This window comes from Pseudomonas plecoglossicida NBRC 103162 = DSM 15088, assembly GCF_000730665.1.
Classification (GTDB): domain Bacteria; phylum Pseudomonadota; class Gammaproteobacteria; order Pseudomonadales; family Pseudomonadaceae; genus Aquipseudomonas; species Aquipseudomonas plecoglossicida.
Genome location: NZ_BBIV01000020.1, coordinates 1 through 55,625, shown reverse-complemented (window position 1 = coordinate 55,625; position 55,625 = coordinate 1). Strand labels below are relative to the sequence as shown.

The following is a 55,625-nucleotide window of genomic DNA, read 5'->3' as shown; positions in this document are numbered from 1 at the left end:
CACAGGAGAGACATCATGTACTTGACGCCTCAGCATGTCCTGCTTGCCGGAGCCACAGGCCTTACCGGTGAACATCTGCTAGACCGCCTGCTCAACGAACCCACCATCAGCCGTGTGCTGGCGCCGACCCGTCGGCCGCTGGCCGAGCACCCGCACCTGGAAAACCCGGTCGGCGACCCGGCGGTGTTTCTTCCCCAGCTGGCCGGGCGCGTCGATATCGCCTACTGCTGCCTGGGCACCACCCTCAAGCAGGCCGGCTCGGAAGAGGCGTTCCGCGCCGTCGACCTGGACATGGTGGTGGCTTTCAGCAAACGCGCGCGGGAAATGGGCGCGCGGCACCTGCTGGTGGTCAGCGCCATAGGCGCCGACCCGAAGTCGCCGATTTTCTACAACCGGGTCAAGGGCGAGATGGAAGAAGCGCTCAAGGGCCAGGACTGGCCGCAGTTGACGATCGTCAGGCCATCGCTGCTATTGGGCGAACGTATTCAGCCGCGCCTGGGCGAGCGCCTGGCCTCACCGTTTTCGCGGTTGATGCCGGGCAAGTACCGGGGGATCGAGGCGTGCACCCTGGCGCGGGCGCTTTGGCGTCTGGCGCTGGAAGAGGAAGACGGGATCCGGGTCATCGAGTCCGACGAACTGCGCAGGCTGGGCAAGAAATAGTTCACCGGCAAGCCGGCTGCCACAGGTACGACACCGTCCTTGTGGGAGCCGGCTTGCCGGCGATGGGGCCCTTACAGACCGCCGGTGGCCTGGAAACCAATCCCCGCCGCCGTCAGCAGCGACAACGGCAGCAACAGGGTATCGAGCAACGCACTGCCAGGCAGGTCCAACCCCGGGTACCCCGGCGCCTCGGCACCGAAATGATCCTTCGGGCAGCAGCCCCCGTTCATCACGTACAAGTCCAGCCGGGTACCGGCATACACCACCGGAGCCCCCGGTTTGTTGGCATCCAGCGTGCGCACCGTGGCGCATCCACTGACCATGCAAGCGACCAGCAACCCGGCCAGCGAACGCTTCAATCATCCACTCCGAAATGGTGCTCACCCCAACGCGGCAGCATGTCCTGGGGGATGTTCAGCAGATTGAGGATGCGCGCCACCACGAAATCGACCAGGTCATCGATGGTCTGCGGCTGGTGGTAGAAGCCCGGTGCGGCCGGCAATATCACCGCGCCCATCTGCGACAGCTTGAGCATGTTCTCAAGGTGAATGGTCGACAGCGGCGCCTCGCGCGGCACCAGGATCAACGGGCGACGCTCCTTGAGGGTGACGTCCGCCGCGCGCTCGATCAGGTTGTTGCAGGCACCGCTGGCAATGGCCGACAAGGTGCCGGTGGAACACGGCACCACCACCATCGCTGCCGGCGCGCCGGAGCCCGAGGCCACCGGCGACATCCAGTCTTCCTTGCCATACACGCGGATCTGCCCGTCGGCAGCGCCGGTGTACTCGGTCAGGAACGCCTGCATGGCCTGGGGCTTGGCCGGCAGCACCACGTCGGTCTCGGTCGCCATCACCAACTGTGCGGCCTTGGAGATCAGAAAATGCACCTCGCGGTCTTCGCGCACCAGGCAGTCGAGCAGACGCAAGCCATACTGCGCCCCGGAGGCGCCGGTCATGGCCAGGGTGATGCGTTCCGGACCGCTCACTTGAGGGCCTCGGCCAGCTTGCCGTGCAGGCCGCCGAAGCCGCCGTTGCTCATGATCACCACATGGGTACCCGGCCGAGCCTGGCCTTTGACCCGATCGATGATCGCCTCGAGGCTGTCGGCCACCACGCTAGGCACCTTGCACTGGGCGGCAGTGGCAGCCAGGTCCCAGCCCAGGTTGGCGGGCGCATACCAGATCACCTGGTCGGCGTCGTTGACGCTCTCTGGCAAGCCGTCACGGTGGGCGCCGAGCTTCATCGAATTGGAGCGCGGCTCGATGATGGCGATCACCGGCGCCTCGCCCACCTGCTTGCGCAGGCCATCGAGGGTGGTGGCGATGGCAGTCGGGTGGTGGGCGAAGTCGTCGTAGATGGTCACACCCTGCACTTCGGCGACCTTCTCCATGCGGCGCTTGACGCTCTTGAAGGCGCTCAGGCCCTCGATGCCCATCGCCGGCACCACGCCGACATGGCGAGCGGCCGCCAGGGTGGCCAAGGCGTTGGCGACGTTGTGCTGGCCGGTCAGGGCCCAGTCGACCACGCCCTGCGCTTCACCCTCGAACAGCACTTCGAAGCGCGAGCCGTCGGGGCTCAGCAAGCGCGCTTGCCATTGACCACCCGCACCAGTGGTTTGCACCGGCGTCCAGCAGCCCATGCCGATCACCCGCTCCAACGCCTGTTCGGTGGTTGGGTGGATGACCAGGCCTTCGCTCGGGATGGTCCGAACAAGGTGATGGAACTGCCGCTCGATTGCCGCCAGATCAGGGAAGATATCCGCATGATCGAATTCGAGGTTGTTCAGAATCGCGGTACGCGGGTGGTAGTGCACGAACTTCGAGCGCTTGTCGAAGAAGGCGCTGTCGTACTCGTCGGCCTCGACCACGAAGAACGGGGTATCGCCCAGACGCGCCGACACCGAGAAGTTCTGCGGCACGCCACCGATCAGGAAGCCCGGGCTCATCCCGGCGTGCTCCAGCACCCAGGCCAGCATGCTGCTGGTGGTGGTCTTGCCGTGGGTGCCGGCCACCGCCAGTACCCAACGGCCTTGCAGCACGTGATCGGCCAGCCACTGCGGGCCGGAGACGTAGGGCAGGCCTTTGTTGAGCACGTACTCTACCGCCGGGTTGCCCCGCGACATCGCGTTGCCGACCACCACCAGGTCCGGTGCCGGGTCCAGCTGGGCCGGGTCGTAGCCTTGGGTCAGTTCGATGCCCTGGGCTTCGAGCTGGGTGCTCATGGGGGGATAGACGTTGGCGTCGGAGCCCGTGACGCGGTGGCCGAGCTCTTTGGCCAGCACCGCCAGCGAGCCCATGAAGGTGCCGCAGATACCGAGAATATGAATGTGCATGGTCGACCTCGCAAAACTTCGAGGCAGGGTAGCCCAGGGCGAGGGAAATCGCACCCGCTGTTTCGCTCAGACGCCCCTGGCGATGCCGTGTTTGCGCAGTTTTCGATACAAGGTATTGCGGCTGATGCCCAGGTGCTCGGCGACGCGGGTCAGGTGCCAGTGTTTTGCCTCCAGTACCGACAACAGTGTCTGGCGTTCGGCATCCTCAAGCAGCACCGGCCCTGTCGCCGGCAAGCCGACTCCCACAGGGAAAGCGCCGGTCGGCCTGTGGGAGCCGGCTTGCCGGCGATCGAGGGCAAAGCCCTCGCCAGCATGGTTCAAGATGACTGCGGGAAGATCGGCAAAAGTGATGCAGTTGTGCTCACAGAGTGCCACCAAGGTCCGCAGCACATTGCGCATCTGCCGCACGTTGCCTGGCCAGGCAAAGTCCAGCAACGCTTGCCGCGCCTTGGGCTGCAGTTCGATGGTTTGCCCCTGCGCCTCCTGACGCAACAGGAAATCCAGCAGCTGGTCCTTGTCGCTGCGCTCGCGCACTGCCGGCAATGCGACCTCCAGCCCATTGAGCCGGTAGTACAGGTCCTCGCGAAAACTGCCCTGCTCCACCCGCTCCAGCAGGTCTCGGTGGGTCGCGCTGACAATACGCACATCCACTGCCTGCGCCTCGCCACCGATCGGCACCACCTGGCGCTCTTCCAGTACGCGCAGCAGGCGGGTCTGCAGGGCCAGCGGCATGTCGCCGATCTCGTCCAGCAACAACGTGCCGCCATCGGCCTGCAACAGCTTGCCGCGCATGCCTTCCTTGCGCGCGCCGGTAAAGCTGCCGCCGCGATAGCCGAACAGCTCGCTCTCGATCAGGCTTTCGGGGATCGACGCGCAGTTGACCGCCACGAAGGGCTTGCCGCGACGCTGACTGGCCTGATGCACAGCCTGGGCGAAAGCCTCCTTGCCGCAACCGGTCTCGCCACGCAACAGCAGCGGCACGTCGCGCTCGAATACCCGCACGGCCCGGCGGAAGTCGTTCTGCAGTGCCGGGTCCAGCAGGCAGATGCCCGGCTCCGCTTGCGGGCGCAACCGCGGCAGGCTGGCGGACACCGACCACAGCGGCGTACGCGGCTGGCCACGCACGCTGGCGAACACCTGGCGGCCGTCGCGGGTATGCAGCGGCCAGGCCGTGCTGCCGTCAGGCATCGCACGGTTGAACAACTCATCATGGCTACAGGCAAAAAGCCGCTCCAGCGGCTTGCCCAGCACGCCGCCACGAATGCTGCCCAGCAGATTGAGGGCGCTCTGGTTGGCGGCACAGATGCGGCCATCGCCGTCGAAGGCCAGCAGGCCTTCGCTGAACAAGCCGACAGACTCGGCCTGCAGGTGAAAACGCAGCAGCCACTGCTGTTCGAAGTGACGCAGGAAATAACAGCTCTCGATCATTTTCGCCGAGAGATTGACCAGCGCCATGGTGTGGAACTGGCTTTGCCGCGAGACATCCGGCCGCGCCGATGACACATCGAGCACGGCCAGAAGTTCGCCATGCGGATCGAACACCGGGCTGGCCGAGCAGGTCAAACCGGTATGGCGACCACGGAAATGTTCGTCTTGATGGATGGTCAGGGCCTGGCGCTCGACCAGGCAGGTGCCGATGCCATTTGTGCCCTCGCTGGCTTCGCTCCAGTCCGCGCCCAGCCACAACCCGGCGCGCTCGAAGATGCGCCGCTCGCTGGGCGCGGTGACGCAGTTGAGGATCACCCCGCGGGCATCGGTGAGCAGCACTGCATGGCCGCTACCGGAAAGCTGCTGGTGCAGGCTGTTCATTTCGCCGCTGGCGATTGCCAGCACCTGGTGCAGGCGCTCGCGGCTTTCCAGCAGGCGACCGTGCTCCAGCACCACCGGCGCCTCGATCACCGAAGGGTCGAGGTGGTAGTCCTCCAGGCAGCGCAGCCAGGAGCGGGCAATCGAAGGATCGCTGCCAGCTTCGCCGCGGGCGACGGTATGGACCTGCTGGGCATGGCGGCTGAAGTGATTGTTCTGCATTTGTTGTTTTTCTCCGCAGATAGAGACTCGCCTCAGCATCCTCCACCCCACCAGGCTTTGCAATGCACCGACATCCAGCGTGTCGCAAACGGTACAAAGTGTCACCCAGGCCGTGCCAGGCCTGGCACAGAGACTGGCAGCAGGGACTTGAGAGATGAGCCAAGTCATTGATCCATCTAGGGCTGGCCACGCTGGCCCAACCTTTGCTCTACGCTTCTCAACTCCTCAACAAACACAATTAACCAGGAGAGACACCATGCGTTATGCACATCCCGGTACCGAGGGCGCGAAGGTTTCCTTCAAGAGCCGCTACGGCAACTACATCGGTGGTGAGTTCGTAGCTCCGGTCAAGGGGCAGTACTTCGAGAACACCTCCCCGGTGAATGGCAAGCTGATCGCAGAATTCCCCCGTTCCACTGCCGAAGACATCGACAAGGCCCTCGACGCCGCCCACGCCGCCGCCGACGCCTGGGGCCGCACTTCAGTGCAGGACCGCTCCAACGTGCTGCTGAAGATCGCCGACCGAATCGAGCAGAACCTCGAAATCCTCGCCATCACCGAAACCTGGGACAACGGCAAGCCGGTCCGCGAAACCCTGAACGCCGACATTCCGCTGGCCGTCGACCACTTCCGCTACTTCGCAGGCTGTATCCGCGCCCAGGAAGGCGGCGCCGCCGAAATCAACGAAAACACCGTGGCCTACCACATCCATGAGCCGCTGGGCGTGGTCGGGCAGATCATCCCGTGGAACTTCCCGATTCTCATGGCCGCCTGGAAACTCGCCCCGGCCCTGGCAGCCGGCAACTGCGTGGTGCTCAAGCCTGCCGAACAGACCCCACTGGGCATCACCGTGCTGGTCGAGCTGATCGGCGACCTGCTGCCACCTGGCGTGCTCAACGTGGTGCAGGGCTATGGCCGCGAAGCCGGGGAAGCGCTGGCCACCAGCAAGCGCATCGCCAAGATCGCCTTCACCGGCTCCACCCCGGTTGGCTCGCACATCATGAAATGCGCCGCCGAGAACATCATCCCCTCCACCGTCGAGCTGGGCGGCAAGTCGCCGAACGTGTACTTCGAAGACATCATGCAAGCCGAGCCGAGCTTCATCGACAAGGCCGCCGAAGGCATGGTGCTGGCGTTCTTCAACCAGGGGGAAGTCTGCACCTGCCCGTCCCGGGCGCTGGTACAGGAGTCGATCTACCCGCAGTTCATGGAAGTGGTGATGAAGAAGGTGCTGCAGATCAAGCGCGGCGACCCGCTGGACACCGACACCATGGTCGGCGCCCAGGCCTCGCAGCAGCAGTTCGAGAAGATCCTGTCCTACCTGCAGATCGCCCAGGATGAAGGCGCCGAGCTGCTGACCGGCGGCAAGGTGGAAAAACTCGAAGGCTCGCTGGCCACCGGCTATTACATCCAGCCGACCCTGCTCAAGGGCAACAACAGGATGCGCGTGTTCCAGGAAGAAATCTTCGGCCCGGTAGTCAGCGTCACCACCTTCAAGGACGAAACCGAAGCCCTGGCGATCGCCAACGACACCGAGTTCGGCCTCGGTGCTGGTGTCTGGACCCGCGACATCAACCGCGCCTACCGCATGGGCCGCGGCATCAAGGCTGGCCGCGTGTGGACCAACTGCTACCACCTGTACCCGGCGCATGCCGCGTTCGGTGGCTACAAGAAGTCCGGCGTCGGCCGTGAAACCCACAAGATGATGCTCGACCACTACCAGCAGACCAAGAACCTGCTGGTGAGCTACGACATCAACCCGTTGGGCTTCTTCTAAACCCTCCAGGGCCTCGGGGGCTGCTTTGCAGCCCTATCGCCGGCAAGCCAGCTCCTACTCCTTGTGGGAGCCGGCTTGCCGGCGATAGGGCCAATACGGCCACCCAGCCCCCCTCTGGCTCGCTTCCTGCAGTCCCCATCACCACGGGCCGGAACCTCTCCGGCCACCAAGAAGAAAAAGGTGAATCCATGCCAAGCGATCATTCCGCCGGCACGCCGGCCGGTGCGTCCGTCGACTTCGAAAAAGTCGGCTCGGACTATTTCCAGCAACGTGAACTGAAAAAAGGCGCCGCCGGCTGGGTCCTGCTGGTGGGCCTGGGCGTGGCCTACGTCATCTCCGGCGACTATGCCGGCTGGAACTTCGGCCTGGCCCAGGGGGGTTGGGGTGGCATGTTCCTCGCCACCTTGCTGATGGCCACCATGTACCTGTGCATGTGCTTCTCGCTGGCCGAGCTGTCGTCGATGATCCCCACCGCAGGCGGTGGCTATGGCTTTGCCCGCAGCGCCTTCGGCCCGTGGGGCGGCTTTCTCACCGGCACCGCGATCCTCATCGAGTATGCCATCGCGCCGGCCGCCATCGCGGTGTTCATCGGCGCCTATTGCCAGTCCCTGTTCGGCATCGGCGGCTGGATGATCTACCTGGCGTTCTACATCATCTTCATCGGTATCCACATCTTCGGCGTCGGTGAAGCGCTCAAGCTGATGTTCATCATCACCGCCATCGCCGCCATCGCCCTGGCGGTGTTCCTGGTGGGCATGCTGCCCCATTTCGATGCAGCGAACCTGTTCGACATCGCCCAGACCGACGCGGTCGGCGCCAGCAGTTTCCTGCCGTTCGGTTATGTCGGCGTGTGGGCAGCCATCCCCTACGCCATCTGGTTCTTCCTGGCAGTAGAAGGCGTGCCACTGGCGGCCGAGGAAACCAAGAACCCCAAACGCGACCTGCCACGCGGGCTGATCGGCGCAATGCTGGTGCTGCTGGCCTTCGCCTTGCTGATCCTGGTGGTCGGCCCCGGCGGCGCTGGCGCCGAAGCGCTGAAAGCCTCCGGCAACCCGCTGGTCGAAGCATTGTCCAAGGCGTATGGCGGCTCGACCTGGATGGGCAGCTTCGTCAACCTGGTCGGCCTGGCGGGCCTGATCGCCAGCTTCTTCTCGATCATCTACGCCTATTCACGGCAGATCTTCGCCCTTTCGCGCGCCGGCTACCTGCCGCGCAAACTCTCCGAGACCAACAAGAGCAAAGCCCCGCTACTGGCGCTGGTCATTCCCGGCATCATCGGTTTTGCCCTCTCGCTGACCGGCCAGGGCGACCTGCTGATCCTGGTCGCAGTGTTCGGCGCTACGCTGTCCTATGTACTGATGATGGCTGCGCACATCACCCTGCGTATCCGCCGGCCGAAGATGGAGCGGCCATATCGCACCCCTGGCGGCATCTTCACCTCGGGCGTGGCACTGGTGCTGGCCTGCATCGCGGTGGTCGCCGGCTTCCTGGTCGACCCACGGGTGGTGATTGGCGCGGCAGTGATCTATGCGGTACTGATTGCCTACTTTGCGTTCTACAGCCGACACCACCTGGTCGCCGGCACACCGGAAGAGGAATTCGCCGCGATCCAGAAAGCCGAAGAGGCTCTGCACTGATCGCCGACACCCGCCGCGGGCCCGTCCCGCGGCGCTCTGGAGATTCTGTATGGCAAGTTTCGTACACACGGTCGGCCACCTGGTCTACCGCTTCGACAGCCTCAAGGACGTAATGGCCAAGGCCAGCCCGGCACGTTCCGGTGACTACCTGGCCGGCGTCGCCGCCGCCAACGATGGCGAACGGGTGGCCGCGCAGATGGCCCTGGCCAACATCCCGCTCAGCCACTTTCTCAGCGAAGCGCTGATCCCTTACGAACAGGATGAGGTGACGCGGCTGATCATCGACACCCACGACGCCCAGGCTTTTGCGCCGGTCAGCCACCTCACCGTCGGCGGCCTGCGCGACTGGCTGCTCAGCGAGCAAGCCGACGAAGACAGCCTGCGCGCCCTGGCGCCGGGCCTGACGCCGGAAATGGCCGCCGCCGTGTCGAAGATCATGCGGGTACAGGACCTGGTGCTGGTGGCCCAGAAAATCCGTGTGGTCACCCGCTTTCGCGGCACCATGGGCCTGCGCGGTCGCCTCTCGACCCGCCTGCAACCCAACCACCCCACCGACGAACCGGCCGGCATCGCCGCCAGCATTCTCGACGGCCTGCTCTACGGCAATGGTGATGCCATGATCGGCATCAACCCGGCCACCGACAGCATCGCCTCGATCTGCGCTCTGCTGGAAATGCTCGACGCCATCATCCAGCGCTACGACATCCCCACCCAGGCGTGCGTGCTCACCCACGTCACCACCTCGATCGAAGCCATCAACCGGGGCGTGCCGCTGGACCTGGTGTTCCAGTCGATTGCCGGCACCGAGGCGGCCAACGCCGGCTTCGGCATCAACCTGAACGTGCTGCAGGAAGGCCATGAAGCGGGCCTGTCGCTCAATCGTGGCACCCTCGGGCAGAACCTCATGTATTTCGAAACCGGCCAGGGCAGCGCCTTGTCGGCCAATGCCCACCACGGTGTCGACCAGCAGACCTGCGAAACCCGCGCCTATGCCGTGGCCCGCCATTTCAAGCCGTTCCTGGTCAATACCGTGGTCGGCTTCATCGGCCCGGAATACCTGTACAACGGCAAGCAGATCATCCGCGCCGGGCTGGAAGACCATTTCTGCGGCAAGCTGCTTGGCGTGCCGATGGGCTGTGACATCTGCTACACCAACCACGCCGAAGCCGACCAGGACGACATGGACACCTTGCTGACCCTGCTGGGGGTAGCCGGGATCAACTTCATCATGGGCATCCCCGGTTCCGACGACATCATGCTCAACTACCAGACCACCTCGTTCCATGACGCCCTGTACGCGCGCCAGACCCTGGGCCTGAAGCCCGGGCCGGAATTCGAGGCCTGGTTGCAGCGCACCGGCATCTTCACCCAGGCCGATGGCCGGATACGCTTCGGCGACAACTTGCCGCCGGTATTCCGCCAGGCCTTGGCACAGCTGGCATAGGAGGTGACCATGGCAGACCGAACCCCCACCCCGCCCTCTACACCGGAAGCCCCTTGGCTGGCCTTGCGCAACCTGACGCCGGCCCGCATCGCCCTGGGCCGTAGCGGCATCAGCCTGCCGACCAGCGCCCAGCTGGACTTCCAGTTCGCCCACGCCCAGGCCCGTGATGCCGTGCACCTGCCGTTCGACCACGCGGCGCTGACCGAGCAATTGAAGGACCGCGGCCGCGACAGCCTGCTGCTGCACAGCGCCGCCAGCGACCGCGACCAGTACCTGCAGCGCCCCGACCTCGGCCGGCGGCTGAACGAAGCGTCGGTCGAGCGCCTGCGCCAGCATGCCCAGGCCAACCCAGGTGGCTTCGACCTGGCCATCGTGGTCGCCGATGGCCTTTCGGCCCTGGCCGTGCATCGGCATGCCCTGCCGTTGCTGAGCCGTTTCGAGGAGCAGGCGGCCGCCGACGGCTGGACCAGCGCCCCGATCGTGCTGGTGGAGCAAGGCCGTGTGGCCGTGGCCGATGAGGTCGGCGAACTGCTTGGCGCGCGCATGACGGTGATGCTGATCGGCGAACGCCCCGGCTTGAGCTCCCCCGACAGCCTGGGCCTGTATTTCACCTATGGGCCGAAGGTCGGCCTGACCGACGCGTACCGCAACTGCATTTCCAACGTGCGCCTGGAAGGCCTGAGCTACGGCATGGCCGCCCACCGCCTGCTGTACCTGATGCGTGAGGCCTGCCGCCGGCAGCTGTCCGGGGTGAATCTGAAGGATGAAGCGGAGGTTCATACCATCGAAAATGACACCGCCCGCACTCAAAAAGGCAATTTCCTACTTGGCGAAGGGTAAAAAACATGTAATGGATGGCGGATTGCGCTGCCAGCCGGGATTGGGGCAGCATGCGTGCAAGTACTGCTGGCATTCCGCTATTTTCCCGAAATGGACTCTGAGGGCCACACATGCGCATCATCAAGGCAACGCTGGAACACCTCGACCTGCTCACGCCACTGTTCGTCAGATACCGCGAGTTCTATGGGCAGCTACCGTATCCAGACAGCTCGCGCAGCTTCCTGGAAAAGCGCCTGAAGCATGACGAATCGGTCATCTACCTGGCCCTGCCGGATGATGACGACGGCAAGTTGCTGGGCTTCTGCCAGCTGTACCCGAGCTTCTCGTCGCTTTCGCTCAAGCGCGTGTGGATTCTCAACGACATCTACGTGGCCGAAGACTCGCGGCGCATGCTGGTCGCCGACCACCTGATGCGCGAGGCCAAGAAGATGGCCAAGGACACGCAATCGGTGCGCATGCGGGTTTCGACCAGCGCCGACAACGAAGTGGCGCGCAAGACCTATGAATCCATGGGTTTTCGCAAGGATACCGAGTTCGAGAACTACATCTTGCCGATCACCAAGGATTGACCTGTACTGGCCCTATCGCCGCGGTTCGTCGCCACGACAAGCCGGCTCCTACAGAAACCTGTGGGAGCCGGCTTGCCGGCGATAGGGCCGGTAACCCCCCGCTACAAACTCCCCGGGCACGACTCCGACTTCGCCGTATAATGCCCCCTCCTGACGTGTGAAAAATTACCCTCCCGCAGGTCCGCATCCGTAGCTGCGGGTCAAGAACACAGGTGCTGTACATGGATTTCAACCCGCTGGACCTTATCCTGCATCTCGATGCCTATCTCGATCTGCTGGTCACCAATTACGGCCCCTGGATCTACGCCATTCTGTTCACCGTCATCTTCTGCGAAACCGGCCTGGTGGTGATGCCGTTCCTGCCCGGCGATTCGCTGCTGTTCATCGCCGGTGCAGTGGCTGCAGGTGGCGGCATGGATCCGGTGTTGCTGGCAGGTTTGCTGATGGCCGCGGCGATCATGGGCGACAGCACCAACTACGTGATCGGGCGAACGGCGGGGGAGCGGCTGTTCAACAATCCGAACTCGAAGATCTTCCGCCGCGACTACTTGCAGCGCACCCACGAATTCTATGACCGTCACGGCGGCAAGACCGTCACCCTGGCGCGCTTCCTGCCAATCCTGCGCACCTTCGCACCGTTCGTCGCCGGCATTGCCCACATGCACTACCCTCGGTTCCTGGGCTTCAGCGTCGCCGGTTCCATACTGTGGGTCGGAGGCCTGGTGACCCTGGGTTACTTCTTCGGCAACGTGCCGTTCATCAAGCAGCACCTGTCGCTGATGGTGGTGGGCATCATCTTCCTGTCGCTGTTCCCGATGATCCTGGGCTTGCTGCGTGGCCGCCTGAGCCGCGCGGCCAAGGCCCACTGACAGCACGCATGTGGTCGTTCAGCGCCTGGCGGCGCAAGCGTACCCTGGCGCGCTACCCCATCGAACCGCGGCAATGGCAGGCTGTTCGCGAACGCCTGCCCATGCTCGATGGCATCAGCGATGCCGAGGACCGTTGGCTGCGTGAGGCGTGCATCCTGTTTCTGCTCGACAAGCACCTGACGACCCTGCCGGGCGTCGACCTGGACGACGAGCAGCGCCTGTTCCTCGCCGCCCAGGCTCAGCTGCCACTGCTGCATCTGGGCGAGCTGAACTGGTACCAGGGCTTTCACGAGATCATCCTTTACCCCGACGACTTCAAGAGCCCCCAGCGCCACCGCGATGCCAGCGGCGTGGAGCATGCCTGGGACGCCGAACACAGTGGCGAAGCCTGGCAACAGGGCCCGGTGATCATGGCCTGGGCCGGAGTACTGGCCAGCGGCGGCTGGGAAGCCTACAACCTGGTGATCCACGAACTGGCGCACAAGCTCGACATGCTCAACGGCGATGCCAACGGCCTGCCGCCCTTGCACAACGGCATGCACGTCGAGGACTGGGCCAACGCCATGCAGCAGGCCTATGACGACCTCAACCGCCAGCTGGATGCCGACCCCGACGCGCACACCGCCATCGACCCTTACGCGGCGGAAAACCCGGCAGAGTTCTTCGCTGTCGCCAGCGAGTATTTCTTCACTGCACCCGACCTGCTGCAGCAGGCTTATCCACAGGTGTACCAGCAGCTGTCGCTGTTCTATCGCCAGGACCCGCTGGCGCGCCTCGCGCAGTTGCAGGCCGAACACCCTGACTACCGCGAAAGCCACGCCTGATGCGCCCGCGCATCTGGTCGGGCGTGGCATGGCCTGACGGAATGTGCCTATAATCGCCGCCACTTTTTTGATCAAACACGGGGGCACTGCCCAATGAGCTACAGCAAGATTCCGGCTGGCAAAGACCTGCCGAACGACATCTACGTCGCCATCGAGATCCCGGCCAATCATGCGCCGATCAAGTACGAAATCGACAAGGACAGCGACACCCTGTTCGTCGACCGCTTCATGGCCACCCCGATGTTCTACCCGGCCAACTACGGCTTCATCCCCAACACCCTGGCCGACGACGGTGATCCGCTGGACGTGCTGGTAGTGACCCCGTACCCAGTCGCCCCTGGTTCGGTCATCCGCGCCCGTCCGGTTGGCGTGCTGAACATGACCGACGACGGCGGCGGCGACGCCAAGGTCATCGCCGTACCGCACGACAAACTGTCGCAGCTGTACGTCGACGTGAAGGAATACACCGACCTGCCGGCCCTGCTGATCCAGCAGATCGAGCACTTCTTCGCGAACTACAAGGATCTCGAAAAGGGCAAGTGGGTCAAGATCGAAGGCTGGGAAGGCGCCGACGCCGCCCGCGCCGCGATCACCAAGTCGGTCGCTGCCTACAAAGGCTGATCGCGATCGCAATGAAAAGCCCCGCTTCGGCGGGGTTTTTTGTGGGCGCCATTCGAGCGGTAAAAAGTCTTACAGCGTCCTACTCCAACGTCCTACAAAACCACCGCTTTCGCACATTTTCCGTCAACATCAGGTTCATTTCCCTACCGATAGATGGCCGTTAGACTCGGCTACATGAAAACTTCCGGTGAACGCCTCAAAGCCCTGCTCCATGAATGCGGCCTGACCCCTTCCGACTTCGCGGCGCAGCGTCGTGTCACGCCGCAGCACGTCAACAACTGGTTCCGGCGCGGCATTCCACTCGCTCGCCTCGATGAAATAGCCGACCTGTTCTGCGTGCACAGGCGTTGGCTACGCTGCGGCGAGGGCCCCAAGCATCCCAGCTCGATCCTGCGGCTCGATGCCTCCAGCGTCGAGCCGGTACCGACTCGGTCGCTGTCGAAACACGATGGCAGAATGCTGCAAGTGCCCTTTCACGAAGTGCGCGAAGGCCGTCTCGTCGCCGTTGACGGACACTGCCTGCGCCTGCCCGCGCAAGCGCTCAAGGCGCTCGGCATCGCACCCGGCAATGCCGTCAGCCTGGCAATGCCAGCCACCAGGATGACGGCCTGGATCCCCCGTGACGCGATCCTCGCCATCGACCTGAGCCAGACCAACGTGGTCGACGGGGAAACCTACGCCCTGCTGCATAACGGTGTGCTCAGGGTGAACAGCCTCAGCCACGGCCACAATGGCACCTTGTGCCTGCACAGCAGTGACCGGCACAACCACCCCGTGGAGCGCTACACCCGCGCCCAGCGCCGAGACCAACACCTGGAAATCCTCGGCTGGGTGTTCCACTGGTCGCATTTTCGCAAGCGACGCCCCGGTTGAAACACCCTGTGCCATTTTTTGCTGGGCATCCTGCACAAGCCTCTGTATGCTACGCCGCACATTCAGCCCCTGCCGGCACAAGCCGCGATCAGAGGGCTCGGCAACGTTCCATACGAACGCGCGCCATCTCTTTCAGGCCCTTGTTGGCCACACAGTTAAGGCGGTTGCGGCTTACCATAAATTAGCCGGAGCCGTCCCCGAGAAGCCGGCCACAAGCCGGCTTTTTAATGCCCGCAAGAAACACAGCCGGGGCGGGCTTGCCCACAAGCGACGCCAGTGGGATGATTCGCAATTGATACGAATTCTCATCCAAGGCTCCCGCCGTGCCCACCACGCTTCTCCTCGCCGAAGACGACCAGCGCCTGCGCCAGGACCTGCAACGGCACTTCAGCAACCGCGGTTTCCTCGTCCACGCCTGCGCCTCCGGCACCCAGGCGCTGAGCGCCCTGCAGCAGGATCGCTTCGACCTGGTGTTGCTGGACATCATGCTGCCCGGCATCGACGGCCTCAGCCTGCTCGACGAGCTGCGCCGGCAACAGGCGGTGCCGGTGATGCTGATGTCGGCGCTGGGCGCCGAGCAGGACCGCATCAGTGGCTTTACCCGGGGCGCCGATGATTACCTGCCAAAGCCTTTCAGCCTGGCCGAACTGAATGCCCGCGTCGATGCGCTGCTACGCCGGGTTGCCCTGGATCGTCTGCCCGCAACGCCAGGCAAGCAAGGCTCGGTGACCCTCGATCACGACCGCCAGGACGCCCACTATCAAGGCCAGGGCGCCGGCCTCACTGGCTCCGAATTCCGCTTGTTGGCCACGTTGCATGCGCATCCACACGAGGCATTGAGCAAGGCATTCCTCTACCAGACTGTGCTGCACCGGGCCTACACCCGTCTGGACCGCGGCCTCGATGTGCATGTCTGCAACCTTCGCCGCAAGCTCGCCGACATCGGCGCCCAGCACCTGCAGATCCAGGCAGTGCGCGGCCAGGGCTACATCCTGGTGAACACGGAAGACAGCTGATGCGTCGTCACCCACTGCTGTGGAAGCTGGCACTGCTGCAGGTAGGCTTCTGCCTGCTACTCACCTGGCTGATCTGGACCTGGGGGCTGTCAGTGGAGCGCAGCACCTACTTCCTGTCCCCCGACGACCAGGACTATCTCGCCCGCTACGCACAACAGGCCGAAGAGGCCTGGCGCAGCGGCGGCGCCACAGGCGCCGAAGCCTATCGTCGTCAGCTCGAACGTGCCGAGGATACCTGGGTGGCGCTGGTCGGCCCGCGCCTGGATAGCCTGGGCAGCACACCGCTGAGCGCCGAGGAATCCGCTCGCCTGACCTTCATGCGCAAGCTTGACTGGCCCATGAGTCGGCGCCTGCAGGACGAATTGCCCTACGTCAGCATCGCCTTCCCTGAACACCCGCAGGACGGTCGTCTGGTCATCCAACTGCCCGAGCGCCTGTTGCCCACCGGTCTCACGCCATGGACTCATGTCATCACCCACGGCGTCGCCCCCGCGCTGCTTGCCCTGTTGATGGGGCTGGCCCTCTATCGCCACCTGGTGGCACCGCTGAACCGCCTGCGCGACCGTGCCGATGCGCTGCGCGCCGACGACCTGCAGAGCCCCGGTCTGGCGCTGCAAAAGCGCCGCGACGAACTGGGCGAACTGGCCCAGGCCTTCGAGCACATGGCCAGCCGCCTGCGCCAGAGCCTGGAGCAGCAACGCCTGTTGCTGCGCACGCTGTCACATGAACTGCGCACACCCTTGGCACGCCTGCGCATCGCCCACGACAGCGACTTGCCCCCGGCGCAGCTGCGCGAGCGTCTGGACCGAGAAGTGGACGACATGCAGAAGCTGCTGGAAGACACCCTCGACCTGGCCTGGATGGACACCGAACAACCGCAGCTTCCGACCGAACCGGTGCTGGTGCTATCGGTGTGGGAAGCGCTGTGCCAGGACAGCTGTTTCGAAAGTGACTGGGAGCGTGCGCCGGTGGGGACTTTCACCCCGCCCTGAAGACCGGCCAAGCATACAGCACGGCGCCACCCCGCTGGCAACACGAGGTCAATGATCTGAGATTCCAGGAGGTTGCTTAGCCACTTGACTTCAGCGACCTCTTTGTTGCTCAGGCCAATGATTCTGTCAAGTCGTTCGCCATGAGCGGGCTTTTTACGAGTTTGACAGAGGATTCCGAAGCGCTGGTATGGCCAATGATGAAGGCTCGGGTTTCCCGTTGGCACTCATGGTCACTGGTTTTTTTGGAGATGACTCGATAGAGGGCGTTGAAAGACTTCCACAGAGAATCAAAGCGGTCGTAGGCATCGGTTTTGGTTTTTGAACGCGTCAGGTGAGAGACAGCTTTTAGCAGTCCTGTGCTTTTTTCCGACTCTCCGAGAATTTCCTTGAGCGGATCAGGTTCGAAGTCGGATAGGAATTTGGACGTAAGCTGGGCGTGGCTTTTGAAGTCAGCATCGCCAATGCTCTTCTCGCCTCTTCAGTGTGATGCAATGGATGCAGCGTTACCGGGACAAATCTTCAACCACCTTCTTCAACGAAGCCGGCAACATCGGCCCATGTCCCAATCCCTCGAACCGCTCGAAGCACACCTGCAACCCCGGCACCTTGGCCAGATCCGCCGCCAACTCCCGCGCCGGCCTTTCCACATCCCCTTTCACCGGTGCGCGTGGATTCGACGGTTCCTCACCCCCGCGCATCAGCAACAATGTCGGCCGGCTGCCAGGCAGACCCGACCACCCTCGGGTGAATGGCGGATGGCGTTGCGCAGCAGGTTCTCCAGGGCCTGGGCCAGGGTGTCGAGATGGGCCTGGACCACACCAGTACCACTCGCAATTCCCCAATGTGTCCGCCGCCATCACCGCCTTCCAGGCCGGCCGCCCCGTGCTGCTGCTCGACGATGACGACCGCGAGGACGAAGCGGACATTGTTGCCGCTGCCGAGAACCTCTCGCTGCAGAGCATGGCGATGATGATCCGCGACTGCAGCGGCATCGTCTGCCTGTGCCTGGACGAAGCCACCGTCGACGCCCTGCAGCTGGCGCCGATGGTGCAGAACAACCAGGCCCGGCATGGCACCGGCTTCACGGTCAGCATCGAAGCCGCCGAAGGTGTGACCACGGGCGTATCGGCCCAGGACCGCATCACCACCATCGAAGCAGCGCTGCGCTCGACTGCCGAACACCGCCAGATCGTCAGCCCGGGTCATGTCTTCCCGCTGCGCGCGCGCGATGGCGGGGTACTGACCCGGCGCGGCCATACCGAAGGTTCGGTGGACCTGGCACGCCTGGCCGGGCTGCGGCCGGCGGCGGTGCTGTGCGAACTGATGAACCCGGATGGCAGCATGGCCCGGGGCGAGCAGGTGGCGGTGTACGCGCGGCAGTACAACCTGCCGGTGCTGACCATCGAAGAGCTGGCGCGCTATCGTGAGGCGATGGTGGCGCGGGAAGCAGCTTTGGTCTGATGGCTGCCTGGCGCTTGGCTTGGTAGTGATGGCGCCGCGGAAATCGAGCGCCGCGCGGGCGGCGCTCGATTTCAACGACACCATAAAACTCACGCGATGCCCCACCCCTCACCACTCAAGTTTGCTCCCCCCGCCCCGCTCTGCTAGTGTCGCGCCGTTCTGACCAGCCACCGAGACCCATCGCCATGGCCCGCAAAAAAGCCTCCATCGATTTCGAGCAATCCCTCGCCGACCTGCAAGCCCTGGTCGAGCGCCTGGAGAACGGTGAATTGTCGCTGGAAGACTCGCTGGCCGCCTTCGAGCAAGGCATTGCCCTGACCCGCGATTGCCAAGGCGCGCTGGCCCAGGCCGAACAGAAAGTGCAGATCCTCCTGGAGCGTGACGGCGAGCTCGCCGCGCAGCCCTTCGATGCGGAGCCAGAAGCATGATCGGCGCTTACCAGGCCAACTGTCAGGCGCGTGTCGATGCAGCGCTCGAACCCCTGTTCGTCGCACCCGCCAAAGAGCTGGAGCGGTTGTACGCCGCCATGCGCTACAGCGTGATGAATGGCGGCAAACGCGTGCGCCCGCTGCTGGCCTTTGCGGCCTGCGAAGCCCTGGGCGCACCGGCCGAACACGCCAACGGCGCGGCCTGCGCGGTGGAGCTGATCCATGCCTATTCACTGGTGCATGACGACCTGCCGGCAATGGACGACGATGACCTGCGCCGTGGTCAGCCGACCACCCACAAAGCCTTCGACGAGGCCTGCGCGATCCTCGCCGGTGACGGCCTGCAGAGCCTGGCCTTCAGCGCCCTGCTCGACCCGCGCCTGAGCCCGCAGTCCGACGCCATCCGCCTGGCCATGGTCCAGGCCCTGGCCAAGGCCGCAGGTCCCGCCGGCATGGTCGGTGGCCAGGCCATCGACCTGGGTTCGGTGGGCCTGAAACTGGACCAGCAGGCGCTGGAATACATGCACCGGCACAAGACCGGCGCACTGATCGAAGCCAGTGTGCGCCTGGGCGCCCTGGCCAGCGGCCGCGCCGAACAGGCCCAGCTCGATGCCCTGCAGGCCTATGCCCAGGCCATCGGCCTGGCGTTCCAGGTGCAGGACGATATCCTCGACGTGGAAAGCGACACCGCCACCCTCGGCAAGCGCCAGGGCGCTGATGTCGCCCGCGACAAACCGACCTACCCGGCGCTGCTCGGGCTGGAGGCGGCCAAGCGCTATGCCATCGAACTGCGCGACCAGGCGCTGGTCGCACTCGAAGGGTTTGGCGAAAACGCCGAGCCGCTGCGGGCGTTGGCACGCTATATCGTCGAGCGGCGCCATTGATTGGGGCCGCTTTGCGGCCCCGTTCCACGCCTGTCTGAATGGGCAGTATTTCCCACAATGGGGTAAACTGCCGCGTCTTAAACATCCATAACGACTCGCCTGATGCCCACGACGTTTCAAGAGATCCCCCGCGAACGCCCGGTCACGCCGTTGCTCGACCGCGCTGACACGCCCGCCGGCCTGCGCCGGCTGGCCGAAGCCGACCTGGAGACCCTGGCCGACGAATTGCGCCAGGAGTTGCTCTATACCGTTGCTCAGACCGGTGGGCATTTCGGCGCCGGCCTGGGCGTCATCGAGCTGACGATCGCCCTGCATTACGTGTTCGACACCCCGGACGACCGTCTGGTGTGGGACGTCGGCCACCAGGCCTACCCGCACAAGATCCTTACCGGCCGGCGCAACCGCATGCTGACCCTGCGCCAGAAGGACGGCATCGCCGCCTTCCCGCGCCGTAGCGAAAGCGAGTACGACACCTTTGGCGTTGGCCACTCCAGCACCTCGATCAGCGCCGCCCTGGGCATGGCCATCGCGGCCCGCCTGCAGAACAGCGCGCGTAAGTCGATCGCGGTGATCGGTGACGGCGCGCTCACTGCCGGCATGGCCTTCGAGGCGTTGAACCATGCCCAGGAAGTCGACGCCGACATGCTGGTGATCCTCAACGACAACGACATGTCGATTTCGCGCAACGTCGGCGGTTTGTCCAACTACCTGGCCAAGATCCTCTCCAGCCGCACCTACTCGAGCATGCGCGAAGGCAGCAAGAAAGTGCTGTCGCGCCTGCCGGGTGCCTGGGAAATCGCCCGCCGCACCGAGGAATACGCCAAGGGCATGCTGGCCCCCGGCACCCTGTTCGAAGAGCTGGGCTGGAACTACATCGGCCCGATCGATGGTCACGACCTGCCGACCATGATCGCCACCCTGCGCAATATGCGTGACCTCAAGGGCCCGCAGTTCCTGCACGTGGTGACCAAGAAGGGCAAGGGCTTCGCCCCGGCCGAGATCGACCCGATCGGCTACCACGCCATCACCAAGCTCGAACCTGCCGACAAGCCGGCCACGCCGAAGAAGCCCAGCGGGCCGAAGTACTCCGCAGTATTCGGCCAATGGCTGTGCGACATGGCCGCCGCCGACAATCGCCTGGTGGGCATCACCCCGGCGATGAAGGAAGGCTCCGACCTGGTCGACTTCAGCGAACGCTACCCCGAGCGCTACTTCGACGTGGCGATCGCCGAGCAGCACGCCGTCACCCTCGCCGCGGGCATGGCCTGCGAAGGCAGCAAGCCGGTGGTGGCGATCTACTCGACCTTCCTGCAGCGCGCCTATGACCAGCTGATCCATGACGTGGCAGTGCAGAACCTCGACGTGCTGTTCGCCATCGACCGTGCAGGCCTGGTCGGCGAGGATGGCCCGACCCACGCCGGCAGCTACGACCTGTCGTACCTGCGGTGCATCCCCGGCATGCTGGTGATGACGCCGAGCGACGAAAACGAACTGCGCAAGATGCTCAGCACCGGCCACCTGTTCAACGGCCCGGCGGCCGTGCGCTACCCGCGCGGTACCGGCCCGAACGCGCCGATCAGCGGCGACCTGGAGCCGCTGGAAATCGGCAAGGCCGTGGTCCGGCGCCAAGGCGAAAAAGTCGCCCTGCTGGTATTCGGCGTGCAGTTGGCCGAGGCGCTGCAAGTGGCCGAGCAGATCAACGCAACCGTGGTCGACATGCGCTTCGTCAAACCGCTGGACGAGGCCCTGGTGCTGGAGCTGGCAGGCAGCCACGAGCTGCTGGTGACCATCGAAGAAAACGCCATCATGGGTGGTGCTGGCGCCGCCGTGAGCGAGTTCCTGGCCAGCCAGGCAGTGGTCAAGCCGCTGCTGCACCTGGGGCTGCCGGACATCTATGTCGAGCATGCAAAGCCTGCGCAGATGCTGGCCGAGTGCGGGCTGGATGCTGCCGGGATCGAGGCTTCGGTCAGAGCCCGGCTGGACAAGCTGGGCCTGTAGGGCCCTATCGCCGGCAAGCCGGCTCCCACAGGTACAGGGCAAGCCTTGGAACTTGTGGGAGCCGGCTGGCCGGCGATTGCTTCTGGAAGCTTCGATGAAGATCTCGACCTTTACCACCCTGCTCTGCCTGCCCATCCCGCTGCTGGCCGCTGAACGCGACGACGCACTGAAACTCCCCGACATCCTGATCAGCGCCAACCGTCAGGTCGAGTCGCGCACCGCCACCAGCGCCGCCAACACCGTGTTTACCCGCAGCGACATCGACCGCCTGCAGCCCAGCAGCGTCACCGACCTGCTGACCCGCGTGCCGGGCGTACAGGTCGCACCCACCGGTGGCCGCGGCAGCCTGCCAGGTATCTTCATCCGTGGCACCAAGGCCGCCCAGAGCCTGGTGCTGGTCGACGGCGTGCGCATCGCCAATGCCACCTCCGGCGACAGCGGCCTGCAGTTTCTCGACGTCGACCAGATCGAGCGCGTCGAAGTGCTGCGGGGCTCGCGCTCGGCGGTTTATGGCAGCGATGCCATCGGCGGGGTCATCCAGATCTTCACGCGCCGCAGCAGCGGCCCTGGCCTGCAGCCACGCCTGCGCATGGCAGCCGGCAGCAACCAGACGCTCCAGCGCAGCCTGGGCCTTTCCGGCGGCGACGACTCGACCCGTTTCAACCTGGGCGCAAGCCTCGATGAAACCGCCGGCATCGACTCGACCGGCCCGTCGTTTGCCAGCGACAGCGACCACGACGCCTATCGCGACAAGTCGCTGAACCTGAGCGTGAGCCACACCTTCGACGAACGCTTCGAGGCAGGGTTCAACCTGCTCGACAGCAAGGGTCGCAGCGAATACGACAACCCCTTCGGGCGCTTCGACCCCGCCACTTTCGAAAGCCTTGGGCAAAAGCCCTACACCGATTTCGAAGTCAGCAGCCTGGGTACCTACTTCGATGCCCAGCTCAACGACCTCTGGCACTCGCGTCTGGAGCTCGGCCACAGTGAAAACCGCGACGACAAGCGCGACAAGCTGAGCGACGAGCGCTTCGTCTTCAACACCTACCGCGATCAGGTCACCTGGCAGAACGACCTCGCCCTGGCCGATCGACACAACCTGCTGATTGGCGGTGACTGGTACCAGGACCGCGTACACGCCAGCACCGACTTTACCGAGGACAGCCGCTGGAACCGCGCCGCATTCATCCAGCATCGCTTCAGCGGCGAGCAGTTTTCCACCGAGGTCGGTGTGCGCCGCGACCAGAACCAGCAATTCGGCGGCCAGACCACCTGGAGCGGCAGCCTCACCGTGCCGCTCGACCCACATAACGATGTGCTGCTGTCCTATAGCGAAGGCTTCCGCGCGCCCACCTTCAACGACCTCTACTACCCGCAGTACAGCAACCCCAACCTGCAACCGGAACGGTCGAAGAGCTATGAGCTGCAGTGGCGCAGCCAGCTGACGACGGACAGCCGCCTGGAGACGTCGCTGTACCGCACCGACCTGCGTGACGCGATCATCTTCGGTGAGGGTTCGATCCCCCGCAACGTCGCCTCGGCACGCATCAACGGCTTCGAGATGGCGCTGGACCAGCAATGGGGCCAATGGCGCAGCCAGCTTGGCCTGGCCTTGATCGACCCACGCGACCGCGACAGCGGCCATACCCTCGCCCGCCGTACCCGTCGCACCCTGAGCCTGGACCTGGACCGTCAGTTCGAGCGTTTCGCTGTCGGCGCCAGCTGGCAGGCAGTCAGCGGCAGCTACGACGACGAGGCCAATCGCAACCGCATCGGCGGCTATGGCCTGTTCGGCTTGCGCGGCAGCTGGGCGGCAACCGATGAGCTGAAGCTGGAATTGAAGCTGGATAACCTGCTGGACAAAGACTATAGCCGGGCCCAGTACAGCTACAACGGCAACAACTACGATTACCGCGAGGAAGGCCGCACGGCGCTGCTGAGCGTCACCTGGATGCCGGCGCTCTAGCTGCCAGCAGTGCGCACAGCCGGGCGGTGGCTTCGATCATCTGCCCGCTGGGACGCTCCAGCCCTTTATCCGGCACCACCAGCAAGCGGTCACCCGCCACGGCGCTCAAGCGCGGCCAGGCCTTCCAGCTGGCCAGCTGAGCCTGGTCACCCGCCAGGATCACTTGCGGGTCACGCAACAACACCGTCTCGACATTGACCTGCGGCGCCGGCTGGCTGAGATCGGCAAAAATGTTGCGCGCACCGCACACCGCCAGGGCATCGCTGACCACCTGGCCGCCACCCAAGGTATAGAGCGGCCGGTCCCAGACCTGATAGAACACCCGCAGCGGCTCCGCCCGCCGGTACTGCTCGCGCAGTTGCCGCAGGCGCTCGCCCAGCACCGCTACATGGCGTCGACCTTGTTCGGCGCGTCCGACCCGGACGGCGATTGCCTCGATCTGCGCGAGCAACTGGTCCAGGTCATGGGGTTCGGCGCTGTAGGTGGCGATGCCAAGCCGCGTGAGCTGGTCACGCTGGGCCGGGGCCACGCTGTCGGGCCATAGCAGCAGCAAGTCCGGCTTGAGACTGAGCAGGCGCTCCATGTTCAGTTGCCCCTGGCGGCCCACCGAGGGCAGCTCGGCCAATGCGGCCGGTCGCTCGCCACCGTCCAGCACCCCCACCAACAGGTCGTCGGCCTGCAGTTCGAGCATGATCTCGGTCATGGAAGGTGCAAGGCTGATGACCCGCAGCGGTTCATCCGCCTGGGCGCTGCAGGCCAGCCATGCCAGCAGCCAGAACAGGACGCGCATCAACCCAGCTGACGCGGGATGCGGTAGAGATAGAACAGCACGACAGTGGACAGCGCCAGCAAGACCTGCGGCACGGCTTCGAGGCCGACCAGCACCGACAGCGCGGCGACCCAGGCGGGGAAGCAGGCGTACAGCATGGCGATGCGCCGCACACGCGCCAGCTCGATCCAGGCAGCCGGTTCATCGGCGCTGCCGAGCACTTTGGAGGTGGCGATCAAGTCGCGCTTGTAGGCGCCAAAACGCGGCAGGCTGAGGAACATGCTCGCCGCGCCGGCGATGAACAGCGGCATGGCCAGTACCGGGATCAGTGCCTCGCCGCCACCGAAGGCCCAGGCCATCACCGGCAGCGGCACCAGCCCGACCGCCAGGTACTGCCACCAGGCCAGCGCCAGGCGCCGCTTCACCTCGCCACGGGTCACGCCTGGGGCGCCTCGCCCTGGTGTTCGTTGCCCAGCATGTGGCCGAGCTTGCCGGCCTTGGTCGCCAGGTAATAGCGGTTGTGCGGGTTGTGGCCGGTGTGCAGCGGCACACGCTCGGCGACCTTGATGTTCATGTCGGTGAGCGCCTTGACCTTGCGCGGGTTGTTGGTCATCAGGCGCAGCGACTTCACGCCCAGGTGCTCGAGCATCGGCAGGCACATGGCGTAGTCGCGCTGGTCGGCGGCGAAGCCCAGGCGTTCGTTGGCTTCGACGGTGTCGGCGCCGCCGTCTTGCAGTTCGTAGGCGCGGATCTTGTTCAACAGGCCGATGCCACGGCCTTCCTGGCGCAGGTACAGCAGCACGCCTCGGCCTTCATGGGCGATGGCCTGCAGAGCGGCTTCCAGCTGCGAGCCACAGTCGCACCGCTGGCTGAACAGGGCATCGCCAGTCAGGCACTCGGAGTGCAGACGCCCCAGCACCGGCTCGCCGTCGGCGATGTCACCCAGGCTGAGCACCACATGCTCACGGCCAGTGGCTTCGTCGAGGAAGCCATGCATGGTGAAAATCGCAAAGGGGGTCGGGAGTTTGGAGGCGGCGACGAAGACGACGGGCACGTTGTGCTCCTGGATAAGTAGGAAATTTCTCGTGAAACGATTGTATCAGCAGGTTGGCGCCAGTGCGCTCGTTGAATACCGTGGCATAAGATCGAAAAGTTCGATGCTTAGCTTGACCGGACTGGCCCTATCGCCGGCAAGCCGGCTCCCACAGCGGGTGGCGATAGGGGCGCACAGCAGTCCGGTTACTGCGGCTTGCTGTCCTGGGTAAACGGATACGGCTGCTTCCAGTGCTCGTAGATCGCCTTCAGCTCGCCACTGCGCACCAGCTCGTCCATGCGCCGGTCGAACAGTTCAAGCAACGCCTTGGCCTGGTCGTTGCGGGCAAAGGCCAGGTACAACGGCAATTCGGCTACGTGGGTACGACGGAAGCGCTCAGGCTGCGAGCTCTGCCCCAGTACATAGTCCACTTCGGTCTGCGCATCGATGTAGAAATCCACACGGTCATGTTCGAGCATCGGCAAGATGCCTTCACGACGCTGGATCTCACGGAACGTATGCACGTTGGGCAAGTAGCTGGCGTAGTCATAGCCGCGCACCCAGGCCAGGCGATAGCTGCCGATGGTGTTGTTGCTCGGCACCGGCTTGCTGGCAAGCCCCAACGCATAGATATGATCCATGTCGAAGTGCCAGCGCGGATACAGGTTGTCGTCGCTCTCTTCCTTGTAGGAGCCAACCCAGGCATCGGCTTCGCCACGCTTCACCAGACCGATCGCGCGACTGTACGGCGCACTTTGGGCCACCACTTTGACCCCGGCCGGCTCAAAGACCTTGCGCAGGACGTCCCAGGCCACCCCAGTGCCATCGGCATTGGTGTAGTCGAGCCATTCTTCGCTGACCAGATGGATCTGCTTCGGCACCTCATCGGCTGCCGCCACCCAAGGCGCAAACGTTAACAGTATCGCCAGTAGCACAGCCCTTATGGCCATCGAAGCACTCCCTGTTCTCAGCCCACCGCCCATACCAGAAGCTGCATGCCCACCCAGGCGAACACACCTGCCAGGATGTCATCGAGCATGATGCCGACCCCTCCATGCACATGACGATCGATCCAGCGGATCGGCCATGGCTTGAGTATGTCGAAGAAACGGAACATCAGGAACCCTGCCAGGATCCACTGCCACCCTTCCGGCACCAGCCAGAGGGTGATCCACATGCCGACCATCTCGTCCCAGACAATGCCTTCATGATCGTGCACGCGCAAGTCGTTGGCGACCTTGCCGCACAGCCAGAAGCCGAACAGCATGGTGATGCCCAGCAGCAGCCAGTAGCCCCAGTCCGGCAACATCTGCCACAACGGGATGAACGGGATGGCCACCATCGAACCCCAGGTACCGGGGGCCTTGGGGAGGGTGCCAGAGCCGAAGCCGAAGGCAATGAAATGCCACGGGTTGCGCCAGACCGATGGCGGAACGAACTCCGCAGGCACCTGGTTGGGGTGGTCGGTCACGGTGTCTCCCTAAAGTGTTGATAGCCCCGTTGTACGGGCGTGATATCCAGGCCCTGCGGGTCACGCAGGGTCACCCCACGGCCTTCGAGCACCCGGCCGACGACATGCACCTCGACGTCGGCCAGCGCCGCCAGCGCGTTGGCGGGCAAGGTGAACGCCAGCACATAGTCATCACCGCCGGTCAGCGCTGCCCGCACGGCGGCTTCGCGGCCGAGAAAGGCTTCCAGAGCAGGAGACACTGGCACCTGCGCCAGGTTCACCTCGAGCGCGACCCCGGACGCCTTGGCGATATGCCCGCAGTCCGCGAGCAGGCCGTCGGAGATGTCCAGGGCTGCGCTGGCCAGGCCGCGCAAGCGCAGCCCGAGGTCGAGCTGGGGCAACGGTGACCAGTAGTGGGCCAGCAGCGGCTCGGCCTGCTCGGCAGGCGCGTCGCGTTCACCGAGCACCAGTGGCAGCGCACCCGCCGCCTTGCCCAGCGTACCGCCCACGCACAGCAGGTCGCCCGGTCGGGCACCGCTGCGGCGCAAGGCCAGGCCAGCCGGCACGCGGCCGAACACGGTGACGGTGATGCTCAGTGGACCTCGCGTGGTGTCGCCGCCAATGAGGCTGATACGGCAACGCTGGGCCATGCGGCCGAGGCCGTCGGCAAAGGCTTCGAGCCAGTCCGGGCCAACGCCAGGCAAGGTCAGGGCAAGGGTGAAACCAAGGGCATGGGCACCCATCGCCGCCAGGTCGCTGACCGCCACCGCCAACGCGCGCTGGCCGAGCAGGCGCGGGTCGCACTCGGCAGGAAAATGCACGCCAGCGACCAGGGTGTCAGTCGACACCGCCAACTGCTCGCCGGGGGGAAGATCGAGCAGGGCGCAGTCGTCGCCGATCCCCAGCGCCACGCCCTCGCCGCCCTGCGCACAGGGCGCGGCGGCGAAGTAATGGTTGATCAGCTCGAACTCACCCATGGCTCGGCAGCGCCAGGATCAGCGCTTGTTCGCCTTGACTTCTGCTTCGCGCAGCGAGGGCGCCAGCTTGTCCAGCACGCCGTTGACGAACTTGTGGCCGTCGGTGGCACCGAAGACCTTGGCCAGTTCCACGCCTTCGTTGATCACCACGCGGTACGGTACGTCGACGCGCTTGATGAACTCCCAGGTGGACAGACGCAGCACGGCCAGCTCGACCGGGTCGAGCTCTTCCAGTGCGATGGTCATGCAAGGCACCAGCGCCTTGTCGATTTCGCCCTTGATTGCCGGAACCCCGTGCAGGATTTCGCGGAAATAGGCACCGTCGACATCGGTGAAATCGTTATCGACCCGGAACTGCGCTTCGATCTCGTTCAGCGAATGCTGCGCCATGTGCCACTGATACAGCGCCTGGGTCGCGAGCTTGCGGGCTTCGCGGCGCTTGGCGCTCTTCGATGGCTTGCCGGCATCCGCAGGTTTTGGATCGCGCGGGTTGAAACGATCGCTTTCGTCGCTAATCACTTGGCCTCCAACTGCGCCAGCAGGCTGACCATTTCCAAAGCGCACAGGGCAGCTTCACAACCTTTGTTGCCAGCCTTGGTGCCGGAACGCTCGATGGCTTGCTCGATGGAGTCGACGGTCAGGACACCGAAGGCCACCGGCACACCGAACTCCATGGACACCTGGGCCAGGCCCTTGGTGCATTCGCCCGCCACGTATTCGAAGTGCGGGGTACCGCCACGGATCACGGCGCCCAGGGCGATGATCGCGTCGTATTCGCCTTGCTGGGCGACTTTCTGTGCCACCAGCGGGAGCTCGAACGCGCCCGGGGCACGGATGATGGTGATGTCGCTTTCGCTGACACCGTGGCGTACCAGGGTATCAACGGCACCGCTCACCAGGCTTTCGACGACGAAGCTGTTGAAGCGGCCAACCACCAAAGCATAGCGACCTTTGGGGGCGATGAAGGTACCTTCGATGGTCTTCAGGGTCATTCTGATGTTCTCATATTCAAGAGCGAGGCCGCGCGCTGGCGGGCTCGACAGGGGGCTGGATTCGAGTATCAGGGCGTCAATGCCGCCTCAAGTCACTCGGAGGGCACGTATTCTACAACTTCCAGATCGAATCCGGATATCGCATTGAACTTCATCGGCGAACTCATCAGGCGCATCTTGCGCACGCCGAGGTCACGCAGGATCTGCGAACCGGCGCCGACGGTGCTGTAGGTGGTCGGTGCCTTGGTCGGCGCGTCGCCGGCGCTTTCACGGATGTGCGCCAGCAGCACGTCACCTTCCAGCGGGTGCCCGAGCAGCAGCACCACGCCGCTGCCGGCCTCGGCCACGGCGGCCATTGCCGCGCGCAGGCTCCAGCGGCCAGGCTGCTTGACCATCAGCAGGTCGCGCAGCGGGTCCATGTTGTGCACGCGCACCAGGGTCGGCTCTTCGGCGCAGATCTTGCCCAGGGTCAAGGCCATGTGCACGTCGCCTTCCACCGAATCGCGGTAGGTGACCAGGTTGAACTGGCCCAGTTCGCTCCCGATCGGCTGCTCGGACACGCGCTGCACGGTGCGCTCGTGGATCATGCGGTAGTGGATCAGGTCGGCGATGGTGCCGATCTTCAGGCCGTGTTCAGCCGCGAACACTTCAAGCTCGGCGCGACGCGACATGGTGCCATCGTCGTTCATCACCTCGCAGATCACCCCGCTCGGCTCGAAGCCGGCCATGCGTGCCAGGTCGCAAGCCGCCTCGGTATGGCCGGCGCGGGCCAGGGTACCGCCGGGCTGGGCCATCAGCGGGAAGATATGGCCTGGGCTGACGATGTCGTCGGCCTTGGCGTCCTTGGCTGCGGCAGCCTGGACGGTGCGTGCGCGGTCAGCGGCGGAAATGCCGGTGGTGACGCCTTCGGCGGCTTCGATCGACACGGTGAACTTGGTGCCGAAGCCCGAGCCATTGCGTGGCGCCATCAGCGGCAGCTTGAGCGTTTCGCAGCGCTCGCGGGTCATCGGCATGCAGATCAGGCCACGGGCATGCTTGGCCATGAAGTTGATGTGTTCAGGCAGGCAGCACTCGGCTGCCATGATGATGTCGCCTTCGTTCTCACGGTCTTCGTCGTCCATGAGGATGACCATTTTGCCCTGGCGGATGTCTTCGACCAGTTCTTCGATGCTGTTGAGCGCCACGCGGCACCCCCTTCTCAATCAGGATTTCAAGAAGCCGTTGGCGGCCAGGAAGCTTTCGGTGATGCCACTGCCCTTGCTCGGTTCGGCGGCCTTGTCACCCAGCAGCAAGCGCTCCAGGTAACGGGCCAGCAGGTCGACCTCAAGGTTTACCCGACGCCCTGCGCGGTAGTCGGCCATGATGGTTTCGGACAGGGTGTGCGGGACGATGGTCAGCTCGAACTCAGCGCCATTGACCTCATTGACCGTCAGGCTGGTGCCGTCGACGGTGATCGACCCCTTGTGGGCGATGTACTTGGCCAGCTCCTTGGGCGCACGCACGCGGAACTGGATGGCGCGGGCGTTATCGCTGCGCGAGATGATTTCGCCGACGCCGTCGACATGGCCGCTGACCAGGTGGCCGCCCAGGCGGGTGGTCGGGGTCAGGGCCTTTTCCAGGTTGACCTTGCTGCCGCGCTTGAGGTCGATGAAGGCAGTGCGTTTGAGGGTCTCGACGCTGACGTCGGCCCAGAAGCCATTGCCCGGCAGTTCGACCGCGGTCAGGCACACGCCGTTGACGGCAATGCTGTCGCCGAGCTTGACGTCACCCAGGTCGAGCTTGCCGGTCTCGACATACACGCGCACGTCGCCGCCCTTGGGGGTCATGCTGCCGATGGTGCCGATGGATTCGATGATGCCGGTGAACATGGAGTCTTCCTCAGAAACGGGTTGCGCGGGGCAAGCCCGGCATTATACGCCGGGTGCCGGCAGAGGGATGGCCGTGACCCGCCAGTCATCGCCCACTGCGCGCATTTCGGTAATTTTCAGCCGGGGTGCTTCGCTCATTTTCGCCAGAGGCCAGTCCAGCAGCGGGCGGGCCTGGGAGCCGAGGAAGGTGCCGGCGACGAACAGCTGGTATTCGTCGATCAGGCCCTGGCAGGCGAAGGCGCCGACCAGGCCGGCGCCAGCCTCCAGCAGGATTTCGTTGACGCCGCGGGCCGCCAGCGCCTGCAGCAGAGCAGGCAGGTCGACCTGCCCGTCGCTGCCGGGCAGGCTCAGCAGTTCGTGGCCAGCTTCGGCGTAACGCGAGTCATCGTTGCAGGCGGTCACCACCAGCGCCGAGCCGGCCTGGAAGAACGGGGCGTCCAGCGGCAGGCGCAGGCGGCCGTCGACCAGTACGCGCAATGGCGGGCGGCTCAGCGCCAGGGCGGTAGTCTCGGCATCCAGGCCCAGTTCGGCGCCACGCACGGTCATCCGCGCATTGTCGGCCAGTACGCTGGCGGCGCTGGTCAGCACCACGCTGGAACGGGCGCGCAGGCGCTGCACCGCAGAGCGGGCGGCAGGGCCGGTGATCCACTGGCTTTCGCCGCTGGCCATGGCTGTGCGGCCATCCAGGCTCATCGCCAGCTTGGCGCGGACGAACGGCACGCCGTGTTCCATGCGTTTGAGAAAGCCAGGGTTGAGGGCTCGGGCCTCGGCTTCGAGCACGCCGCTGGCGACCTCGATGCCGGCCTCGGCCAGGCGCCGCAGGCCTTGCCCGGCAACTTGCGGATTGGGGTCCTGCATGGCGGCGACCACTCGCGCCACACCCGCCTTGACCAACGCCTCGGCGCACGGCGGCGTGCGGCCATGGTGGCTGCACGGTTCAAGGGTCACGTAGGCACAGGCACCGCGGGCGCGTTCACCCGCCTGGCGCAAGGCATGCACCTCGGCATGCGGTTCGCCGGCGCGCTCATGCCAGCCCTCGCCGACCACCTCGCCATCGCGCACGATCACACAACCCACGCGCGGGTTGGGGTGGGTGGTGTACACACCCTTGCGCGCCAGCTCGAGGGCACGGGCCATGTAGTGGGCGTCGAGGATCGCGGTCTGGCTCGGCATGTTCACTCTTTAGCCGGCTCCCGGGCCAGGCGGTCGATTTCTTCGCGGAATTCGTCGAGGTCCTGGAAGCGCCGGTAAACCGAAGCGAAGCGGATGTAGGCCACTTCATCGAGCTTGCGCAGCTCGGCCATCACCAGCTCGCCGACCACCAGCGACTTGACCTCGCGCTCGCCTGTCGCGCGCAGCCGGCTCTTGATGTGCGCCAGCGCCGCTTCAAGGCGCTCGACGCTGACCGGGCGTTTCTCCAGCGCGCGCTGCATGCCGGCTCGCAGCTTGTCTTCATCGAAGGGCTGGCGCGTGCCGTCCTGCTTGATCAGCCGGGGCAGCACCAGCTCGGCGGTTTCGAAGGTGGTGAAACGCTCGCCGCACGCCACGCACTCGCGACGGCGGCGCACTTGCTCGCCCTCGGCGACCAGGCGCGAGTCGATGACCTTGGTGTCGTTGGCACCGCAAAAGGGACAGTGCATGGTGGCAGGCAACAAAAAAAGGGAGGGCCATGGTAGCGCATTGCACTGGCAAGACAAGCCAAAGGGGTTAACATCCATGCAATTCTGCCCGCCAAGGACTTCCCAATGCATTTTCGCGTGCTCGCCGTGCTGTGCTGCACCGCCCTGCTCGCTGCCTGCGGCAGCGACCAGCCCAAGACCGAACAAGTACCCGCGCCAGCACCAGCCAAGGTAGCGAAGAAGCCCCTGCCACTGGGCCCGTTGCCAGCCTACCAGCGTGAACTGAGCGGCACCTTGCTGAACATTCCGGCCGGTGCCGATGTGGAGCTGGCGCTGCTGGTCATCGACGAGCGCGACCGGCCGCAGCAGTTGCTGGCCAGCAGCACGCTGACCGGCACCGGCCAGGACCTGCCCTACCAATTGCGCTTCAACCCCGAGGCCTTCCCTGCCGGGGCACGGGTCGAGCTACGTGGCCGCGCCAGCAGCTCGGGCCAGCTGATCATGCACCTGCCGCCGGTACGCATCGTCCAGGCGCAGAACCAGGCCACCGGCCCGCTGCGTTTCGAGAAGGCACCGTAAGTGGCGCCGCTGGCTCTGCAGCAGGCCCTGAGCGGCCTGATCGGCGAAGCGCGCCTGGTGGTCAGCGATCTGCCCGAGTGCGAGCTCAAGCTGTGGCTGGTCGACGACCAGAACATGGACCGCGCCTTCAGCAGCGAAGAAACCCGGCGCATTCTTGAAGAGCCGCCGTACTGGAGCTTCTGCTGGGCCAGCGGCCTGGCCATGGCCCGCTACCTGGCTGCTCACCCCGAATGGGTCGCCGGCAAACGCGTGCTGGACTTTGGTGCCGGCTCGGGCATTGCCGGCATCGCTGCCGCCCGTGCCGGCGCGCTGGAAGTCGTGGCCTGCGACCTTGACCCGCTGGCCCTGCACGCCTGCCGCGCCAATGCCCAGCTCAACGGCGTGACGCTTGGCTACAGCGACGACTTCTTCGCCGAGGCGGACCGTTTCGACTTGATCCTGGTCGCCGATGTGCTCTACGACCGCGCCAACCTGCCGTTGCTCGATGCCTTTCTCAGCCGTGGCCGCCAGGCGTTGGTGGCCGACTCGCGGGTACGCGACTTCAGCCACCCGCTGTACCGGCAACTGGGCGTGCTCGAGGCCCTGACCTTGCCGGACCTGGCCGAACCGCACGAATTCCGCCGGGTCAGCCTGTACCACGCCAGTCGCGAGACCTTATAGTGGTGCCATACACGAGTTTGCGAGAGTCGCGATGACCCAAGATACGCCTTACATCTTCGATGCCACCGATGCCACCTTCCAGCAGTTGGTGATCGAGAACTCCTTTCACAAACCGGTCCTGGTGGACTTCTGGGCCGAATGGTGTGCGCCGTGCAAGGCGCTGATGCCGCTGCTGGCGAAGATTACCGAGGGCTACCAGGGCGAACTGCTGCTGGCCAAGATCAACTGCGACGTCGAGCAGCAGGTGGTTGCCCAGTTCGGCATTCGCAGCCTGCCGACCGTGGTGCTGTTCAAGGATGGCCAGCCAGTCGACGGTTTTGCCGGTGCCCAGCCTGAATCGGCGATCCGTGCCATGCTCGAGCCGCATGTGCAGATGCCCGCCGCCCCCGCCGCGTCGCCCCTGGAGCAGGCCAAGGCGCTGTTCGCCGAAAGCCGCTTCGCCGAGGCAGAAGCCACGCTGCAGCAGCTGTTGAGCGAAGACAACAGCAATGCCGAAGGGTTGATCCTGTATGCCCGCTGCCTCGCCGAGCGTGGTGAACTGGGCGAGGCCCAGGTGGTGCTGGACGCGGTCAAGACCGACGAACACAAGGCCGCCCTGGCCGGTGCCAAGGCACAGCTGACCTTCCTGCGCCAGGCCGACAGCCTGCCGGAAGTCGCCGAGCTCAAGAGCCGCCTGGCGCAGAACCCGCAGGATGACGAGGCGGCTTATCAGTTGAGCATTCAGCAGTTGGCACGCCAGCAATATGAGGCGGCGCTGGACGGGCTGTTGAAGCTGTTCCAGCGTAACCGCGGGTATGAAAACGGGTTGCCGCAGAAGGCGATGCTGCAGGTGTTCGAGTTGCTGGGTGGCGATCACCCGTTGGTGGGTGTGTACCGTCGCAAGCTGTCTGCCGCCCTGTTCTGATCAGTACTGGCCTCATCGCCGGCTTGCCGGCGATAGGGCCGGTCCAGGCACCCTCACCCGATCCACTGATACACCGGCGCATCCGCGCCACTTTCCACCTTCACGTCACTGCTGTGCCGCAACCGCACCAGCAGCCGCTTGCCCGCCGCCGTACTCCCCGTCAGCCCTTCGAGCCGGTCGAGCAGCTGCGGGCCATCCATCCGCCCCGCCTGGCGCAACACGTCGCGCGCCGCCAGCCACTGCCCGTCATCCTGACGCGGCGGCGCCGTAGCCGTCGGCACAGCGTCACCCGTCACCGGCGCTGCGATCTGCCGCCCCAGCTGCGCCCACTCCGCCGGCTCCAGCTCGATGGTCAGATCCACCGGCCAGTCACCAATCTGTCCACGAATTCTCACGATGGGTTCCCTGAGCTCAGTTCGATGCCCCCATGCTACCGCAACATGAAACCTGTACCACAGCGCTGGCAAGGCCAGGAAAAATTGTTATAACATTACCAAATCCTTACCAGCCCGCCCTGGAGTCGTTCATGCGTCGCCTGCTGCTCGCCCTGCCCATCGCCCTGCTGCCTTTCGCCTCGGCCCATGCCCACGAAGACCACGATCACGTCCATGGCACCCTTGGCGCCCACGAACACGGGGTAGCCAAGCTCAACGCCGTGCTCGACGGCAACACCCTGGAACTGGAACTGGACAGCCCGGCGATGAACCTGGTCGGCTTCGAACATGCCGCCACCAGCGATGCCGACAAGGCCAAGGTGGCCGCCGTGCGCCAGCAACTCGAGCAGCCGCTGAAGCTGTTCGGCCTGGCCGCTGCCGCAGGCTGCACGCCAGACGCCCAGGAGCTGCAAAGCCCACTGTTCGGTGACGCGGCAAAGGCCGATGACGACGACGATGAACACGAACACGACCATCAGCACAGCGATATCGGTGCTCACTACCAGCTGAACTGCGCAACGCCCGAGAAGCTCACCCAGATCGACCTCTCGCCATTGTTCAAGGCCTTCCCCGCCACGCAGAAGATCAACGTGCAACTGATCGGCCCGAACGGGCAGAAAGGCCTGGAAACCTCGCCGGCCAAGGCCGTGGTCGCTTTCTGAATGCGCCAGCCGTTGATCGAACTGCATGACCTGGTGTTCGCCTGGCCGGGCCAGAGCCCGCTGCTGGACATCCCTGCGCTGCGCCTGGAGGCCGGCGAATCCTTGTTCCTCAAGGGCCCCAGTGGCAGCGGCAAGACCACGCTGCTGGGCCTGCTCGGCGGGGTGAACCTGCCGGGCCAGGGCCGCATCCGCTTGCTCGGGCAGGACCTGGCCAACCTGGGGCAAGGGGCGCGTGACCGCTTCCGGGTCGACCATACCGGCTACATCTTCCAGCAGTTCAACCTGCTGCCGTTCCTGTCGGTGCGTGAAAACGTCGAGCTGCCCTGCCGCTTTTCGCGCAGCCGCGCCGAGCGTGCGCGGCAACGGCATGGCAGTGTGCACCAGGCCGCCACGTTGCTGCTTGCCCACCTGGGCCTGGACGACCCGCTGCTGCTCGCACGGCGCGCCGACAGCCTGTCGATCGGCCAACAGCAGCGAGTCGCCGCTGCCCGCGCCCTGATCGGCCAGCCCGAGCTGGTCATCGCCGACGAACCGACTTCGGCGCTGGACGCCGACACCCGCGAAACCTTCATCCGCCTGCTGTTCGCCGAATGCCGGGCGGCTGGCTCCAGCCTGCTGTTCGTCAGCCATGACCAGAGCCTCGCGCCACTGTTCGACCGCCATCTGTCGCTGGCCGAGCTCAACCGCGCCGCCAAGCCCCGGGAGGCCTGATGTACCTGCTTCGCCTTGCCCTGGCCAGCCTGGCCAACCGACGTTTCACGGCCTTCCTCACGGCCTTTGCCATCGCCCTGTCGGTGTGCCTGCTGCTGGCCGTCGAGCGCGTGCGCACCGAGGCCCGCGCCAGTTTCGCCAGCACCATCAGCGGCACCGACCTGATCGTTGGCGCCCGCTCGGGCTCGGTCAACCTGCTGCTGTACTCGGTGTTCCGCATCGGCAATGCCACCAACAGCATCCGCTGGGACAGCTATCAACACTACGCCCAGGACCCACGGGTGAAATGGGCGATCCCGATCTCGCTGGGCGATTCGCACCGCGGCTACCGGGTGATGGGCACCACCGGCGACTACTTCAGCCATTACCAGTACGGCCGCCGTCAGCACCTGGCGCTGAGCCAGGGCCGCGCCTTCGCCGATGACCCGTTCGAAGTCGTGCTCGGGGCCGAAGTGGCCGAGGCGCTGCACTACAGGCTTGGCGACAAGCTGGTGCTGGCCCATGGCGTGGCCGCGATCAGCCTGGTCAAGCATGACGACAAGCCGTTTACCGTGGTCGGTGTACTCGCGCGCACCGGCACGCCCGTCGACCGCACCCTGCATATCAGCCTCGGGGGGATGGAAGCCATCCACATCGACTGGCACAACGGCGTGCCGGCCCGTGGCGCCGGGCGCATCAGCGCCGAACAGGCCCGCACCATGGACCTGCAACCGGCCGCCATCACCGCGTTCATGCTCGGACTGAACAGCAAGATCGCAACCTTCAGCGTGCAGCGCGAAATCAACGAATACCGCAACGAGCCATTGCTGGCGATCCTGCCTGGGGTGGCGCTGCAGGAGCTGTGGAGCCTGATGGGCACGGCCGAGCAGGCGCTGTTCGTGGTGTCGCTGTTCGTGGTGCTGACCGGCTTGATCGGCATGCTCACGGCCATTCTCACCAGCCTCAACGAGCGGCGCCGGGAGATGGCGATCTTGCGTTCGGTTGGAGCTCGGCCTTGGCATATCGCCGGGTTGCTGGTGCTTGAAGCATTGGCACTGGCGGTTGCCGGCATCGCCGCGGGGCTTGGGCTGCTGTATGCAGGGATCGCCCTGGCGCAAGGCTATGTGCAGGCCAACTATGGCTTGTACCTGCCTCTGGCCTGGCCAAGTGCGCATGAATGGACCTTGCTGGCGATCATCCTGGGCGCAGCCTTGCTGATGGGCAGCGTGCCGGCCTGGCGGGCCTATCGGCAGTCACTGGCCGATGGCTTGTCGATTCACCTCTGAGGGCTGACCATGATCGACAGACTAACTGGCCTCATCGCCGGCAAGCCGGCTCCCACAAGGGTTGCGCCGGTGCTATGGATGCTGCTGGTGCTGGCAATGCCCCTCTGGGCAGCCGAACCCCGCGAACTGGACTGGCCTGCGCTGATCCCCGAGGGCGCCCCCGTCATCCCACCACAATTGACCCCGCTGCATGACATGTCGCAGTTGAGCGATGCCCTTTCCGCCGAGTCGGCACCTGCCGCGCACCAGCAAGCGCCTGATGCGCCAGTGGTCCAGGCACTGGACGGCCAGCAAATCAAACTACCGGGCTACATCGTGCCGCTGGAAGTCAGCGAGGAAGGCCGTACCACCGAATTCCTGCTGGTACCCTACTACGGCGCGTGCATCCATGTGCCGCCACCGCCCGCCAACCAGATCGTGCACATATTCAGCGAAATGGGCGTGCGTGTGGAAGACCTCTACCAGCCTTACTGGATCGAAGGAAAGCTGCGCGTTAGAGGCTCTCGCAGCGAGTTGGCCGATGCCGGTTACCAGATGGACGCGGAAAAGATCTACGCTTATGCGCTGAAGTGAGAACTGTTTCGAATTCGTGAGTGCGCTTCTTTGAGCTGGGTCAACCTTTATGTTGATCCAGCTCCGTAACATTGGACTACTCAATTAATAACGTCCTTTCGGAGCTTCCATGAACAAGTCTTTGCTCGGCGCCTCGCTTGCGGCCCTTGCGCTCGTCGCCCCTGTCGCCCACGCCCACAAGGCGGGTGACATGATCCTGCGCGCGGGTGCCATCACCACTGCCCCGAACGAGAGCAGCGGCGATCTGAAGTTCGACGGCAACAAGGTGTCGGGCACCAAGGCTACTCTGGACAGCGACACCCAACTGGGCCTGACCTTCGCCTACATGCTCACCGACCATGTCGGCATCGAGCTGCTGGCGGCCACGCCGTTCCAGCACGAAGTAGGCGTCAAGGGCCTGGGCGGCGGGCTGGATGGCAAGCTGGCGGACGTCAAGCAATTGCCTCCGACCCTGTCCCTGCAGTACTACCCGATGGATCCGAACTCGCGCTTCCAGCCGTATGCCGGTATCGGTATCAACTACACCCTGTTCTTCGATGAAGACCTGACCAGCGAGCGCAAGCAGCAAGGCTTCAGCAACCTCGAACTGCAGGACTCGGTCGGTATCTCCGGCCAGCTGGGCATGGACTACATGATTACCGACAACATTCTGTTCAACGCCTCGGTCTGGTACGTCGACATCGACACCAAGGCCAGCGTCGACGGCCCGACTGCACTGGGCTACAGCAAGACCAAGGTCAACGTGGATGTCGACCCGTGGGTCTACATGGTGGGTCTGGGCTACAAGTTCTGACTTGAGCACTGCAGGGCGGCTTCGGCCGCCCTTTCTGTTTTTGGCTACCGGCTGTAAAGCTGCCCCTGGGGAATCACCCCTTGCCGAGCAGCCGCGCCAAGCCCTCGACCATCGAGGTCGGCTCGGGGAAATCGAAGCGCGCCAGCAAGCGCTGGTTATCCGCCCGCGAATGGCGGATGTCACCCGAGCGCGCCGGGCCATGGCTTACCGCAGGCAAGCTGCCCACTACCTGCTCCAACGCCTTGAGCAATTGGTTCAGCGAAGTCGCCTGGTTCAGGCCGATGTTCACCGCACCTTCCTCCACCTGCGATTGCTCCAGCGCTTGCACCATCACCTGCACCAGATCGCCCACGTAGAGGAAATCGCGGGTCTGTTCGCCATCTCCGAACACCCTGATCGGCAAGCCCTTGGTAGCCCGCTCGCTGAAGATGCTGATGACCCCGGAATAGGGCGAAGAAGGGTCCTGGCGCGGCCCGAAGATGTTGAAGAAGCGGAACACCACGGGCTCCAGGCCATGCTGGCGGCGGTAGAAGTCCAGGTACTGCTCGCTGGCCAGCTTGTCCACGGCATACGGGGTCAAGGGGGCCTTGGGCGTGTCTTCGGCAATCGACTGGCCTTCGCCATTGTTGCCATACACGGCAGCGCTGGAAGCGAACAGCACGCGGCGCACGCCGTGCACACGCATGGCTTCGCATACGTTCAGGGTGCCGATGAAGTTGCTCTGGTGAGTCTTGACCGGGTCATCGACCGACGCCTGCACCGAAGCCACCGCCGCCAGATGAACGACCGCCTTGCAGCCTGCCGCGACGCGCTCGACCAGCTTGGCGTCGGCGACATCCCCTTCGATCAGTTCCAGCCGCGGGTTGCCCAGCTGCAGGTTGTCGCGCTTGCCGGTGGAGAGGTCGTCGAGGACGCGCACGGCGTAGCCTTTGTCCAGCAACGCATCGCACAGGTGGGAGCCAATGAAGCCGGCGCCGCCGGTGATCAGGATGGGGGCGTCAGCCATGGCGGTAGAAACGGTCCAGTAGGGGCGGCAAACCGGCGCGCCAGGCACGCGGCTTGATGCCGAAGGTGTGAAGAATCTTCTTGCAGGCCAGCACCGCGTTCTGCGGTTCTTCGCTGGCATCGGGCCGGGCGGCATGGGCCTGGGCGTTCGGCGCCTGAACGGCCAGCTGGCGGAACTGCCCGGCCTCTGCAAGGATCGCTTGGCCCAGTGCCAGCGGCGTGGTCGCCTCGTTGCCCGCGTAATGGTAGGTGCCCCACAGCGGCGCGCTGCAGTCGAGCTGCTTGAGCACCGACAGGATCACCCGCGCGGCATCGTCGACCGGCGTCGGATTGCCACGCCGGTCGTCGGCCAGCAACAGCTCCTGGGGCTGCTCGGCACGGGTCAGGAAGCGGCCCAGGGCGCCATCGACGCTCTCGTCCAGCAACCAGCCGAAGCGCAACAGCACATGCTGCGGGCAGGCCGCCCGGACACTCTGCTCGATGCGCCACAGCGCCTGGCCGCGCAGGCCCAAGGGTACCGGTTCGTCCTTCTCGCTGTAGGCGGTCGCCCGCGAGCCGTCGAACACGCGGTAGCTGGAGGGCTGCACCAGGGTGATCTGGTGGTGCTGGCACAACTCCGCCAGCCGCTCCACCGCTCGTTCCTGTTGGGCCAGGCGCTGCTCGCTGACCGACTCGGCCTGGAACCAGTCGAAATAGTAGGCCAGGTTGACCAGGGCATTGGGGCGATTGTCGTCCAGCAGCTGCGTCAGGCTGGCCGGCCCCCAGCCGCCTTCCGGCGGGCGCGGTGCCAGGAATGCGATGCCCTCCTCGGCCCCGAGACGAATCAGCGCTTGCCCGAGGGCATTGCCACCACCCAACAGCATCAGGCGCATACGCATAGAGTCAGCAGATCCGAACAGGTTGATGAGGGAAAGGGGTCATTTTGCGGTTTCCGGGCGGGGAAGTCCAACCTGAGGACGATCAAGCCACGGTCAGAGAGATCTCTGCAGAGCTATCAAGTGGATAGTTCCTACAACGATCAAGGAAGGGGCTGGCTTTCATGACCTCAGGCAACCACATTGAATAGCTGACTCACCCTCTAGCCGGTCAAAAAGGTCTCCCTTTTCCGCCTGTACGGGATAACGTCAGATACAAGGAATGTTGCATGGTTCATCCAGAAGTCGCCTACCTGAACTTCACGCAGGCACAGAGTCAAGCCGTGGCCATCACCAGCCGGACCATTGCTGAATCGGGTGGCCCCGAAGCAAAGGGGGCAACGCTTCTGGCCAGAACATCAGCCGAACGCCTCAAATGCACCCTGAGCGTGGAACAGCAAACCATTCTGCAGAAATTTGCCGACGGCCAACTCAGCGCAGTCATGTTCAAGCAGATGCATTGCCTTGATGATGACCCGATACCTGAGCAGTTACCCGAACTTCCCACCCTGGCGCATAGTGCCCGCTGCCTGTACCTGGCATCGCGCAACCAATTGCTGCTCGAGTTGGTGCAACATCGCGCCTTCGCCTTCGACATCGACAACGAGGGCAGACAGATCCGCCTGGTCGGCAACTTCAAAGGAGGTGGCAGCGTTCCGCGGCCTGATGAAATCGCCGGCGCTGACGTCGAGACGAGCTCCCATGCCGGCTTGCGCCTGGGACCGCACACCGAAGCGCCCTACAACTGCTCGACCACCGCCAGTACCGATCACTCTCCTGCGCCCTCCGCATTGATCCTCACAGCGCGGTGGAACCCGGCAGCAGAACACACCTGTGTGTTTCCAGTACGGGACATCCTCGAACGCTTGAGCAACCTCGATGTACTGGCGCTTACTTCGGCATCATTCGATTTCACGCGCAGTGACTGCTTCGCCGAAGGGCTGGGGTCAGCCGGCCAAGCGGTCTCGATGCTTCAATTCGAAGCCAACGGCGGCTTCTCGCTGCGCTACAACAGCTACCGCTTCGCGATCAACGACCAGGCGAGCAGCGCCGCTGCCCGGGCCTTCGACAACTTTCAACGCGCCGTCAACGATACGCCGCCACTCATGTTCGTCCTGCAACCGGACTGTGCACTGCTGATCAACAACAGCCGCGCCATGCATGGTCGCGACACCGTTCGGGACAACCGGCGCCTACTGATCCGCCAGTTCGCCTATTCCCCCTTCGCAGCCCCTCTGGTGCTTGCCGAAGACCCTTTGCTGGTCCGTGGCTGAGAAGGAAAACGCACAATGATCGAACTCGACTGGATGTTGATCCTCACCCTCGCCCTGGTTGCCCTGGCAGCGGGCTTTTTCGATGCCATTGCCGGCGGCGGTGGGCTGATTACCCTACCGGTACTGTTCCTGGCAGGTATCGAGCCCTTGGCCGCCATCGCCACCAACAAGTTCCAGGCCGCCTCGGCCACGGTATCCGCCACTGCCGCCTTTGCCCGCAAAGGCATGATCGACTGGAGGCGGGGCATTCCCATGGCTGCCATGTCTTTCCTCGGCGGGGCAGCCGGCGCCTTGTCGGTCAGCTTCGTGCCCCGGACTGTGCTCCAGGCGTGCATACCGGTACTGCTGATACTGGTAGCGCTTTATTTTGCCTTCAGCCCGAAGCCGAACGAGCGAGTGCGCGAAGCCAGAATTTCCTTCGCCCTCTTCTGCATCGCCGTGGCGCCGATCATCGGTTTCTACGACGGGATTTTCGGGCCCGGTGTGGGCTCGTTCTTCATGATCGCCTGCATGTTTCTGCTGGGCCAACACCTGCTCCAGGCGGTGTCCAGCAGCAAGCTGTTGAATGCCGCCTGCAACCTGGGCGCGCTTTCGGTCTTTTCCTTGAGCGGTGCAATCATCTGGCCGCTAGCACTGGCCATGGCACTTGCGGCCTTCACCGGCGCTCAGCTGGGAGCCCGTTGCGCTGTTCACTTCGGTCCAAGGCTCATCAAGCCACTGCTGGTCTGCGTCTGCTGCATCATGGCCATCAAGTTGCTGCTCGACCCCGGCAATCCCTTGGGGCAGTGGTTGTCTGGACGCCTTGCCCTAGCCTCTTGAAAGTCACTCGATCTCGAACAAGCTGTTACGCAACGGCCCCACGCTCAAGCGCTCACGCACATCATCATCGATACGTGGATCATCCGGCCGGTACAGCCTGACCTGCCGGTAGGCATTGATGCGGTTGATCTCTTCACCCAGGTACTCCCACACCACGCGGGTACAGGCCGGGTTGCGCCGGTCACCACTGGAGACGCCGGTCTTGAGGCCATTCAAGCGGGTGATGCGGCTCTTGAAGCTGGGAATGAGGATGGTCTGGCTCATCTCGTTCAAGGTCAGCGACTCGTAGTCGATGAGAAATACCCGGTCCTGCAGCTGGAAAGCCGCCCCCAGGTAGCGGCAACGCACTTCGGCGTGCTGGTCGTTGGCGCTGGAGCGCTCCTGGCGTTCCTGGCGCTCGAACAGGAAGCGGCCGCGCTCTTCCCACAGGTGCACCAGCGACACCAGGATCGTGCCGGGTACCGACATGCAGTTGGAATACTCGAAGTAGTAACCGCAATAGCGCGACAGATTGCCGGCGTGTTCATGCAAAGGCCGGAACAGCTCGCTGATCGGGTCACTCGGCTGGTCCGCCAGCGCCGACACCCTGGCGCCGATCAGCCGGGCGAACTGATCGGCCGGCAAATTCAGCTCGTAATCCTCGACACCAAAGAAATCGCCGATGCGCTTGAGGTTGAACGCCGTCGGGCGGCTTTGCCCGCTCAGGTACTTGTTGAACTGCGCGCGGTTGATCGACAGCTGGCGGCAAACTTCCGAGATAGACCGGTAGTGACTACACGCCAGTTTGAGGTTGGTAGCGAAATGATCGCTCATGAGGCGGGATCCAGGTGACGCGAATGGCGCCATTCTAGCATCAAGTCGCATCAAGTCAGAGCAACCCGCGAAATTGTAACCACTCTTGTCATGGCCAACCATGCGCCCCAACGAATAGCGGTGCGCCTGCCGTCCGCTGGTCTTTCCATGCGAAGAATAAGAATCGAGGTCATTTTCCAATGCTCGAAGCACTCAACGATTTCCTCTCGGGGAAACTCCTCATCGTGCTGATCGTCGGTCTCGGCGGTTACTTCACCATCCGCTCGCGGTTCGTCCAGTTCCGCCACTTCGGCCACATGTTCACCGTGTTCAAGGAATCGCTGCGTGGCCAGGCAGGCCAGCTGAGCTCCTTCCAGGCCCTGATGCTGAGCCTTGCCGGCCGGGTAGGCGCCGGTAACATCGCAGGTGTCGGCATCGCCGTGACCCTGGGTGGCCCGGGCGCCGTATTCTGGATGTGGGTCACAGCCCTGGTCGGCATGGCCAGCAGCTTCTTCGAATGCACCCTGGCCCAGGTCTACAAGCGCGCCGACGGCGATGGCCTGTACCGTGGCGGCCCGGCGTACTACATCCAGCATGGCCTGAAGTTCAAAGGCATGGCTGTGGTGTTCTCGATCCTGCTGCTGGTCACCTACGGCTTCGCCTTCATCGGCCTGCAGTCGTACACCGTGACCCACTCGCTGCAGAACGCCTTTGCCTTCGACCCACGTCACTCCGGCATCGTCCTGGCCGTGCTGCTGGCCATCACCTTCCTCGGCGGCATCAAGCGTATCGCCGCGGTGTCGGACCTGCTGGTACCGGTCAAGACCCTGGCGTACATCGGCGTGACCCTGTATGTGATCGGCACCCAGATCGAGCACGTGCCGGCCATGCTGGAAACCATCTTCAAGAGCGCCTTCGGCCTCGACCCGGCATTCGGCGGCCTGCTCGGCAGCGCCATCGCCATGGGCGTGAAGCGTGGCGTGTTCGCCAACGAAGCCGGCCTTGGCAGTGCGCCCAACGTCGCCGCCGTGGCGGCCGTGAAGCACCCGGGTGCCCAGGGCGTGGTCCAGGCTTTCAGCGTGTTCCTCGACACCTTCGTGATCTGCACCTGCACCGCGTTGCTGATCCTGCTGTCGGGCTTCTACACCCCAGGCTTCGAAGGGGATGGCATCGTCCTGACCCAGAACTCGCTGGCCGCCGTGGTCGGTGACTGGGGCCGCCTGTTCGTCAGCGTGGCGCTGTCGCTGTTCGTCTTTACCTGCATCCTCTACAACTACTACCTGGGCGAGAACAGCCTGCAGTTCCTCAGCCGCAACCGCGTGGTGCTGATGGTGTTCCGTGCCCTGGTGCTGGCGCTGGTGGTGTGGGGTTCGATGCAGGACCTGACGACCGTATTCGCCTTTGCCGACATCACCATGACCTGCCTGGCCTTCGTCAACCTGATTGCCCTGGCCATGCTGTTCAAGGTCGGCCTGCGCGTGATGCGCGACTACGATGACCAACGCAAGGCAGGCGTCGCCCAGCCCGTGTTCGACTCGGCCAAGTTCGCCGACCTGGACCTGGACCGCAATGCCTGGCCTGCCAATCCGCAGGTCGAAGCCGCCGTTGCCAACGCCGCCGGCCAACCCCAGCCACAACGCTGATACCCTGCCCTTCCCAGCCGCCCCGTCCGCGGGCGGCTGATTCCCCTCCGTTCACCGCTACGGATGCTCTCCATGCGTGCAGTCAAGAATCTTCTCGTCCTCTATACCGGAGGCACCATCGGCATGCTCGAAACCGCCGAAGGCCTGGCGCCGGCCGGTGGCTTCGATGCGCGCATGCGCGAACACTTTGCTCGGATGGCCGCTGCACCGCACGTGCAGTGGACGCTGCAGGAGCTGAACCCGCTGCTGGACAGCGCCAACATGCAACAGCACAACTGGCTGGCCATGCGCGATGCCATCGTCGCAGCGGTGGATGCGGGCCATGATGGCGTGCTGGTGCTACATGGCACCGACAGCCTGGCCTACAGTGCCGCGGCGCTGTCGTTCCTGCTGCTGGGCCTGCCGGTACCGGTGCTGCTGACCGGCTCGATGTTGCCGGCCGGGGCGCCGGGCAGCGATGCCTGGGACAACTTGTGCGGGGCATTGCGACAGTTCGAAAGCGGCCTGGAAGATGGCGTGCAGTTGTACTTCCACGGCCAGTTGCTGCATGGCTGCCGTGCGTCGAAGTTGCGTAGCGAAGCGTTCGACGCCTTTGCCGCGCTCGCGCGCCATCGGGAAGGCGAGCGGGCCAGCGAAGTGCCTGAGGCCTTGGGTTATCGCCAGCCGCGCCAGCCGGTCAATCTTGCCGTGATGCCGGTGTTTCCGGGCCTGCAGGCCGAGCACCTGCGTGGGGTGCTCGACACCGGCGTGCAAGGCTTGGTGCTGGAGTGCTATGGCAGCGGCACCGGGCCGTCGGACGACCAGGCGCTGCTCGATGTGCTGCGCGTCGCGCGCCAGCGCGGGGTGATGCTGGTTGCCATCAGCCAGTGCCCGGAGGGGGCGGTGGCGTTCGATACCTATGCGGCGGGCAATCGCCTTCGCGCTGCGGGTTTGGTCAGTGGCGGCGGGATGACCCGTGAGGCGGCGCTGGGCAAGTTGTTCGCGCTGCTCGGGGCCGGGTTGGATGTCGAGGCGGCAGAGCGGTGGTTTGCGCTGGATCTGTGTGGAGAGCGGGCCTGACGGGTGACGGCTCGGGCCTCATCGCCGGCAAGCCGGCGATGAGGCCCGCACGAAAGATGGCGGAAGGCAGCGGGAGTCGAACCTGCCCGGGAACGGCTGCCGTCCCCAACCGGGTTTGAAGCCCGGCCGCGCCACCGGGCGCGATTGCCTTCCTTGAACTCAGTGCCTGGCCTGCTGCTGGGCCAGGGCGCTGTCGGCGCGGATGTAACGCTGATCGGCCACCCTCCGGGTCAGGCCGATGCGGTCGAAGTATTCGAGAATCTGCACACTGCGCTTGCGACCGATGCCCAACATATCGCGAAACGCGGCAACCTGCACTACCGGCGTCTCGCGGGCTTGCCCAAGCAGCAGCTCTGCCATGCACTGTAGCGTCACTTCGGGGTAGAACAGGTCACGCACCACCTGGTGCACCAGGCCCAGGCGGGCCAGCTTGCGCAGCAAGAGACGCACATCGGCCTCCGCACACTTTTCTTCGTTGGCCAACGTCCTGACCCAGGGCGGATCGTAACGCCCCTCCAGCAATTTCGGCTGCAAACGCGCCCACAACGCGCTGTCGGCCTCGCTCAACTGAACCTTGTGATCGGGCAAGTGGAGCCACGGCCCACTACTGGCGACCGCACCCTCGTTGAGCAGCTCTTCCAGCAGACTGACGAACGCTGGGCGCTCCAGCGGTAAGGCAGCAAAGCGCCGCAACCGGTCACGGTCCGGGCCGAGCTGGTCCGGCTCCTGCTCGTGGAAACGCGCCAATTGCTCCAGGACCTGACGCTTGAGCGCCTGCCATTGGCTGTTGGCGAACAAGACCTGGCCCTGCCGTGTGGCCACCACCAACACGTCGTCCGGCAAATGCCAGGTCTCTCGCCGGCGATTGAACTGGCGCTCCAGGCGCTGCGGGTCGAGGCCGCCTGGTGCTCTGCCAAGCAATGCCGGCAATGCCTGCTCCAGATCGACGGCATCGCGCAGTACCTGCAATTGCTGCAAGCGTTCGTCACTGCGACGCTGCCGGCTTGGCGCAAACGGGTCGAGTACCTTGCCGCCACCCAGCGTTCGCTGCGCACGCTGATCGCGCAGCACCAGGCGGTCGCCATGTACTGCTTGCAGCGGCGCGTTGAGCAGCAACTGGGCAAACATGCGCTGGCCCGCCGCCAGCGATTCACCCTCGAGCAGGGCCACCCGGGCCGTCACGTCCTGGGTGCCGAGATGCACGTGCACGGCGCTGAAATGTTCAAAGGTGCGGGTCTCGCCCGGCAGCAGGGTAAATTCGATATCCACTCGGGTGCTCGGCGCATGCAGCCAGTCGGGGACCAGCCAGTCGCCACGGTGCACCTGCTCCGCGCTCAGGCGCTCGGCGACGATGTTCAGCGCCACCCGCTGGCCCGCCTCGGCCACCAACGCGGCCTGGTTCTGCGCGTGCAGGCCACGCACCCGCACGGCCTTGCCGGCCTTGCCCAGCAACAGGGTATCGCCGCTACTGACGCGCCCGGCCAGCGCCGTACCGGTCACCACCAGCCCGGCACCCGTCACGGCGAAGGCACGGTCGACGGCCAGGCGAAAACCGCCGCGCACGCTGCGCTGGCGCACGCGCACCTCGGCCTCCAGCAAGGCCCGGCGCAGCGCCTCGATGCCCTCGCCGGTAATGCTCGACAACGGGAACTGCCGCGACCCGGCATACGGCCCCGGCGCCAGCAGTTCGCTGACTTGCCTGTGCACCTGGGCCAGGCGCGCCGGCTCGACCCGGTCGCATTTGCTGATGGCCACCAGCGCCTGGGGAATGCCCAGCAGCTCGATGATCGCCAGGTGCTCGCGGGTCTGCGGCATCACGCCGTCATCCGCGGCCACCACCAGCAAGACCAGGTCGATGCCGTGCGCGCCCGCGAGCATGTTGTGGATAAATCGCTCGTGGCCTGGCACATCGATGAAACCGGTCAACGCCGCGCCCTCGGCCAGGGACGCATAACGGTAGCCCAGGTCGATGGTCATGCCGCGATCGCGTTCCTCCCGACGCTGGTCGCCGGCCTGGCCGGTAAGGGCCTGCAGCAGCGCGGTCTTGCCGTGGTCGATGTGCCCGGCCGTGCCAACGATCACTGCACAGGCCCCAACCGCAGGGCGGGCAGTTGCGCCAGCCATTGGGCTTCGTCGTCGAGCTGGCGCAGGTCGAGCCACAAGGCATCGTCGTCGATGCGCCCCAGCACCGGTACCGGCAGGTCGCGCAAGGCACGCTCCAGCACATGCAGGCTGCGCCCGCGCAGTTTCTTCGACACCTGCGGACGCAGGCACAGGGCTGCGCTCGGCAAGCGCGCCACCGGCTGACTGCCGCTGCCGATCATGCCGAGCGAGGCCTCGACGCTGACCGCCCATTGCTCGCCCAGATGGGCTTTCAGTTCGGGCGCCAGGCGTTCGGCCTGGGCCTGGATCTCGGCCTGGCTGCGCGTCAGCAGACGCAAGCTGGGCAAGCGCTCGGCCAGGCGATCGGGGTTGCGGTAGAGCGCCAGTACCGCCTCGAGTGCGGCGAGGGTGATCTTGTCGACGCGCAGGGCACGCTTGAGCGGATTCTTCTTGATTCTGGCAATCAGCTCCTTGCGCCCGACGATGATCCCGGCTTGCGGCCCACCCAGCAGTTTGTCGCCGCTGAAGGTGACGATATCTGCGCCATCGGCCAGGGCCTGGCGCACCGTCGGCTCGGCGGGCAGGCCCCAGCGCGTAAGGTCGAGCAGGCTGCCGCTGCCCAGGTCTTCGAGCAGCGGCAGGTGGTGCTGGTGAGCGATGCGTGCCAGCTCGGCGGTAGGCACTTGGGTAGTGAACCCCTGGATGCTGTAGTTGCTGCAGTGAACGCGCATCAGCAAGCCCGTGCGCGGGCCGATGGCCGCTTCGTAATCGCGGGCATGGGTGCGGTTGGTGGTGCCGATCTCGTGCAGCTTCACGCCGGCGCGGGCCATGATGTCGGGAATGCGGAAGGCGCCGCCGATCTCGATCAGTTCGCCACGGGAGATGACGCCCTCCTTGCGCGCGCCGAGGCTGTTGAGCGCCAGCAGCACGGCCGCGGCGTTGTTGTTGACCACAGTGACGGCCTCGGCGCCGGTCAGCTCGCGGATCAGGCCTTCGATCAGGTCGTCACGGTCGCCGCGCTTGCCGGTGGCCAGGTCGAACTCCAGGTTGAGCGGATAGCGGGCGGCGGTCTGCATGGCTTCGACGGCCTCCTCGGGCAGCAAGGCGCGACCGAGGTTGGTGTGCAGCACGGTGCCAGTGAGGTTGAACACCCGGCGGACCTGGCTGCGTTGCTGCTGGGCCAGGCGCTCGCCGGCACGGCCCAGAAGGACCTCGGCGGCCAGCTCGGCGGCGCTGAGTTGGCCAAGGTGGGCCGGCTCGCGCAGGTCATCGAGCAGTTGCCGCATGGCGGCCAGCACGGCATCGCGGCCGTGGCGGTCGATCAGCGGCTGGCAGGCCGGGTGACGCAGGAGGGTGTCGATGGAAGGCAGGCGTGGGGTGTCGCTGGCGGGGCTCGAAGACATGCAGTACTACCTTGGACGGGTCCGTTGTCTGTTCTGGCCCTATCGCTGGCAAGCCAGCTCCCACAGGTGCAGTACAAGGCTCGAAACCTGTGAGATACCTGTGGGAGCTGGCTTGCCAGCGATAGGGGCGACTCGATCTTGAGTGTAGACACTCACCCTGGCGCCAGCATGAGGTTCGGCGCCAGGCGATGGTACCCCTCCTCGTCCAGGCGGATATCCAGCGCCAGGCTGGCCAGATCGTCGGCCAGCGCCTCTGCCGCCGCATCGTTCTCCAGGTAACTCTGCTTGAGGTAAGTGTTGCACCCCGGACAGCATTCGGCCCGCAGGGGTGCCTTGCCCGGCGCATGGCGATCATCGTCGAGGCTGGTGTAGCGCAAATCCTTGCTCGACTCGCAATATACGCACTTGACCCGCACCACGTGCCACTCACAGGCGCACAGAGAGCAGGCCAGGTAACGCAGGCCGTTGTGCTTGCCGCGGTTGCGCACCACCCCGGCCATGGCCGGCGAGCCACAGGCGGGGCACTGCGCCAGGCTGTCGCCTGGCTTGAGCTCAGGGGCCGGCAGCGCCAGCAGCCAACTCGACCACGCCGCCTGCAGGGCAGCACCGATGAACGGCACCAACGCTGCCGGCACCGCATCGTATTGCCCGGCGAGCAAGGCGATACCCCAGCCCTTGCGTTGGTTGTCGCCGCTGTTTCGCAGCACGTGCAACGCCTCGCCCAGCGGGCCTGTGGTTTCCTCGCTGAAGTGACCGAGCAAGGCCTGCAACCAGACCAGCCATGACCCTTCACGCACCAGGCTGTCAGCGGCAAGCGGCGGCAGCCCATGACTTATGCACAGGCGCTGACGTTCCTCGGCCACAGGCAACCCACCAGGAGGGTTATCCACAAGCCGCTGCTGCACCCGGCACAGTCGTGCGACCAGCTTCAGGTACTGGCCCAGGGCATTGCCCTCGGCCAGATGCTCGAGGCGCGCGGCGCGCAGCTCGAACAGGTTGGCGGGCGGCAGGTGCAGGAACGGCGGCATTACCGCCGACGCTTCGATCTGCCCGGGTTCGAGTATCGTGCTCAAGCGTTCATCCTTCTTTGCGTCCTTCGGAGCGTGGCGGCTTGTCGCCCGTCACTTCGCGGTACCACAGCTCATGGTGCTTGCGCGCCCAGGGCCGGCTGACCCAGCCGTGCAGCATGGCGCCGATCGAGCCCTTGATCCAGATGCCGGCGTAGATGTGCACGATGATGCTGAGGATCAGCACGAACGCCGCCAGGGCGTGGAGCAAGGTGGCCAGGCGAATCACCCCGATTTCGAAGTAGAGGCTGAAATATGCACGCCAGATCACCACGCCGCTGATCAGCAGTACCAGCATGCACAGCAGCAGGGTCCAGAACAGCAGCTTCTGGCCGGCGTTGTACTTGCCGATCGGGGGTACGCCGTCTTCGCGATTCACCATCACCCGGTCGATGCGGCGCAACCACAAGCGGTCATTGGCGGTGATGAAGTTGGCGCGCCAGAAGCGCAGCACCAGGCCAAGGAAGAACACGAACATCGCCACGCCCAGGAACGGGTGCAGGATGCGCGTCCAGGGACCGCCCCCGAACAGATGGCTGAGCCAGAACAACGCGGGGTGGAACAGCGCCAGCCCCGACAGCCCGGCGAGGATGAACAGGATGGCGACGATCCAGTGGTTGCTCCGCTCGTTGGCGGTGTAGCGCAGGATTGGCTTCTTGTCGTTCATGGCCGCTGCTCCCCTTGCCCACCGGGGCGGTTGGGATCATAGACATGGACCGCCGGGTCCACCTGATGCACGCTGTCGTCCGGCGGCGTGGGGTGCTCGTCCTCCTCGACCCGCTGCGGGCCGACCCGCACGTAGTGGAAGAACCCGGCCAGCACCGCCGCGCCCATCGCCAGCAGCGCCAGCGGCTTGGTGAAGCCTTTCCACAGGCCCACCAGCGGGCTGATCACTGGCTGGTCCGGCAGGCCGGCGTACAGCCTGGGCGTATCGGCATGGTGCAGCACGTACATCACGTGGGTGCCACCGACCCCATCGGGATCGTACAGCCCGGCGTTGTCGAAACCGCGCGACTTGAGGTCGACGATGCGCTCGGCGGCGTGCACCTTCATCTCGTCCTTGCTGCCGAAGACGATCGCCCCGGTCGGGCAGGTCTTCACGCAGGCCGGCTCCAGGCCCACGCTCACGCGGTCGGAACACAGGGTGCACTTGTACGCCTTGTGGTCCTTCTGCGAGATGCGCGGGATGTTGAACGGGCAGCCGGTGATGCAGTAGCCGCAGCCGATGCAGTGGTCCTGGTTGAAGTCGACGATGCCGTTGGCGTGCTTGATGATCGCCCCCGGGCTCGGGCAGGCCTTCAGGCAACCCGGGTCGGCGCAGTGCATGCAGCCATCCTTGCGGATCAGCCACTCCAGGTTGCCGTCGTCACGCTCGTGCTCGGTGAAACGCATCAAGGTCCAGGTCTCGGCGGTGAGGTCCTGGGGGTTGTCGTAGGTGCCGTGGTTGTGGCCAACCTCGTCACGCAGTTCGTTCCACTCCGAACACGCCACCTGGCAGGCCTTGCAGCCGATGCACTTGGTGGTGTCGATCAGCTTGGCGACTTCCTGCTGCTGGCGTACCGAAGGCGGTACGGTGGTGGTGGCCGAGCGGGCGATGATGTCTTGGCTGGCCATCAGATTTTCTCCACTTTGACGAGGAACGACTTGGACTCCGGCGTCTGCGTGTTGCCATCACCCAGGAACGGCACCAGGGTGTTGGTCAGGTAGCCGTGCCGCGTCGCGCCGGTGAAGCCCCAGTGCAGGGGAATGCCGATCTGGTGCACGGTCTGGTTGTTGACCTGTAGCGGCCGAATCCGCTTGGTCACCACCGCCACCGCCTCGATATGCCCGCGCTTGCTCGACACCCGCACCCGGTCGCCGGCCTTGATGCCCTTCTCGTTGGCCAGCACCTCGCCGATCTCGACGAACTGCTCGGGCTGAATGATTGCGTTGAGGGGGCAGTGCTTGCTCCAGAAGTGGAAGTGTTCGGTCAGCCGGTACGTGGTCGCAGCATAGGGGAACTCGTCGTGGGTGCCGAGGGTGTCCCACACCGAATCGAAGATCCGCCCGGCCGGGTTGCTGGTGGCCTTCTTGTTCTGCGGATGCAACGGGTTGATGCCGATGGGCGTCTCGAACGGCTCGTAGTGCTCGGGGAACGGGCCTTCGGCCATTTTGTCGATGGCAAAGAAGCGCGCCACGCCCTCGGGGTTCATGATGAACGGGTTCATCCCGGCCTCGGGCGGCGAGTCGACCTTGAAGTCGGGCACGTCGGTGCCGGTCCAGGCCTTGCCGTTCCACCACACCAGGCGCTTCTTCTCCGGGTCCCATGGCTTGCCTTGCGGATCGCTGGAGGCACGGTTATAGAGGATGCGCCGGTTGGCCGGCCAGGCCCAGGCCCAGTTCTGCACTTGATGCATGCCGAACGGGTCGCTGTTGTCGCGGCGGGCCATCTGGTTGCCCTGCTCGGTCCAGCTGCCGGCGAAGATCCAGCAGCCCGACGCGGTGCTGCCGTCGTCCTTGAGTTGGCCGAAGCCTGCCAGTTGCTGCCCTGCCTTGATGACAGCGCCAGTCGGGTCGGTGACGTCAGCTACCGCCCAGCCGTTCATCTCCTTGGCCAGCTCTTCCGGGGAAGGCTCATCCGCGATCTTGTACGGCCAGTGGATGTTCATGATGGCATCCGGATATGCCCCACCTTCGGCCTGGTAACGGTGACGCAGGCGCAGGAACAGCTCGCTCATGATCTGCACGTCGGTGCGGGTTTCACCCGGGCCGTCGGCGCCCTTCCAGTGCCACTGCAGCCAGCGGCTGCTGTTGACCAGCGAGCCATCCTCCTCGGCAAAACAGGTGGTGGGCAGGCGGATCACCTCGGTCTGGATGTTGGCCGTGTCGACATCGTTGAACTTCCCGGCATTGCGCCAGAACTCCGAGGTCTCGGTGGCCAGCGGGTCCATGATCACCAGCCACTTGAGCTTGCCCAGCGCCGCAGTGACGCGGTTCTTGTCCGGTAGCGCGGCGATCGGGTTGAAGCCTTGGCACATGTAGCCGTTGACCTTGCCCTGGCTCATCATCTCGAACATGCGCAGCACATCGTAGGCCGGCACGTCGAGCTTGGGCAGCCAGTCGTAGCCCCAGTTGTTTTCCGCCGTGGCATTGGCGCCATACCAGGCCTTCATCAGGCTGACGTGGAACTTGCCGTAGTTCTGCCAGTAGGACAGTTGCCCCGGGCGTAGCGGCTTGGAGGCGCGCTTGTCGATGTAGGTGGCGTAGTCCTGCTCGGCATCGCCGGCCAGGGTCAGGTAACCCGGCAGCGAGTTCGACAGCAGGCCCAGGTCGGTCAGGCCCTGGATGTTGGAGTGCCCGCGCAGGGCGTTGACGCCACCACCTGGCATGCCGACGTTGCCCAGCAGCAACTGCACCATCGCCGCGCTGCGGATGATCTGCGCGCCGATCGAGTGCTGCGTCCAGCCCAGCGCATAGAGGATCGTCATGGTCTTGCCCGGTGCCGAGCAGGTGGCGATCTCTTCCCAGATCTTGAGCATGGCGTCCTGCGGCATGCCGCAGGTCATGCTGGCGATTTCCGGGGTGTAGCGGCTGTAATGCTGTTTCATCAGCTGGAACACGCAGCGTGGGTGCTGCAGGCTCGGGTCGACCTTGGCGAAACCGTCCTCGCCCAGCTCGTAGCCCCAGCCGGACTTGTCGGCATACACGCGCTTGGCCTCGTCGTAGCCGCTGAACAGCCCGTCCTCGAAGCCATAGTTCTCTTTGACGATGAACGACACGTCGGTGTAGTTGCGCACGTAGTCGTGCTGGATCTTGTCGTTGCTCAGCAGGTAGTTGATCAGCCCGCCCATGAAGGCGATGTCGGTACCGGTACGGATCGGCGCGTAGTAGTCCGCCACCGAAGCGGTACGGGTGAACCGCGGGTCGACCACGATCAGCCGCGCCTTGTTGTGCGCCTTGGCCTCGGTCACCCACTTGAAGCCGCACGGGTGCGCTTCTGCTGCGTTGCCGCCCATCACCAGGACGAGGTTCGCGTTGGCGATATCGGACCAGTGATTGGTCATGGCGCCACGGCCATACGTCGGGGCAAGACTTGCCACCGTCGGGCCATGTCAGACACGTGCCTGGTTATCGAACCCCAGCATGCCGGTTGCGCGAATGACCTTGTGGGTCAGGTAGCCCGCCTCGCTGGAGGCGGCGGAAGCAGCGAGGAAACCGGTGGTGAGCCAGCGGTTGACGGTCTGCCCCTGGGCGTTCTTCTCGATGAAGTTGGCGTCGCGGTCCTGCTTCATCAGGTCGGCGATGCGGTCGAGCGCCTCGCCCCATTCGACCCGCACCCACTCCTTGCTGCCCGGCTTGCGCATCTCGGGGTACTGCAGGCGGCTTGGGCTGTGGATAAAGTCGAGCAGGCCGGCGCCTTTCGGGCAGAGGGTGCCGCGGTTGACCGGATGGTCGGCGTCGCCTTCGATATGGATGATGTTCTGTTTGACGTTCTTGCCCGCATCGCCCTGGCTGTACATGATCAGGCCGCAGCCGACCGAGCAGTAGGGGCAGGTGTTGCGGGTTTCTTTGGTGTGCGCCAGCTTGAAGTGACGCACCTGCTCGGCGAACGCGGGCGTTGGGGACATGCCCAACGCTGCCAGGCTCGAGCCTCCAAGGCCAACGGCGGCGACCTTGAAGAACTGCCGACGGTTGAGGTCCATCGTGCACTCCTGATCAGGTGGTGGACGCACGGAACATGGCCGGCGCCTATTGCGTAGTCACGGGGGCGGTTTTTTGATGGCCGCCAATAGGTAAGACTAGTCAAGAATCGAGAAGGTGCGATGACATGGGTCATGGGCTTGAGGTTTGTAGTGGTGCGCTGGGTCAGCGATTGAAATTTAGGGTGGTGCGTAAATCGAGCGCCGCCCGCGCGGCGCATCGCGAGCTGCGCTCGCTCCTACGTTGTTTTTGGCCAATCATGCCTGGGGATTCGCGCGCGAACGCCTTAGTGCTCACCTCGATATCGCGTCGTGCAAACAAGGCGGTCGCGCGCGCCTGTCATAGGCGTTACTCGCCCG

55 protein-coding genes, 1 tRNA gene and 3 pseudogenes are annotated in these 55,625 nt (G+C 64.8%); 30 read left to right on the top strand and 29 right to left on the bottom strand.

Translation table 11 applies throughout. The features are described 5' to 3' along the window. Positions 1 to 15: 15 nt before the first annotated feature. Positions 16 to 660 (top strand): oxidoreductase, encoded by a 645-nt coding sequence (locus PPL01S_RS13665; RefSeq protein ID WP_016393457.1) that lies wholly within the window; start codon positions 16 to 18, stop codon positions 658 to 660. A 71-nt stretch (positions 661 to 731) separates the two neighbouring features. Here PPL01S_RS13665 and PPL01S_RS13660 read toward each other — a convergent pair whose 3' ends face one another. The 4 genes from PPL01S_RS13660 to PPL01S_RS13645 all read right to left on the bottom strand — a co-directional run bounded on the left by PPL01S_RS13660 (position 732) and on the right by PPL01S_RS13645 (position 5,019). Beyond that, complete coding sequence (locus tag PPL01S_RS13660) at positions 732 to 1,019, bottom strand: YceK/YidQ family lipoprotein (RefSeq protein ID WP_016393456.1); 288 nt, start codon at positions 1,017 to 1,019, stop codon at positions 732 to 734. Next, on the bottom strand, positions 1,016 to 1,645 hold the full coding sequence (gene ubiX / locus PPL01S_RS13655; protein WP_016393455.1) for a flavin prenyltransferase UbiX: 630 nt from the start codon (positions 1,643 to 1,645) through the stop codon (positions 1,016 to 1,018). Before ubiX ends, PPL01S_RS13660 begins: the two co-directional genes overlap by 4 nt. Next, positions 1,642 to 2,991: a UDP-N-acetylmuramate:L-alanyl-gamma-D-glutamyl-meso-diaminopimelate ligase gene (gene mpl / locus PPL01S_RS13650; RefSeq protein WP_016393454.1), complete on the bottom strand. Its 1,350-nt coding sequence runs from the start codon at positions 2,989 to 2,991 to the stop codon at positions 1,642 to 1,644. Before mpl ends, ubiX begins: the two co-directional genes overlap by 4 nt. Positions 2,992 to 3,057: 66 nt before the next feature. Continuing rightward, on the bottom strand, positions 3,058 to 5,019 hold the full coding sequence (locus PPL01S_RS13645) for a sigma-54-dependent Fis family transcriptional regulator (protein WP_016393453.1): 1,962 nt from the start codon (positions 5,017 to 5,019) through the stop codon (positions 3,058 to 3,060). A 256-nt stretch (positions 5,020 to 5,275) separates the two neighbouring features. Between PPL01S_RS13645 and exaC the strand changes: the two genes are divergently transcribed. From exaC to PPL01S_RS25695, 12 genes and pseudogenes are all read left to right on the top strand, one after another. Continuing rightward, on the top strand, positions 5,276 to 6,796 hold the full coding sequence (gene exaC, locus PPL01S_RS13640) for an acetaldehyde dehydrogenase ExaC (RefSeq protein WP_016393452.1): 1,521 nt from the start codon (positions 5,276 to 5,278) through the stop codon (positions 6,794 to 6,796). A gap of 188 nt (positions 6,797 to 6,984) precedes the next feature. Next, positions 6,985 to 8,433 (top strand): ethanolamine permease, encoded by a 1,449-nt coding sequence (gene eat, locus PPL01S_RS13635; RefSeq protein WP_016393451.1) that lies wholly within the window; start codon positions 6,985 to 6,987, stop codon positions 8,431 to 8,433. Between the two features lie 49 nt (positions 8,434 to 8,482). Continuing rightward, entirely contained in the window at positions 8,483 to 9,877 is a 1,395-nt protein-coding gene (locus PPL01S_RS13630; protein WP_016393450.1) for an ethanolamine ammonia-lyase subunit EutB, read from the top strand. 9 nt (positions 9,878 to 9,886) lie between these two features. Then, entirely contained in the window at positions 9,887 to 10,717 is an 831-nt protein-coding gene (gene eutC, locus PPL01S_RS13625; protein WP_016393449.1) for an ethanolamine ammonia-lyase subunit EutC, read from the top strand. 110 nt (positions 10,718 to 10,827) lie between these two features. Then, positions 10,828 to 11,286, top strand: a complete 459-nt coding sequence (locus PPL01S_RS13620; protein ID WP_016393448.1) for a GNAT family N-acetyltransferase — start codon at positions 10,828 to 10,830, stop codon at positions 11,284 to 11,286. 221 nt (positions 11,287 to 11,507) lie between these two features. Further along, positions 11,508 to 12,155: a DedA family protein gene (locus PPL01S_RS13615; protein ID WP_016393447.1), complete on the top strand. Its 648-nt coding sequence runs from the start codon at positions 11,508 to 11,510 to the stop codon at positions 12,153 to 12,155. Between the two features lie 8 nt (positions 12,156 to 12,163). Beyond that, entirely contained in the window at positions 12,164 to 12,979 is an 816-nt protein-coding gene (locus tag PPL01S_RS13610) for a M90 family metallopeptidase (protein ID WP_016393446.1), read from the top strand. Positions 12,980 to 13,072: 93 nt separating this feature from the next. Next, positions 13,073 to 13,600, top strand: a complete 528-nt coding sequence (gene ppa / locus PPL01S_RS13605; protein WP_003255365.1) for an inorganic diphosphatase — start codon at positions 13,073 to 13,075, stop codon at positions 13,598 to 13,600. Positions 13,601 to 13,774: 174 nt separating this feature from the next. Further along, entirely contained in the window at positions 13,775 to 14,473 is a 699-nt protein-coding gene (locus PPL01S_RS13600; RefSeq protein WP_016393445.1) for an XRE family transcriptional regulator, read from the top strand. A gap of 323 nt (positions 14,474 to 14,796) precedes the next feature. Next, positions 14,797 to 15,489, top strand: coding sequence for a response regulator transcription factor (locus PPL01S_RS13595; RefSeq protein ID WP_016393444.1), 693 nt, complete (start codon positions 14,797 to 14,799; stop codon positions 15,487 to 15,489). Continuing rightward, positions 15,489 to 16,454, top strand: a pseudogene (locus PPL01S_RS13590) (histidine kinase sensor domain-containing protein); the annotation flags it as partial. The gene PPL01S_RS13595 and the pseudogene PPL01S_RS13590, both read left to right, overlap by 1 nt. A gap of 214 nt (positions 16,455 to 16,668) precedes the next feature. Then, the gene (locus tag PPL01S_RS25695; protein WP_255212389.1) at positions 16,669 to 16,803 is read left to right on the top strand and encodes a hypothetical protein; all 135 of its coding nucleotides are present in this window, start codon (positions 16,669 to 16,671) and stop codon (positions 16,801 to 16,803) included. 181 nt (positions 16,804 to 16,984) lie between these two features. Here the strand turns inward: PPL01S_RS25695 and PPL01S_RS25690 are convergent. Both PPL01S_RS25690 and PPL01S_RS25350 read right to left on the bottom strand, forming a co-directional pair. Next, positions 16,985 to 17,209 (bottom strand): annotated as a pseudogene (locus tag PPL01S_RS25690) (alpha/beta hydrolase); the annotation flags it as partial. Continuing rightward, positions 17,191 to 17,295, bottom strand: a pseudogene (locus PPL01S_RS25350) (hypothetical protein); the annotation flags it as partial. The pseudogenes PPL01S_RS25690 and PPL01S_RS25350, both read right to left, overlap by 19 nt. Before the next feature lie 29 nt (positions 17,296 to 17,324). Here PPL01S_RS25350 and ribB point away from each other — a divergent pair. From ribB to PPL01S_RS13565, 5 genes are all read left to right on the top strand, one after another. Then, positions 17,325 to 17,942: a 3,4-dihydroxy-2-butanone-4-phosphate synthase gene (gene ribB / locus PPL01S_RS13585; RefSeq protein ID WP_016393440.1), complete on the top strand. Its 618-nt coding sequence runs from the start codon at positions 17,325 to 17,327 to the stop codon at positions 17,940 to 17,942. Between the two features lie 185 nt (positions 17,943 to 18,127). Continuing rightward, positions 18,128 to 18,370, top strand: a complete 243-nt coding sequence (locus PPL01S_RS13580) for an exodeoxyribonuclease VII small subunit (protein WP_008092375.1) — start codon at positions 18,128 to 18,130, stop codon at positions 18,368 to 18,370. Beyond that, a complete protein-coding gene (ispA, locus tag PPL01S_RS13575; RefSeq protein ID WP_016393439.1) occupies positions 18,367 to 19,254 on the top strand; it encodes a (2E,6E)-farnesyl diphosphate synthase in 888 nt (295 codons plus the stop codon). Before PPL01S_RS13580 ends, ispA begins: the two co-directional genes overlap by 4 nt. A gap of 102 nt (positions 19,255 to 19,356) precedes the next feature. Further along, positions 19,357 to 21,252 carry a 1-deoxy-D-xylulose-5-phosphate synthase gene (dxs, locus tag PPL01S_RS13570; protein WP_016393438.1) on the top strand — a complete coding sequence of 632 codons (1,896 nt, stop codon included), beginning with the start codon at positions 19,357 to 19,359 and terminating at the stop codon, positions 21,250 to 21,252. A gap of 94 nt (positions 21,253 to 21,346) precedes the next feature. Further along, complete coding sequence (locus PPL01S_RS13565) at positions 21,347 to 23,218, top strand: TonB-dependent receptor domain-containing protein (protein ID WP_016393437.1); 1,872 nt, start codon at positions 21,347 to 21,349, stop codon at positions 23,216 to 23,218. Here PPL01S_RS13565 and PPL01S_RS13560 read toward each other — a convergent pair. From PPL01S_RS13560 to nrdR, 12 genes are all read right to left on the bottom strand, one after another. Then, positions 23,196 to 24,008, bottom strand: a complete 813-nt coding sequence (locus PPL01S_RS13560; RefSeq protein ID WP_016393436.1) for a cobalamin-binding protein — start codon at positions 24,006 to 24,008, stop codon at positions 23,196 to 23,198. The genes PPL01S_RS13565 and PPL01S_RS13560 overlap by 23 nt on opposite strands. Then, positions 24,008 to 24,427, bottom strand: coding sequence for a hypothetical protein (locus tag PPL01S_RS13555; RefSeq protein ID WP_016393435.1), 420 nt, complete (start codon positions 24,425 to 24,427; stop codon positions 24,008 to 24,010). Before PPL01S_RS13555 ends, PPL01S_RS13560 begins: the two co-directional genes overlap by 1 nt. After that, entirely contained in the window at positions 24,424 to 25,041 is a 618-nt protein-coding gene (ribA, locus tag PPL01S_RS13550; protein WP_016393434.1) for a GTP cyclohydrolase II, read from the bottom strand. The genes PPL01S_RS13555 and ribA overlap by 4 nt, the downstream gene beginning before the upstream one ends. Before the next feature lie 185 nt (positions 25,042 to 25,226). Continuing rightward, positions 25,227 to 25,970, bottom strand: a complete 744-nt coding sequence (locus PPL01S_RS13545) for a substrate-binding periplasmic protein (protein WP_028625835.1) — start codon at positions 25,968 to 25,970, stop codon at positions 25,227 to 25,229. 17 nt (positions 25,971 to 25,987) lie between these two features. Then, positions 25,988 to 26,491: a phosphatidylglycerophosphatase A family protein gene (locus tag PPL01S_RS13540; RefSeq protein WP_016393432.1), complete on the bottom strand. Its 504-nt coding sequence runs from the start codon at positions 26,489 to 26,491 to the stop codon at positions 25,988 to 25,990. Continuing rightward, on the bottom strand, positions 26,488 to 27,447 hold the full coding sequence (gene thiL / locus PPL01S_RS13535) for a thiamine-phosphate kinase (protein WP_016393431.1): 960 nt from the start codon (positions 27,445 to 27,447) through the stop codon (positions 26,488 to 26,490). The genes PPL01S_RS13540 and thiL overlap by 4 nt, the downstream gene beginning before the upstream one ends. Before the next feature lie 18 nt (positions 27,448 to 27,465). Next, a complete protein-coding gene (nusB, locus tag PPL01S_RS13530; RefSeq protein WP_016393430.1) occupies positions 27,466 to 27,966 on the bottom strand; it encodes a transcription antitermination factor NusB in 501 nt (166 codons plus the stop codon). After that, positions 27,963 to 28,439 (bottom strand): 6,7-dimethyl-8-ribityllumazine synthase, encoded by a 477-nt coding sequence (gene ribH / locus PPL01S_RS13525; protein WP_016393429.1) that lies wholly within the window; start codon positions 28,437 to 28,439, stop codon positions 27,963 to 27,965. The genes nusB and ribH overlap by 4 nt, the downstream gene beginning before the upstream one ends. A 92-nt stretch (positions 28,440 to 28,531) precedes the next feature. Beyond that, a complete protein-coding gene (gene ribBA, locus PPL01S_RS13520; RefSeq protein WP_016393428.1) occupies positions 28,532 to 29,623 on the bottom strand; it encodes a bifunctional 3,4-dihydroxy-2-butanone-4-phosphate synthase/GTP cyclohydrolase II in 1,092 nt (363 codons plus the stop codon). 18 nt (positions 29,624 to 29,641) lie between these two features. Beyond that, entirely contained in the window at positions 29,642 to 30,307 is a 666-nt protein-coding gene (locus tag PPL01S_RS13515) for a riboflavin synthase (protein ID WP_016393427.1), read from the bottom strand. 42 nt (positions 30,308 to 30,349) lie between these two features. Next, a complete protein-coding gene (gene ribD / locus PPL01S_RS13510; protein WP_028625836.1) occupies positions 30,350 to 31,480 on the bottom strand; it encodes a bifunctional diaminohydroxyphosphoribosylaminopyrimidine deaminase/5-amino-6-(5-phosphoribosylamino)uracil reductase RibD in 1,131 nt (376 codons plus the stop codon). A gap of 2 nt (positions 31,481 to 31,482) precedes the next feature. After that, positions 31,483 to 31,947: a transcriptional regulator NrdR gene (gene nrdR, locus PPL01S_RS13505; RefSeq protein WP_016393425.1), complete on the bottom strand. Its 465-nt coding sequence runs from the start codon at positions 31,945 to 31,947 to the stop codon at positions 31,483 to 31,485. 105 nt (positions 31,948 to 32,052) lie between these two features. Between nrdR and PPL01S_RS13500 the strand changes: the two genes are divergently transcribed. Genes PPL01S_RS13500 through trxA form a run of 3 tightly spaced genes read left to right on the top strand, consistent with a single transcriptional unit; the run spans position 32,053 to position 34,069 of the window. Further along, positions 32,053 to 32,505: a YbaY family lipoprotein gene (locus PPL01S_RS13500; protein ID WP_016393424.1), complete on the top strand. Its 453-nt coding sequence runs from the start codon at positions 32,053 to 32,055 to the stop codon at positions 32,503 to 32,505. Further along, entirely contained in the window at positions 32,506 to 33,165 is a 660-nt protein-coding gene (locus PPL01S_RS13495; RefSeq protein ID WP_016393423.1) for a class I SAM-dependent methyltransferase, read from the top strand. Positions 33,166 to 33,196: 31 nt separating this feature from the next. Next, on the top strand, positions 33,197 to 34,069 hold the full coding sequence (gene trxA / locus PPL01S_RS13490; RefSeq protein WP_028625837.1) for a thioredoxin: 873 nt from the start codon (positions 33,197 to 33,199) through the stop codon (positions 34,067 to 34,069). A 53-nt stretch (positions 34,070 to 34,122) separates the two neighbouring features. On the opposite strand, the gene PPL01S_RS13485 is transcribed toward trxA, so the two are convergent. Next, positions 34,123 to 34,464 carry a hypothetical protein gene (locus PPL01S_RS13485; RefSeq protein ID WP_028625838.1) on the bottom strand — a complete coding sequence of 114 codons (342 nt, stop codon included), beginning with the start codon at positions 34,462 to 34,464 and terminating at the stop codon, positions 34,123 to 34,125. A 131-nt stretch (positions 34,465 to 34,595) separates the two neighbouring features. Between PPL01S_RS13485 and PPL01S_RS13480 the strand changes: the two genes are divergently transcribed. From PPL01S_RS13480 to PPL01S_RS13460, 5 genes are all read left to right on the top strand, one after another. Further along, positions 34,596 to 35,165: a DUF2796 domain-containing protein gene (locus PPL01S_RS13480; protein ID WP_028625839.1), complete on the top strand. Its 570-nt coding sequence runs from the start codon at positions 34,596 to 34,598 to the stop codon at positions 35,163 to 35,165. Beyond that, the gene (locus tag PPL01S_RS13475; protein ID WP_016393419.1) at positions 35,166 to 35,876 is read left to right on the top strand and encodes an ATP-binding cassette domain-containing protein; all 711 of its coding nucleotides are present in this window, start codon (positions 35,166 to 35,168) and stop codon (positions 35,874 to 35,876) included. It abuts the gene before it with no gap. Further along, complete coding sequence (locus PPL01S_RS13470) at positions 35,876 to 37,141, top strand: ABC transporter permease (protein ID WP_016393418.1); 1,266 nt, start codon at positions 35,876 to 35,878, stop codon at positions 37,139 to 37,141. The genes PPL01S_RS13475 and PPL01S_RS13470 overlap by 1 nt, the downstream gene beginning before the upstream one ends. A 9-nt stretch (positions 37,142 to 37,150) precedes the next feature. Continuing rightward, a complete protein-coding gene (locus PPL01S_RS13465; protein ID WP_042156061.1) occupies positions 37,151 to 37,714 on the top strand; it encodes a DUF3299 domain-containing protein in 564 nt (187 codons plus the stop codon). A 109-nt stretch (positions 37,715 to 37,823) separates the two neighbouring features. After that, positions 37,824 to 38,507: an OmpW/AlkL family protein gene (locus PPL01S_RS13460; RefSeq protein WP_016393416.1), complete on the top strand. Its 684-nt coding sequence runs from the start codon at positions 37,824 to 37,826 to the stop codon at positions 38,505 to 38,507. A 73-nt stretch (positions 38,508 to 38,580) separates the two neighbouring features. On the opposite strand, the gene pgnE is transcribed toward PPL01S_RS13460, so the two are convergent. Then, positions 38,581 to 39,513: a UDP-N-acetylglucosamine epimerase PgnE gene (gene pgnE, locus PPL01S_RS13455; RefSeq protein WP_016393415.1), complete on the bottom strand. Its 933-nt coding sequence runs from the start codon at positions 39,511 to 39,513 to the stop codon at positions 38,581 to 38,583. Continuing rightward, a complete protein-coding gene (locus tag PPL01S_RS13450; protein ID WP_016393414.1) occupies positions 39,506 to 40,390 on the bottom strand; it encodes a sugar nucleotide-binding protein in 885 nt (294 codons plus the stop codon). Before PPL01S_RS13450 ends, pgnE begins: the two co-directional genes overlap by 8 nt. A gap of 266 nt (positions 40,391 to 40,656) precedes the next feature. Here PPL01S_RS13450 and PPL01S_RS13445 point away from each other — a divergent pair, with 266 nt between their 5' ends. Further along, positions 40,657 to 41,700, top strand: coding sequence for a Fe(II)-2OG oxygenase family protein (locus PPL01S_RS13445; RefSeq protein ID WP_028625840.1), 1,044 nt, complete (start codon positions 40,657 to 40,659; stop codon positions 41,698 to 41,700). Between the two features lie 15 nt (positions 41,701 to 41,715). Then, positions 41,716 to 42,519, top strand: a complete 804-nt coding sequence (locus tag PPL01S_RS13440) for a TSUP family transporter (protein ID WP_016393412.1) — start codon at positions 41,716 to 41,718, stop codon at positions 42,517 to 42,519. Between the two features lie 3 nt (positions 42,520 to 42,522). Here the strand turns inward: PPL01S_RS13440 and PPL01S_RS13435 are convergent, their stop codons facing one another. After that, complete coding sequence (locus tag PPL01S_RS13435) at positions 42,523 to 43,332, bottom strand: helix-turn-helix domain-containing protein (protein ID WP_016393411.1); 810 nt, start codon at positions 43,330 to 43,332, stop codon at positions 42,523 to 42,525. Positions 43,333 to 43,511: 179 nt separating this feature from the next. Here PPL01S_RS13435 and PPL01S_RS13430 point away from each other — a divergent pair, with 179 nt between their 5' ends. Beyond that, on the top strand, positions 43,512 to 44,954 hold the full coding sequence (locus tag PPL01S_RS13430; protein WP_028625841.1) for an alanine/glycine:cation symporter family protein: 1,443 nt from the start codon (positions 43,512 to 43,514) through the stop codon (positions 44,952 to 44,954). Positions 44,955 to 45,026: 72 nt separating this feature from the next. Beyond that, positions 45,027 to 46,013, top strand: coding sequence for an asparaginase (locus PPL01S_RS13425; RefSeq protein WP_016393409.1), 987 nt, complete (start codon positions 45,027 to 45,029; stop codon positions 46,011 to 46,013). Between the two features lie 57 nt (positions 46,014 to 46,070). Here PPL01S_RS13425 and PPL01S_RS13420 read toward each other — a convergent pair. From PPL01S_RS13420 to fdnG, 7 genes are all read right to left on the bottom strand, one after another. Then, a tRNA-Sec gene (locus PPL01S_RS13420) sits at positions 46,071 to 46,166 on the bottom strand. Positions 46,167 to 46,172: 6 nt separating this feature from the next. Then, positions 46,173 to 48,095, bottom strand: coding sequence for a selenocysteine-specific translation elongation factor (gene selB, locus PPL01S_RS13415; RefSeq protein WP_028625842.1), 1,923 nt, complete (start codon positions 48,093 to 48,095; stop codon positions 46,173 to 46,175). Beyond that, the gene (gene selA, locus PPL01S_RS13410; RefSeq protein WP_016393407.1) at positions 48,092 to 49,519 is read right to left on the bottom strand and encodes an L-seryl-tRNA(Sec) selenium transferase; all 1,428 of its coding nucleotides are present in this window, start codon (positions 49,517 to 49,519) and stop codon (positions 48,092 to 48,094) included. The genes selB and selA overlap by 4 nt, the downstream gene beginning before the upstream one ends. Positions 49,520 to 49,671: 152 nt before the next feature. Further along, positions 49,672 to 50,592, bottom strand: coding sequence for a formate dehydrogenase accessory protein FdhE (gene fdhE / locus PPL01S_RS13405; RefSeq protein WP_016393406.1), 921 nt, complete (start codon positions 50,590 to 50,592; stop codon positions 49,672 to 49,674). Positions 50,593 to 50,596: 4 nt separating this feature from the next. Then, the gene (locus tag PPL01S_RS13400) at positions 50,597 to 51,253 is read right to left on the bottom strand and encodes a formate dehydrogenase subunit gamma (protein WP_016393405.1); all 657 of its coding nucleotides are present in this window, start codon (positions 51,251 to 51,253) and stop codon (positions 50,597 to 50,599) included. After that, positions 51,250 to 52,200 (bottom strand): formate dehydrogenase subunit beta, encoded by a 951-nt coding sequence (gene fdxH / locus PPL01S_RS13395; protein WP_016393404.1) that lies wholly within the window; start codon positions 52,198 to 52,200, stop codon positions 51,250 to 51,252. Before fdxH ends, PPL01S_RS13400 begins: the two co-directional genes overlap by 4 nt. Continuing rightward, positions 52,200 to 55,268: a formate dehydrogenase-N subunit alpha gene (fdnG, locus tag PPL01S_RS13390; RefSeq protein WP_144062886.1), complete on the bottom strand. Its 3,069-nt coding sequence runs from the start codon at positions 55,266 to 55,268 to the stop codon at positions 52,200 to 52,202. The genes fdxH and fdnG overlap by 1 nt, the downstream gene beginning before the upstream one ends. Positions 55,269 to 55,625: the final 357 nt, after the last annotated feature.

What these genes read in the sequence shown, in the direction of transcription:
- PPL01S_RS13475 (WP_016393419.1), top strand. Translation starts at nt 35,166, where the DNA reads ATGCGCCAGCCGTTGATCGAACTGCATGACCTGGTGTTCGCCTGGCCG.
- ppa (WP_003255365.1), top strand. Translation starts at nt 13,073, where the DNA reads ATGAGCTACAGCAAGATTCCGGCTGGCAAAGACCTGCCGAACGACATC.
- PPL01S_RS13435 (WP_016393411.1), bottom strand. Translation starts at nt 43,332, where the DNA reads ATGAGCGATCATTTCGCTACCAACCTCAAACTGGCGTGTAGTCACTAC.
- trxA (WP_028625837.1), top strand. Translation starts at nt 33,197, where the DNA reads ATGACCCAAGATACGCCTTACATCTTCGATGCCACCGATGCCACCTTC.
- PPL01S_RS13450 (WP_016393414.1), bottom strand. Translation starts at nt 40,390, where the DNA reads ATGCGTATGCGCCTGATGCTGTTGGGTGGTGGCAATGCCCTCGGGCAA.
- mpl (WP_016393454.1), bottom strand. Translation starts at nt 2,991, where the DNA reads ATGCACATTCATATTCTCGGTATCTGCGGCACCTTCATGGGCTCGCTG.
- ispA (WP_016393439.1), top strand. Translation starts at nt 18,367, where the DNA reads ATGATCGGCGCTTACCAGGCCAACTGTCAGGCGCGTGTCGATGCAGCG.
- PPL01S_RS13445 (WP_028625840.1), top strand. Translation starts at nt 40,657, where the DNA reads ATGGTTCATCCAGAAGTCGCCTACCTGAACTTCACGCAGGCACAGAGT.
- PPL01S_RS13515 (WP_016393427.1), bottom strand. Translation starts at nt 30,307, where the DNA reads ATGTTCACCGGCATCATCGAATCCATCGGCACCATCGGCAGCATGACC.
- PPL01S_RS13580 (WP_008092375.1), top strand. Translation starts at nt 18,128, where the DNA reads ATGGCCCGCAAAAAAGCCTCCATCGATTTCGAGCAATCCCTCGCCGAC.
- selA (WP_016393407.1), bottom strand. Translation starts at nt 49,519, where the DNA reads ATGTCTTCGAGCCCCGCCAGCGACACCCCACGCCTGCCTTCCATCGAC.
- nrdR (WP_016393425.1), bottom strand. Translation starts at nt 31,947, where the DNA reads ATGCACTGTCCCTTTTGCGGTGCCAACGACACCAAGGTCATCGACTCG.
- PPL01S_RS13560 (WP_016393436.1), bottom strand. Translation starts at nt 24,008, where the DNA reads ATGCGCGTCCTGTTCTGGCTGCTGGCATGGCTGGCCTGCAGCGCCCAG.
- thiL (WP_016393431.1), bottom strand. Translation starts at nt 27,447, where the DNA reads ATGGGTGAGTTCGAGCTGATCAACCATTACTTCGCCGCCGCGCCCTGT.
- PPL01S_RS13615 (WP_016393447.1), top strand. Translation starts at nt 11,508, where the DNA reads ATGGATTTCAACCCGCTGGACCTTATCCTGCATCTCGATGCCTATCTC.
- dxs (WP_016393438.1), top strand. Translation starts at nt 19,357, where the DNA reads ATGCCCACGACGTTTCAAGAGATCCCCCGCGAACGCCCGGTCACGCCG.
- PPL01S_RS13500 (WP_016393424.1), top strand. Translation starts at nt 32,053, where the DNA reads ATGCATTTTCGCGTGCTCGCCGTGCTGTGCTGCACCGCCCTGCTCGCT.
- PPL01S_RS13600 (WP_016393445.1), top strand. Translation starts at nt 13,775, where the DNA reads ATGAAAACTTCCGGTGAACGCCTCAAAGCCCTGCTCCATGAATGCGGC.
- PPL01S_RS13465 (WP_042156061.1), top strand. Translation starts at nt 37,151, where the DNA reads ATGATCGACAGACTAACTGGCCTCATCGCCGGCAAGCCGGCTCCCACA.
- PPL01S_RS13620 (WP_016393448.1), top strand. Translation starts at nt 10,828, where the DNA reads ATGCGCATCATCAAGGCAACGCTGGAACACCTCGACCTGCTCACGCCA.
- PPL01S_RS13645 (WP_016393453.1), bottom strand. Translation starts at nt 5,019, where the DNA reads ATGCAGAACAATCACTTCAGCCGCCATGCCCAGCAGGTCCATACCGTC.
- pgnE (WP_016393415.1), bottom strand. Translation starts at nt 39,513, where the DNA reads ATGGCTGACGCCCCCATCCTGATCACCGGCGGCGCCGGCTTCATTGGC.
- fdxH (WP_016393404.1), bottom strand. Translation starts at nt 52,200, where the DNA reads ATGGCCAGCCAAGACATCATCGCCCGCTCGGCCACCACCACCGTACCG.
- PPL01S_RS13400 (WP_016393405.1), bottom strand. Translation starts at nt 51,253, where the DNA reads ATGAACGACAAGAAGCCAATCCTGCGCTACACCGCCAACGAGCGGAGC.
- PPL01S_RS13630 (WP_016393450.1), top strand. Translation starts at nt 8,483, where the DNA reads ATGGCAAGTTTCGTACACACGGTCGGCCACCTGGTCTACCGCTTCGAC.
- PPL01S_RS13440 (WP_016393412.1), top strand. Translation starts at nt 41,716, where the DNA reads ATGATCGAACTCGACTGGATGTTGATCCTCACCCTCGCCCTGGTTGCC.
- eat (WP_016393451.1), top strand. Translation starts at nt 6,985, where the DNA reads ATGCCAAGCGATCATTCCGCCGGCACGCCGGCCGGTGCGTCCGTCGAC.
- PPL01S_RS13545 (WP_028625835.1), bottom strand. Translation starts at nt 25,970, where the DNA reads ATGGCCATAAGGGCTGTGCTACTGGCGATACTGTTAACGTTTGCGCCT.
- PPL01S_RS13480 (WP_028625839.1), top strand. Translation starts at nt 34,596, where the DNA reads ATGCGTCGCCTGCTGCTCGCCCTGCCCATCGCCCTGCTGCCTTTCGCC.
- PPL01S_RS13460 (WP_016393416.1), top strand. Translation starts at nt 37,824, where the DNA reads ATGAACAAGTCTTTGCTCGGCGCCTCGCTTGCGGCCCTTGCGCTCGTC.
- PPL01S_RS13470 (WP_016393418.1), top strand. Translation starts at nt 35,876, where the DNA reads ATGTACCTGCTTCGCCTTGCCCTGGCCAGCCTGGCCAACCGACGTTTC.
- PPL01S_RS13665 (WP_016393457.1), top strand. Translation starts at nt 16, where the DNA reads ATGTACTTGACGCCTCAGCATGTCCTGCTTGCCGGAGCCACAGGCCTT.
- PPL01S_RS13610 (WP_016393446.1), top strand. Translation starts at nt 12,164, where the DNA reads ATGTGGTCGTTCAGCGCCTGGCGGCGCAAGCGTACCCTGGCGCGCTAC.
- exaC (WP_016393452.1), top strand. Translation starts at nt 5,276, where the DNA reads ATGCGTTATGCACATCCCGGTACCGAGGGCGCGAAGGTTTCCTTCAAG.
- PPL01S_RS13430 (WP_028625841.1), top strand. Translation starts at nt 43,512, where the DNA reads ATGCTCGAAGCACTCAACGATTTCCTCTCGGGGAAACTCCTCATCGTG.
- ribD (WP_028625836.1), bottom strand. Translation starts at nt 31,480, where the DNA reads ATGCCGAGCCAGACCGCGATCCTCGACGCCCACTACATGGCCCGTGCC.
- PPL01S_RS13425 (WP_016393409.1), top strand. Translation starts at nt 45,027, where the DNA reads ATGCGTGCAGTCAAGAATCTTCTCGTCCTCTATACCGGAGGCACCATC.
- PPL01S_RS13565 (WP_016393437.1), top strand. Translation starts at nt 21,347, where the DNA reads ATGAAGATCTCGACCTTTACCACCCTGCTCTGCCTGCCCATCCCGCTG.
- PPL01S_RS25695 (WP_255212389.1), top strand. Translation starts at nt 16,669, where the DNA reads ATGGCCAATGATGAAGGCTCGGGTTTCCCGTTGGCACTCATGGTCACT.
- ribH (WP_016393429.1), bottom strand. Translation starts at nt 28,439, where the DNA reads ATGACCCTGAAGACCATCGAAGGTACCTTCATCGCCCCCAAAGGTCGC.
- eutC (WP_016393449.1), top strand. Translation starts at nt 9,887, where the DNA reads ATGGCAGACCGAACCCCCACCCCGCCCTCTACACCGGAAGCCCCTTGG.